This window comes from Paenibacillus sp. Y568 (assembly GCF_059445545.1).
Genome location: NZ_JCAIUM010000015.1, coordinates 57,672 through 115,342, shown reverse-complemented (window position 1 = coordinate 115,342; position 57,671 = coordinate 57,672). Strand labels below are relative to the sequence as shown.

General features: G+C 39.8%; 54 protein-coding genes (2 of these 54 cut by a window edge). 10 read left to right on the top strand and 44 right to left on the bottom strand.

From position 1 onward, the window contains the following. From moaA to AC1D7X_RS19350, 24 genes are all read right to left on the bottom strand, one after another. Positions 1 to 245: the 5' portion of a GTP 3',8-cyclase MoaA gene (moaA, locus tag AC1D7X_RS19465; RefSeq protein ID WP_495457418.1), read on the bottom strand. The gene continues 775 nt to the left of window position 1, outside the view; the window shows 245 of its 1,020 coding nt (coding positions 1-245); the start codon lies at positions 243 to 245; its stop codon lies off the left edge, out of view. 63 nt (positions 246 to 308) lie between these two features. Then, positions 309 to 1,001, bottom strand: a complete 693-nt coding sequence (narI, locus tag AC1D7X_RS19460) for a respiratory nitrate reductase subunit gamma (RefSeq protein WP_495457419.1) — start codon at positions 999 to 1,001, stop codon at positions 309 to 311. Positions 1,002 to 1,014: 13 nt separating this feature from the next. After that, the gene (gene narJ, locus AC1D7X_RS19455) at positions 1,015 to 1,680 is read right to left on the bottom strand and encodes a nitrate reductase molybdenum cofactor assembly chaperone (protein ID WP_495457420.1); all 666 of its coding nucleotides are present in this window, start codon (positions 1,678 to 1,680) and stop codon (positions 1,015 to 1,017) included. Between the two features lie 3 nt (positions 1,681 to 1,683). After that, positions 1,684 to 3,177, bottom strand: coding sequence for a nitrate reductase subunit beta (gene narH / locus AC1D7X_RS19450; protein ID WP_495457421.1), 1,494 nt, complete (start codon positions 3,175 to 3,177; stop codon positions 1,684 to 1,686). Further along, the gene (locus AC1D7X_RS19445) at positions 3,167 to 6,850 is read right to left on the bottom strand and encodes a nitrate reductase subunit alpha (protein WP_495457422.1); all 3,684 of its coding nucleotides are present in this window, start codon (positions 6,848 to 6,850) and stop codon (positions 3,167 to 3,169) included. Before AC1D7X_RS19445 ends, narH begins: the two co-directional genes overlap by 11 nt. 5 nt (positions 6,851 to 6,855) lie before the next feature. Continuing rightward, entirely contained in the window at positions 6,856 to 7,125 is a 270-nt protein-coding gene (locus tag AC1D7X_RS19440; protein WP_495457423.1) for a hypothetical protein, read from the bottom strand. A 23-nt stretch (positions 7,126 to 7,148) separates the two neighbouring features. Further along, complete coding sequence (locus AC1D7X_RS19435; protein WP_495457424.1) at positions 7,149 to 7,478, bottom strand: hypothetical protein; 330 nt, start codon at positions 7,476 to 7,478, stop codon at positions 7,149 to 7,151. After that, entirely contained in the window at positions 7,456 to 7,908 is a 453-nt protein-coding gene (locus AC1D7X_RS19430) for a hypothetical protein (RefSeq protein ID WP_495457425.1), read from the bottom strand. The genes AC1D7X_RS19435 and AC1D7X_RS19430 overlap by 23 nt, the downstream gene beginning before the upstream one ends. A 6-nt stretch (positions 7,909 to 7,914) precedes the next feature. Next, on the bottom strand, positions 7,915 to 9,411 hold the full coding sequence (locus AC1D7X_RS19425) for a nitrate/nitrite transporter (protein ID WP_495457426.1): 1,497 nt from the start codon (positions 9,409 to 9,411) through the stop codon (positions 7,915 to 7,917). Between the two features lie 223 nt (positions 9,412 to 9,634). After that, entirely contained in the window at positions 9,635 to 11,242 is a 1,608-nt protein-coding gene (locus AC1D7X_RS19420) for a glycoside hydrolase family 3 protein (RefSeq protein WP_495457427.1), read from the bottom strand. Between the two features lie 60 nt (positions 11,243 to 11,302). Then, positions 11,303 to 12,088, bottom strand: coding sequence for a response regulator transcription factor (locus AC1D7X_RS19415; RefSeq protein ID WP_495475968.1), 786 nt, complete (start codon positions 12,086 to 12,088; stop codon positions 11,303 to 11,305). Beyond that, complete coding sequence (locus AC1D7X_RS19410) at positions 12,081 to 13,910, bottom strand: cache domain-containing sensor histidine kinase (RefSeq protein WP_495475967.1); 1,830 nt, start codon at positions 13,908 to 13,910, stop codon at positions 12,081 to 12,083. Before AC1D7X_RS19410 ends, AC1D7X_RS19415 begins: the two co-directional genes overlap by 8 nt. Positions 13,911 to 13,934: 24 nt before the next feature. After that, positions 13,935 to 14,765: a carbohydrate ABC transporter permease gene (locus AC1D7X_RS19405; RefSeq protein ID WP_495475966.1), complete on the bottom strand. Its 831-nt coding sequence runs from the start codon at positions 14,763 to 14,765 to the stop codon at positions 13,935 to 13,937. Continuing rightward, positions 14,765 to 15,649 carry a carbohydrate ABC transporter permease gene (locus tag AC1D7X_RS19400; protein ID WP_495457431.1) on the bottom strand — a complete coding sequence of 295 codons (885 nt, stop codon included), beginning with the start codon at positions 15,647 to 15,649 and terminating at the stop codon, positions 14,765 to 14,767. Before AC1D7X_RS19400 ends, AC1D7X_RS19405 begins: the two co-directional genes overlap by 1 nt. 125 nt (positions 15,650 to 15,774) lie before the next feature. Next, complete coding sequence (locus AC1D7X_RS19395; RefSeq protein ID WP_495457432.1) at positions 15,775 to 17,169, bottom strand: extracellular solute-binding protein; 1,395 nt, start codon at positions 17,167 to 17,169, stop codon at positions 15,775 to 15,777. A 311-nt stretch (positions 17,170 to 17,480) separates the two neighbouring features. Beyond that, entirely contained in the window at positions 17,481 to 18,386 is a 906-nt protein-coding gene (gene budA, locus AC1D7X_RS19390) for an acetolactate decarboxylase (protein WP_495457433.1), read from the bottom strand. Positions 18,387 to 18,442: 56 nt separating this feature from the next. Beyond that, positions 18,443 to 20,470 (bottom strand): methyl-accepting chemotaxis protein, encoded by a 2,028-nt coding sequence (locus AC1D7X_RS19385; RefSeq protein ID WP_495457434.1) that lies wholly within the window; start codon positions 20,468 to 20,470, stop codon positions 18,443 to 18,445. A gap of 601 nt (positions 20,471 to 21,071) precedes the next feature. Next, positions 21,072 to 22,907, bottom strand: coding sequence for a UbiD family decarboxylase (locus AC1D7X_RS19380; protein WP_495457435.1), 1,836 nt, complete (start codon positions 22,905 to 22,907; stop codon positions 21,072 to 21,074). A gap of 208 nt (positions 22,908 to 23,115) precedes the next feature. After that, entirely contained in the window at positions 23,116 to 25,314 is a 2,199-nt protein-coding gene (locus AC1D7X_RS19375; protein WP_495475975.1) for a 5'-nucleotidase C-terminal domain-containing protein, read from the bottom strand. 451 nt (positions 25,315 to 25,765) lie between these two features. Then, positions 25,766 to 26,365: a nucleoside/nucleotide kinase family protein gene (locus AC1D7X_RS19370; protein ID WP_495457436.1), complete on the bottom strand. Its 600-nt coding sequence runs from the start codon at positions 26,363 to 26,365 to the stop codon at positions 25,766 to 25,768. 70 nt (positions 26,366 to 26,435) lie between these two features. Beyond that, positions 26,436 to 27,617 carry an SGNH/GDSL hydrolase family protein gene (locus AC1D7X_RS19365; RefSeq protein WP_495475965.1) on the bottom strand — a complete coding sequence of 394 codons (1,182 nt, stop codon included), beginning with the start codon at positions 27,615 to 27,617 and terminating at the stop codon, positions 26,436 to 26,438. 168 nt (positions 27,618 to 27,785) lie between these two features. Continuing rightward, positions 27,786 to 28,499 (bottom strand): class I SAM-dependent methyltransferase, encoded by a 714-nt coding sequence (locus AC1D7X_RS19360; RefSeq protein ID WP_495475964.1) that lies wholly within the window; start codon positions 28,497 to 28,499, stop codon positions 27,786 to 27,788. A 30-nt stretch (positions 28,500 to 28,529) separates the two neighbouring features. Then, entirely contained in the window at positions 28,530 to 28,616 is an 87-nt protein-coding gene (locus tag AC1D7X_RS19355) for a hypothetical protein (protein WP_495475974.1), read from the bottom strand. A 300-nt stretch (positions 28,617 to 28,916) separates the two neighbouring features. Next, the gene (locus AC1D7X_RS19350) at positions 28,917 to 29,456 is read right to left on the bottom strand and encodes a nitroreductase family protein (RefSeq protein WP_495457440.1); all 540 of its coding nucleotides are present in this window, start codon (positions 29,454 to 29,456) and stop codon (positions 28,917 to 28,919) included. A 224-nt stretch (positions 29,457 to 29,680) separates the two neighbouring features. Between AC1D7X_RS19350 and AC1D7X_RS19345 the strand changes: the two genes are divergently transcribed. Beyond that, positions 29,681 to 30,892, top strand: coding sequence for a stalk domain-containing protein (locus tag AC1D7X_RS19345; RefSeq protein WP_495475963.1), 1,212 nt, complete (start codon positions 29,681 to 29,683; stop codon positions 30,890 to 30,892). A gap of 156 nt (positions 30,893 to 31,048) precedes the next feature. On the opposite strand, the gene AC1D7X_RS19340 is transcribed toward AC1D7X_RS19345, so the two are convergent. The 5 genes from AC1D7X_RS19340 to AC1D7X_RS19320 all read right to left on the bottom strand — a co-directional run bounded on the left by AC1D7X_RS19340 (position 31,049) and on the right by AC1D7X_RS19320 (position 34,610). Beyond that, positions 31,049 to 31,957, bottom strand: coding sequence for an aldo/keto reductase (locus AC1D7X_RS19340; RefSeq protein WP_495475962.1), 909 nt, complete (start codon positions 31,955 to 31,957; stop codon positions 31,049 to 31,051). 43 nt (positions 31,958 to 32,000) lie between these two features. Next, a complete protein-coding gene (locus tag AC1D7X_RS19335; RefSeq protein WP_495457443.1) occupies positions 32,001 to 33,245 on the bottom strand; it encodes a DUF445 domain-containing protein in 1,245 nt (414 codons plus the stop codon). Between the two features lie 154 nt (positions 33,246 to 33,399). After that, positions 33,400 to 33,660, bottom strand: a complete 261-nt coding sequence (locus AC1D7X_RS19330; protein WP_495457444.1) for a metal-sensitive transcriptional regulator — start codon at positions 33,658 to 33,660, stop codon at positions 33,400 to 33,402. A 21-nt stretch (positions 33,661 to 33,681) separates the two neighbouring features. Then, positions 33,682 to 34,059 (bottom strand): rhodanese-like domain-containing protein, encoded by a 378-nt coding sequence (locus AC1D7X_RS19325; protein ID WP_495457445.1) that lies wholly within the window; start codon positions 34,057 to 34,059, stop codon positions 33,682 to 33,684. Positions 34,060 to 34,286: 227 nt separating this feature from the next. After that, positions 34,287 to 34,610, bottom strand: a complete 324-nt coding sequence (locus AC1D7X_RS19320) for a hypothetical protein (RefSeq protein WP_495457446.1) — start codon at positions 34,608 to 34,610, stop codon at positions 34,287 to 34,289. Positions 34,611 to 34,780: 170 nt separating this feature from the next. Between AC1D7X_RS19320 and AC1D7X_RS19315 the strand changes: the two genes are divergently transcribed. From AC1D7X_RS19315 to AC1D7X_RS19305, 3 genes are read left to right on the top strand one after another with little or no spacing between them, the layout of a single operon-like run. Beyond that, positions 34,781 to 36,013 carry an aminopeptidase gene (locus AC1D7X_RS19315; RefSeq protein WP_495475961.1) on the top strand — a complete coding sequence of 411 codons (1,233 nt, stop codon included), beginning with the start codon at positions 34,781 to 34,783 and terminating at the stop codon, positions 36,011 to 36,013. A gap of 30 nt (positions 36,014 to 36,043) precedes the next feature. Beyond that, entirely contained in the window at positions 36,044 to 37,276 is a 1,233-nt protein-coding gene (locus tag AC1D7X_RS19310; protein WP_495457448.1) for an aminopeptidase, read from the top strand. 48 nt (positions 37,277 to 37,324) lie between these two features. Further along, the gene (locus AC1D7X_RS19305) at positions 37,325 to 38,089 is read left to right on the top strand and encodes an SDR family NAD(P)-dependent oxidoreductase (protein WP_495457449.1); all 765 of its coding nucleotides are present in this window, start codon (positions 37,325 to 37,327) and stop codon (positions 38,087 to 38,089) included. Positions 38,090 to 38,235: 146 nt separating this feature from the next. Here AC1D7X_RS19305 and AC1D7X_RS19300 read toward each other — a convergent pair whose 3' ends face one another. Genes AC1D7X_RS19300 through AC1D7X_RS19290 form a run of 3 tightly spaced genes read right to left on the bottom strand, consistent with a single transcriptional unit; the run spans position 38,236 to position 40,810 of the window. Then, entirely contained in the window at positions 38,236 to 39,120 is an 885-nt protein-coding gene (locus AC1D7X_RS19300) for a hypothetical protein (RefSeq protein WP_495475960.1), read from the bottom strand. A gap of 13 nt (positions 39,121 to 39,133) precedes the next feature. Then, positions 39,134 to 39,832 carry an AlkZ-related protein gene (locus tag AC1D7X_RS19295; protein ID WP_495457451.1) on the bottom strand — a complete coding sequence of 233 codons (699 nt, stop codon included), beginning with the start codon at positions 39,830 to 39,832 and terminating at the stop codon, positions 39,134 to 39,136. 27 nt (positions 39,833 to 39,859) lie between these two features. Further along, positions 39,860 to 40,810 (bottom strand): helix-turn-helix transcriptional regulator, encoded by a 951-nt coding sequence (locus tag AC1D7X_RS19290; protein ID WP_495475959.1) that lies wholly within the window; start codon positions 40,808 to 40,810, stop codon positions 39,860 to 39,862. A gap of 210 nt (positions 40,811 to 41,020) precedes the next feature. Here AC1D7X_RS19290 and AC1D7X_RS19285 point away from each other — a divergent pair, with 210 nt between their 5' ends. Further along, entirely contained in the window at positions 41,021 to 41,509 is a 489-nt protein-coding gene (locus AC1D7X_RS19285; protein ID WP_495457453.1) for a double zinc ribbon domain-containing protein, read from the top strand. Between the two features lie 92 nt (positions 41,510 to 41,601). On the opposite strand, the gene AC1D7X_RS19280 is transcribed toward AC1D7X_RS19285, so the two are convergent. Beyond that, positions 41,602 to 42,606 (bottom strand): aldose 1-epimerase, encoded by a 1,005-nt coding sequence (locus AC1D7X_RS19280; RefSeq protein ID WP_495457454.1) that lies wholly within the window; start codon positions 42,604 to 42,606, stop codon positions 41,602 to 41,604. Between the two features lie 200 nt (positions 42,607 to 42,806). On the opposite strand from AC1D7X_RS19280, the gene AC1D7X_RS19275 reads away from it, so the two are divergent. Further along, positions 42,807 to 43,394, top strand: a complete 588-nt coding sequence (locus tag AC1D7X_RS19275; RefSeq protein ID WP_495457455.1) for an RNA polymerase sigma factor — start codon at positions 42,807 to 42,809, stop codon at positions 43,392 to 43,394. Next, on the top strand, positions 43,375 to 44,172 hold the full coding sequence (locus tag AC1D7X_RS19270; protein ID WP_495457456.1) for a hypothetical protein: 798 nt from the start codon (positions 43,375 to 43,377) through the stop codon (positions 44,170 to 44,172). Before AC1D7X_RS19275 ends, AC1D7X_RS19270 begins: the two co-directional genes overlap by 20 nt. Positions 44,173 to 44,239: 67 nt before the next feature. Here AC1D7X_RS19270 and AC1D7X_RS19265 read toward each other — a convergent pair whose 3' ends face one another. The 4 genes from AC1D7X_RS19265 to AC1D7X_RS19250 all read right to left on the bottom strand — a co-directional run bounded on the left by AC1D7X_RS19265 (position 44,240) and on the right by AC1D7X_RS19250 (position 47,621). Next, positions 44,240 to 44,806 carry a hypothetical protein gene (locus AC1D7X_RS19265; RefSeq protein WP_495475958.1) on the bottom strand — a complete coding sequence of 189 codons (567 nt, stop codon included), beginning with the start codon at positions 44,804 to 44,806 and terminating at the stop codon, positions 44,240 to 44,242. Positions 44,807 to 44,969: 163 nt separating this feature from the next. Further along, a complete protein-coding gene (locus AC1D7X_RS19260) occupies positions 44,970 to 46,283 on the bottom strand; it encodes a hemolysin family protein (RefSeq protein ID WP_495457458.1) in 1,314 nt (437 codons plus the stop codon). Positions 46,284 to 46,597: 314 nt separating this feature from the next. Beyond that, complete coding sequence (gene gerQ / locus AC1D7X_RS19255; RefSeq protein ID WP_495457521.1) at positions 46,598 to 47,131, bottom strand: spore coat protein GerQ; 534 nt, start codon at positions 47,129 to 47,131, stop codon at positions 46,598 to 46,600. A 67-nt stretch (positions 47,132 to 47,198) separates the two neighbouring features. Then, positions 47,199 to 47,621, bottom strand: coding sequence for a cell wall hydrolase (locus tag AC1D7X_RS19250; RefSeq protein WP_495457459.1), 423 nt, complete (start codon positions 47,619 to 47,621; stop codon positions 47,199 to 47,201). 177 nt (positions 47,622 to 47,798) lie between these two features. On the opposite strand from AC1D7X_RS19250, the gene AC1D7X_RS19245 reads away from it, so the two are divergent. The 3 genes from AC1D7X_RS19245 (at position 47,799) to AC1D7X_RS19235 (ending at position 51,096) form a co-directional block, all read left to right on the top strand. Then, positions 47,799 to 48,752 (top strand): carbohydrate ABC transporter permease, encoded by a 954-nt coding sequence (locus tag AC1D7X_RS19245; protein WP_495475957.1) that lies wholly within the window; start codon positions 47,799 to 47,801, stop codon positions 48,750 to 48,752. Continuing rightward, positions 48,749 to 49,573 carry a carbohydrate ABC transporter permease gene (locus AC1D7X_RS19240; protein WP_495457461.1) on the top strand — a complete coding sequence of 275 codons (825 nt, stop codon included), beginning with the start codon at positions 48,749 to 48,751 and terminating at the stop codon, positions 49,571 to 49,573. The genes AC1D7X_RS19245 and AC1D7X_RS19240 overlap by 4 nt, the downstream gene beginning before the upstream one ends. Before the next feature lie 122 nt (positions 49,574 to 49,695). Further along, the gene (locus AC1D7X_RS19235; protein ID WP_495475956.1) at positions 49,696 to 51,096 is read left to right on the top strand and encodes an ABC transporter substrate-binding protein; all 1,401 of its coding nucleotides are present in this window, start codon (positions 49,696 to 49,698) and stop codon (positions 51,094 to 51,096) included. A 69-nt stretch (positions 51,097 to 51,165) separates the two neighbouring features. On the opposite strand, the gene AC1D7X_RS19230 is transcribed toward AC1D7X_RS19235, so the two are convergent. From AC1D7X_RS19230 to AC1D7X_RS19200, 7 genes are all read right to left on the bottom strand, one after another. Beyond that, entirely contained in the window at positions 51,166 to 51,915 is a 750-nt protein-coding gene (locus tag AC1D7X_RS19230) for an SDR family NAD(P)-dependent oxidoreductase (RefSeq protein WP_495457463.1), read from the bottom strand. Between the two features lie 157 nt (positions 51,916 to 52,072). After that, positions 52,073 to 52,498: a DUF2500 domain-containing protein gene (locus AC1D7X_RS19225; protein ID WP_495457464.1), complete on the bottom strand. Its 426-nt coding sequence runs from the start codon at positions 52,496 to 52,498 to the stop codon at positions 52,073 to 52,075. A 338-nt stretch (positions 52,499 to 52,836) separates the two neighbouring features. Continuing rightward, positions 52,837 to 53,025 carry a hypothetical protein gene (locus AC1D7X_RS19220; RefSeq protein WP_495457465.1) on the bottom strand — a complete coding sequence of 63 codons (189 nt, stop codon included), beginning with the start codon at positions 53,023 to 53,025 and terminating at the stop codon, positions 52,837 to 52,839. A 230-nt stretch (positions 53,026 to 53,255) separates the two neighbouring features. Beyond that, positions 53,256 to 53,474 (bottom strand): hypothetical protein, encoded by a 219-nt coding sequence (locus tag AC1D7X_RS19215; RefSeq protein WP_495475955.1) that lies wholly within the window; start codon positions 53,472 to 53,474, stop codon positions 53,256 to 53,258. A gap of 472 nt (positions 53,475 to 53,946) precedes the next feature. Beyond that, positions 53,947 to 55,233 (bottom strand): WD40/YVTN/BNR-like repeat-containing protein, encoded by a 1,287-nt coding sequence (locus tag AC1D7X_RS19210; protein WP_495475954.1) that lies wholly within the window; start codon positions 55,231 to 55,233, stop codon positions 53,947 to 53,949. Between the two features lie 300 nt (positions 55,234 to 55,533). Then, positions 55,534 to 56,928: a branched-chain amino acid transporter BcaP gene (gene bcaP, locus AC1D7X_RS19205; protein WP_495475953.1), complete on the bottom strand. Its 1,395-nt coding sequence runs from the start codon at positions 56,926 to 56,928 to the stop codon at positions 55,534 to 55,536. A gap of 173 nt (positions 56,929 to 57,101) precedes the next feature. Beyond that, positions 57,102 to 57,671: the 3' end of a hemolysin family protein gene (locus AC1D7X_RS19200; protein ID WP_495457469.1), read on the bottom strand. It continues 729 nt past the right edge of the window; the window shows 570 of its 1,299 coding nt (coding positions 730-1,299); its start codon lies off the right edge, out of view — the gene reads right to left on this strand; the stop codon is at positions 57,102 to 57,104.

Genomic DNA, 57,671 nt, shown 5'->3' with positions numbered 1-57,671 from the left:
CTAAGCAGTGGTTCTCCTCCGGTAATACGAATTTTCTCCACACCCAGTTGCGTAAAGATGCTAGTTAATCGAGTCAGTTCTTCAAACGTAAGCAATTGCTCATGATCTAAAAATGCATAACCTGAACCAAAAATTTCTGCTGGCATGCAGTATCTGCAACGAAAATTACAACGATCCGTCACCGATATTCTTAAGTCTCGAAGTGGCCTTTGGAGCCGATCCTTAACTGTAATATGCTGGTTCATGTAATATGGCCTCCTCTCCAAGGTGCCTATCCTTCTTTTCTCTATTGTGAGTATTATATCATGTTAGTTTCTTTTTTTATAACGAGATCTTGATCGGTATTGTAATGGCGCTCGTGCTGGGTAACGCGCAGGAAAGGAAAACATATGCACCAACATCGTAAAGGGAATTGACGCGAACAATAGAAAGGCAACAATAATGTGTATTTGGAAAAGGAGCGGAACTTCACTCATCAATTGGTATTCTGGCTGAAAGATGAACAAGCTCCTAAACCATGGACCTATCGTAGTTCGATACTCGTAGGAGGACACGGTGGTGTTATAAATTAGAGTCATATATGTTCCCATCCCAGCAATGATTAGAAGCATGATCACTGCGAAGTAATCGGCAAAACTGGCATGCATGCGAACACGGTTGTTCGTTATTTTCCGAATGAGTAGGAAAATAAGTCCTGCAACAACCATTAAGCCAGCTAGTCCGCCACCTATTATCGCGAACAGGTGATAGAGCTCATCAGATACACCAAGGGCTTGATACACACCGCGGGGGATTAACACTCCCATGACATGACCACCAAAAGCAAATATAATTCCCCAATGGAACATCCTTGAACCGATTCGCAGCCACTTTTTCTCAAAAATCTCTGTGGATGGTGCAGTCCAAGTCATCTGGCGAAAGGCGAATTTGTACAGTAGCCCTACGATCATAATGGCTAAAGTGATATATGGAAAAATGACCCACCAAAAGATATCGGCCATGATAAAGCTCCTTTCATTGACACATTTTCATGTTAGACATAGGATTATTAGGGTTATCCGTTTTGGCCATACCATCCATACCATACAAGATAGGATAAGGCATATCCTCTATATCTGTATGTTCCCTCGATTGCTCCAGCTTCTGTATGTCTTCGGCTGTGGGTTCCCCTAGTACATCACTAACAATTAACTTGTAGGTTGGTGCATAAGGATGATCCTGAGGTAGATTCTTCGCAATCCGATGGGATGCGACGGAGAGGCGAAGCTGAATCGCCTTTAAATGAACATTCTCAGGAGCAACAGCAATTAATTCATAGAGAGCTGGCATATAATCAGCCAACTCTCCAGCAGCTAATTCGAATCCAGCATCAGCGATGATGTGTTGTAGAAGAATGAGGGCCGCTCCTCGATCTCTACTGTCTCCAAGTTCATGTGCCGTTAAGTAAAGTCCTGTACTTTCCGTCCAATCAAATGTCGTTACATATGCTTCTCTAAGCGCTTGGAGAGATAATGTATACAGAGGTTCTAAAGCTTCCAGCAACCGATCTTTGACATCTTCCTGCTGAATTTCATCATGGATCATTTGAAGTAGATCGTCCTTTTCGTCAAAGAAGGAATCGTCTGGGTATCCGACAACTCGCGATACAATGGCTAAGATCAAGCGTTGTTCTTCATTCAAAGGTTACACCCCTCTCTTAAATGGATTAGTGACCAAACCTTCAGGTGGTGCAATGCCCTCGATGCTACAAGCGCCCTGCTTATAATGTAGGTTGTCATCCATTTCTCTTCTTCCAGTTGGAATAACGAACCGTTCATTATATTTAGCAACCGCAAATAAACGGGCCATATCTTCAATGTCTTCGACACTCATACCGGATTCTTCTAGTAACTTGCTGTGCTCAAGTTCATCCATTCCCCCAACGGATTTTTGCCGCATATGCACACGCATGGCCGTCATCTTCAATAAGACTTGACGAATAACTTGGGTATCTCCAGCTGATAACAATGAGGCTAGATATTCCATAGGAATGCGCATTTGATCGACTGCCGGAATATAATGGTCCGTTTGAAGTTCATCTTCTTCGATATGATTCATAATCGGGCTTAACGGTGGCACATACCATACCATCGGAAGTGTCCGATATTCGGGATGTAGCGGGAGTGCAACTTTCCATTTCATAGCTAATTTATATACAGGTGATTGTTGTGCTGCTTCGATCCAGGGATCAGTAATACCAGCTTGTCTTGCAGCTTCGATTACTTTGGGATCGAAGGGATCCTGGAATACAGATAGCTGAGATTCATATAAATCTTTCGGATCTTCCACAGAGGCTGCACTTTTCACTTTATCTGCATCGTAGAGAACGACTCCGATATAGCGAATGCGCCCTACACATGTTTCAGAACATATCGTTGCTAGACCTGCTTCCGTCCGAGGATAACAGAAATTACATTTCTCAGCTTTATGGGTGTTCCAGTTGTAATACACCTTATGATAAGGACAACCATTCATACAGAAACGCCAACCACGACAAGCATCTTGATCTACAAGAACGATACCGTCCTCATCACGTTTATAAAGAGCTCCTGATGGACAGGACGCGACGCAAGATGGATTCAAGCAATGCTCACAAATTCGTGGCAAGTACATCATGAATGTCTTCTCGTATTCCATCGCGATATGTTCATGAAGATTCTTAATATTGGGGTCAAGCGGTACAATTTCACTACCGCCTGCTAAGTCATCGTCCCAGTTCGGGCCCCATGTCGGTTTATCAATAAACTCTCCTGTAATCATCGATTTAGGACGAGCAACAGGAAGGTTCTTCTTTTTTGGACTATTAATTAAATGTTCATAATCATAAGTCCACGGTTCGTAGAAATTATCCAATTGTGCCATGTCAGGATTGTAGAAGAGATTCGCTAACTTCGTAATCGGTCCCCCTGCGCGAAGAGTTAGTTTACCATTACGTAGTACCCAGCCCCCCTTATACTTTTGAGTATCTTCCCATTGCTTCGGGTAACCAGGTCCAGGACGTGTCTCCACATTGTTAAACCACATATATTCTGCTCCGGGTCTATTGGTCCAAGTATTCTTACAGGTGACAGAGCAAGTATGACAACCTATACATTTGTCGAGGTTCATCACCATAGCGACTTGTGCTTTAATCCTCAAGCCAGTCTACCTCCTTCAGTGGTCTGATAATCGTAATGGTATCTCTCTGATTACCTGTAGGCCCATAATAATTAAACCCATAACTAAGTTGTGAATATCCACCAATCATATGCGTTGGTTTCACCGTAATTCTGGTCACACTGTTATGCGTACCGCCTCGCTTCTTATTGATCGCAGTACCGGGAACACCCATGGTTCGATCCTGTGCATGATACATATAAGCAATACCTTCGGGTATGCGATAAGTGGTAACCGCTCTTGCTACGACAACACCATTGCGGTTGTATAATTCGATCCAATCATTATCTTTGATGTCAATCGAAGCTGCATCTTTCTCATTCATCCAGACAACCTGCCAGCCTCGAAATAGTGTAGACATTTGGTTGGTTTCCGTGAACATGGTATGAATTCCCCATTTCTGATGAGGAGTCAAATATCTTATAGCAATTGATTTACCCGTGTTTGGTACTTCGGTTTCTCCTCGGAGGAAAGGTACATGTTCCAAAGGTGGTAAATATAGTGGAAGAGCTTCACCGAAGTCCAACATCATCTCGTGATCTAGATAGAAACTTTGTCTACCCGTTAATGTTCTCCAAGGAATACCATATTCCGTGTTGAGTGTAAATGGAGAATATCGCCGATTATCCTTTTCTAATCCACTCCATACGGGGGTAGATATGGCGTGACGTGGCTGAACCGTTATATCTTGGAGTGTATAAGCTTCTTCTTCGCGTGGCTCTGCAATTTCGGTTAATTTCTTACCCGTCTTTGCCTCCATAGACTTCCATCCTTCAACAGCTCTTTGACCATTCGTGGCACCGGACATGAGTAGAATCGCTTCGATCGCCTGTTTATCCGTATACAAATTAGGATATCCTTTACCAACCCCATCATTTCTTGAGACACCCAACTGTTCAACAAGTTGACCATATACCTTCTCGCCAGGAATGGTAACACCTTTGACGGTATATCCGTTCTTGATGTTCGGACCGATTGTAATCATCTTCTGATAGACGTTTGGATAATCCCGCTGGACAATTTGAAACGTTGGCATCGTTTTTCCTGGAATAGCAGGCGTTTCACCTTTGCGCCAATCCTTTATTTTACCGTTTACTTGTGCTATTTCATTAGGTGTATCATGTGCGAGTGGTGACATGACGACATCCTCTGTTGCGGGTAGATGCTTCTCAGCCATTTCAGTGAATACCTTGGCAATTTCTCGGAAAGTATCCCAATCACTTTTCGCCTGCCATGGAGGAGATATGGCTGGGTTAAAGGGATGAACGAATGGATGCATATCCGTGCTACTCAGATCGAATTTTTCATACCATGTCGCAGCAGGTAATACGATATCCGAGAAGAGTCCAGAACTCGTCATGCGGAAATCCATGCTTACGAAGAGATCTGTTTTCCCTTCTGGCGGAACCTCATCCGTGTGGACATCTTTCGGTTTCCATGAATGTGTCGTATCCGTCATGACTTGGTTATCGGCACCAATTAAATGTTTGGCGAAATATTCATGACCTTTTCCACTGTCACCTAAGAGATTAGAACGCCAGTTAAAGAAGACACGTGGAAAATTGCGCGGGTCATTTGGATGCTCAATAGCCCATTGTATTTCATCCTTCGCAGCCTGATTCGCAATATATTGGGTGGCTTCCTCATCCGTCTTCGCACCATTCTCTCTTGCTTCACGTACGAGATCGATCGAGTTCTGTGAGAATTGAGGGAATGACGGTAACCAACCTAACCGCACTGACATCGCATTGACATCAGCAGGATGCATATGGTTATAACGTCCACCCCATGGTGTCTGTTCTTCCTCATTAACATGTGCTTCGTAACGGAACTGTTCGGTTGCGAAGTAGAAAAATGATGTACCATTCATTAATCTTGATGGTTTAGTCCAATCCCCAGCAAAAGCCACCTGTTGCCAGCCTTCGAGTGGTCGAACCTTCTCTTGTCCAACATAATGGGCCCAACCACCACCATTGACACCTTGTGATCCAGTCAACAGAACCAGATTTAGAATAGAACGGTAAATTTGATCACTGTGGTACCAGTGATTCGTTCCTCCACCCATGGCAATCATGGATTTCCCACCTGTTTTGGCCGCATTCTCGGCAAACTCTCTAGCAACCTGAATAACATGTGCCTTCTTTACACCAGTGATACCTTCTTGCCAAGCAGGTGTGTATGGTTTGACGTCATTATAATCGATTGGATAATCTCCGATTAAGTCTCGGTTTACACCTACATGAGCCAACATTAAATCGTACACAGTAGCTACCTTAAGAATTTCACCTGATTCACTTTGAATATATTTAACTGGAACGCCACGTTGGACGATCTCTCCCTCTTGTTCAGCGAAATATGGGAAATCTACCAACAGGACTTCTTGCGAAGCATCAATAAATGTTAATTCAGGTTGAATAACCGTACCATCATCTTTTTCTAGATCAAGATTCCAATTACTTCCGTTATCCCAGCGAAAACCCTGACTTCCGTTAGGAACATAAGGTGCTTCTGTTACCGAGTCCCACACAAGTGTTTTCCACTCTGCTAAATCCAGATCATCATTAAGATCGGAGGCGCGTAAGAAACGATCTGAACGAATGCTTCCGTTTTCCTCCTTAAGAAGAACTAAGAAGGGGAGATCGGTAAACTTTTTGACATAATCCTGAAAGTAAGGGGTCTGCTGATCTACATAGAATTCCTTAAGAACGACATGGGTCATAGCCATCGCTAATGCTCCATCCGTTCCTGCTTTTGCCGGAAGCCAAATATCAGCGAATTTCTCATATTCCGCATAGTCAGGGCTGACACCTACTACTTTTGTTCCGTTATAACGTGCCTCTACCATGAAATGGGCATCCGGTGTACGCGTTTGAGGTAAATTGGTTCCCCATATGATGAAATACTTAGCATTATACCAGTCCCCACTCTCAGGAACGTCGGTCTGTTCTCCCCATATTTGCGGTGAAGCAGGTGGTAAATCGGCATACCAATCATAGAAACTCAGAATGGTACCCCCGATCAGTGATAAAAAGCGTGTACCTGCAGCATAACTCACCATGGACATAGCAGGGATTGGACTGAATCCAACAATACGGTCAGGGCCATATTTCTTGATCGTATGAATGCTAGACGCGGCAATGATCTGACACGCTTCTTCCCAACTTGCTCTCACAAGTCCTCCTCTACCTCTAGCCTTCACATAAAGCTCTCTCTTACTAGGATTGTTCACAATATTCGACCAAGCTGTTACGGGATCATGACCTTGTTTCATTTCAGATCTCCATAATTCCAAGAGATCTCCACGGATGTAGGGATATTTCACTCTTATAGGACTGTAGGTATACCAAGAAAAGCTGGCACCACGTGGACAGCCACGGGGTTCATACTCGGGGAAGTTAGGGCCTGTTGTTGGATAATCCGTTTGTTGAGTTTCCCAAGTGATAATGCCATCTTTCACAAAAACCTTCCAGCTGCAGGATCCCGTACAGTTAACACCATGAGTTGAGCGAACAACTTTATCATGTTGCCAACGTCCACGATAAAGATCTTCCCATTCTCTTGGTTTAACGGTCTCCTCAGACCAGCCGTCGTTAAATTTCTCTCCACGTTTTAGATGCTTTAAGGATTGCAGTAATTTATTCTGTTTGCTGCTCACTTATTTCACCCTTTCATCGAAGTAATTCCCATAGGATTGAAACGTTCACCTACTAGCTTATTAGCCTGATCATCCTGATACAGTTCCTCCAGAAAGACATTCCATTCAGGGGCGTTACAAGCTACAATGATAAGTCTTTGCAACTGATTAAGGTCTTGTATACTATCGACTTTTTGTGCGATTTGTAATGGGATTTCACCAAACCGCATATCAAGAATGGCGTTCAAATCCTCTCGATCTAAATCAAGATACTGTTCATCATGTGTTATAGACATACGTTACCCCTCCTTCAATCTTCTCATGGTTTCATCATCTTGAAGTAATCCGCAATTAATGCTTTCTTAATATCTTCTCCAGTAGAATGAAAGGTTTCTTTGACCTCTATCTGATTCTCTTTAATCGTCTTCCAAACCCAATAATGTTCCTTCATATGAGAGAGATTCTCTCCGTATCGAAGAAAGACTGTGATTCCATCCTGATTAGAAATAGCCCCAGCTTTTACATCATAGGGGTGCAAATTAAAGTAGTCTAATTCCTTTGTAAGTATAAGATATAGCTCTGGATGAATATATTGGAGTGGCTTCTCTAGCAAATTATCCTTAGAACTAGACAGCTTCATCAGATTCATGTGACGATTCCTCCAGTTCTTCTCCGATCATCTGTAGCTCATCTCGGTTATGAATTAAATCAATTAGCATTAAAGCATGAAATCGTTGAAGGATTTTATCACTAACACCTTCACTAACCAGTAATTCCCTAATCTCACCAGCTAGGTCTCTCATAAGATTATGATCTCTTGTCAAGCTGGTGATCAAATCCCTTAATTCTGGCTTGGCTTCTACCGTTTCTTTATATAAACCTTCCTCTTCACTTGTTGCGTGTTGAAGTGTTCTCGTCTCCCAATGTTCAATGATGATATAGGCGACATCCAAAGCTTTATCCAGTTCATCCTTCATAAGGAATTGACCCAATAACCCGGTTAATTCTTTGGCTTCTTCGAGAGCCGCTTCATGGATCGAAGAATGACTATCTACATTTCTCAAAGCAGGTCCTGACATTGTATATCACTCCTTTTTCTTTGAAATATCACTGAATATGGCTACATAGTTTTTTACCACATCTTGATCATCTTTGATTGCACTAACCGTTAGCCATTCTTGAAATAGATGTCCATCAGCTTGCTTATTTGTGATCTCACCCTGCCACTGCCCTTTCTCTAATAATTCCTTCCAAAAGGATTCATAGAAAGTGTGATCATGTTGACCCGAACTGAGAATCTTAGGTGTCTTTCCCAAGACTTCATCTTGCGAATAACCTGTAACTTGCGTGAAAGCATGGTTCACCGAAACGATGATGCTCTTGTTATTTGTCACCATCACGGCATCAGCAGTTGAATCAATTATGTCATTAGATAATTGTAATTTGTCTTGGAAGGACATCCAGAATACGATCACCAGACTAGCAAGAGCAGCCTCAGAAAGAGCCATGAAGCCAATAGAATAATGTCCAGTTAATCCGTATAGTGAAGTCAACATTAATGGTGGAAAGAACCCACCTAAACCTCCGGCTGCAGCTACAATCCCGTTGACTATACCCATCTGTTTGGAAAAGTATTGTGGGACAAGCTTAAATACGGCTCCATTTCCAATCCCACTAAACACCGCTACAGCCAAGCATCCAATCGTGAATAGCACCATATTCAAGTTGAAAGATAGTAAAATACCAGATAAGGTTAGCCCACCGAACACAACCATGAGCACCTTGAAAGGGTTCAACTTGTCGGAAAGAATGCCTCCCACAGGTCTTAGTAGTGTTGCTAGAACAATAAATCCAGCTGTTCGTAATCCTGCATCCACTTTATCCAGAGCAAATTGATTAACAAAAAAATTCGGTAAATAGACCGTAAAGGCGACAAACGATCCAAATGTGATGAAATAGAACAAACTCAGAAACCACAATTTTTCATTGTGAGACACTTTACTAAACTGTTCCCTGATAGATATATTGACCTTGGTTTCTTGTTTGTCTCCTAACAAAAAATTCAATATTGCAAATACAGCAACAAGTACCAAATAACAGTAGATGGCTGCTCTCCAACCCATTGTATTCGCTAGAATTGGAGCACCGAAGGTAGTGAACGCTGTGCCCATATTTCCTACGCCATAAATTCCGTTAATTGTTCCATGTTTCTCTTTAGGATAATACTTTGGAAGGGAAGTAACACCAATAGTGAATGTCGCTCCACCAATTCCCAAAAATAAGCCACTAATCATCAAATCTAAAAATGAGTCGGAAATGGAAAGATACCAAATCGGAACTAAAAGAGCTATAAAGCTAATAACAAATAACACTCGAGCACCAAATCGATTCGTTAAAAAGCCTATCGGAATACGCAAAATTGAACCCAAAATAACCGGAATAGCGGTAGCCCATGTGGATTGATTAGGGGTTAGTGGTATATCTGTTTGGATGTATGTCATTAATGAAGATATCAGCACCCAGCACATGAATGAGGCTACTAGACTACCCGTCTGTAAGGTTAATTGAATTTTGCGAATCAAACCATTCCCTCCCTCTATAAATAATTTGAAAAAAAGTGTTACTTTATGTATAGCCGAAATCAACCAATTTTAAACATTTTAAATTACTTGTTTTATTCTAATAATAGGTTATTAACCGAGATAGTTTTTACCTGATTATTCGAAAAAAAGAATCTTCCTGAGACAACAGGCAGATTCTTTCTTTGGTAATATTTAATTAATGCTAATATACTTTCACATTATTCTAATGCTTAACGCTCCCTATTAAACTTACGGGTAGAGTTCCCTCAGCCTTACTTTCCCCTGTTAAAATACTAGCTAGAGCTTCTATAAAGTATGGGGTATTCTCGTAGCAACATACGTATGCAGGAATGTCGGGGATATCGTTTAGATCATAGGGATTACGCGTTGATGCGGCAATTAGGCGCTTATGATGCTGCTGCATCAATTGTTCTACGATTCGACGCTGACCTTCCGGCAAGTCACTTCCAGATGTATACGTCACGATGACCACTTGATCGACCATTCCTGCGGCTTGAACAACGTGGTTAATCTCTACTTGAGAAGGCTCTGCACTAATCCGTATTTCTTCAACCTCTTGCATGTATTGCGATAACGTCTGTCCTAATGTTTTAACATCTGTCCAAGGTTCATCCACTTGTGTCTCCTGTCTTACTTCTGGCCAGATGACTAGAACGGATTCGCTAGTATTCAGAGGAAGCTGACCTTCATCTTTGACAATCGTAATACTTTTACAGGCGACCTCATTTAGTAAGCTGTCAATTTGCGGTTTATGACCTCTTTCCAAAAATAGAGTCGTATCGCCAGATGCTATATGATGTAGACGTTTTTCTTTCAATTTCAATATACGCTCAACGGCTCGATCAATCACACTTTCGTCAATTCGGCCGGTGAGCACGGCTTCTTTAACAGCTTCAATCGCATTTGTCTGATCGTCCCATGTATGACTAACAAGAATGCAATCCGCACCTGCCTCCACTGCTTTAACCGAACCCTCCGCAATTCCAAAGAACTTAGTGATCGCATGCATTTCTAAACAGTCCGTAATAATAACGCCCTCGAATCCTAATTCCTCACGTAGTAAGCCAGTCAATACTGCGTTGGATAAAGTAGCTGGAATAGGCTCTGTTTCAATCGCTGGAAATATAACATGTGCGGTCATGATCATATCTACGCCATCTTGAATGGCCCTAACGAATGGCTTTAGTTCAATAGTATCTAGACGATTCCTATCATGTGAGACTTCTGCTAGCCCATAATGTGAATCGACGCTTGTATCTCCATGCCCAGGGAAATGTTTCGCTCCTGCTGATACGCCTTTCTCTTGAAATGCTCTTATCGCAGCAGAACCGTGCTCAGAAACCTGATCTGCATCCTCTCCGAATGACCGAACCCCTATGATGGGATTACGTGCATTATTATTTATATCAAGACAGGGTGCAAAATTCAGATTGATCCCTAATGAAGTCATCTCGTCAGCACTAATAGCTGATACTTTGTATGTATATTCCGGGTTAGCGGTTGCACCTAAGGCCATATTTCCTGGAATCCGACTCATCCTCTTATGATCAATCCGTGTAACCATTCCGCCTTCCTGGTCAATGGCAATCCACAGCGGTAAATTCTGACTGCTCTTAGCCACTTCCTGAAGTGATGCCGACAGCTTAGCAACCTGTTCCATTTCATCGATGTTACGACGGAAATAAATAACACCACCAATGTGATATTCCTCAATCAGATTGTTAATATGATCATCGGGTACCAAGTCATGAAATCCACAGATAAACATTTGTCCGATTTTCTGTTCCAATGTCAGGTTAGACACTTTCATTTATGATCACACACCTTTGCTCAGGAATTGGGAATTGGGAATAGATAGGCATAATCGAGATTAATTAACAGAGATCTTAACTTGTTCACGATAGTCTGAAGGAGTCATCCCTGTATAACGTTGGAATACTTTCGTGAAATAACGTCTTTCATGATATCCGAGACTAATTCCTATCTGAGTAACACTCTTATCACTATGTGTTAACAGATATTTAGCAGCTTCAATTCGCTGATTGGTTACATATTCAACAAATGTGATACCCAGGTGGTTTTTGAATAGAAGGCAGAAATAACTAGAACTTATCCCTAAATGTCCAGCAAGTTCTTCAATACCTAAATCCTTATCTAACCTGCTCGTTATATATGTAATGGCCTCTGCCATCAGATGTTGTGAAGATTTCTTGGTTGGCTCGCTAAGTTCTTGATTGTGCATATGGGTTGCCGCAAATTGAAGTGGATCTAACTTTCGACTATGGATCAATTGTTCACCAATAAGACGAAGTGTAGTTTCCAAATCCTTATAGTGTATAGGCTTACAAATGTAATCACGTACTTTATATTTAATGGCAAGTCGTGCATATTCAAACTCTTGATACCCGGTAAGAAGAAGCACCTCAGCAGAGCAACCTCTTTTTCTCAATTCTCCAACGAATGTTAGTCCATCCATAAGGGGCATGAGAATATCACTTAAAACAATATCCGGAACTTGCTCCTCATAAAGTGCTAAGGCTTCCTGGCCATTACGAGCAGTACCCATGACTACCATCCCTAACTCAGACCAAGGAATGACCTTTTTTAGATTATTCAGAATTGGAGCTTCATCATCGACTAGCAGAACTTTAAGCATCCGAGTTCCCCCATTCATCATCGGGTACAATACAGCGAATGATTGTACCTGTGTTATTTGAAGAACAAATGAACAAACCATACATATCACCATAATGAATTCTGATTCGATCAGCGACACTCCGTACGCCTAGCCCTCTACGTTCATGCTCAATTGGACTACGTGGATATGCCATTTCTATCTCTTCACTCTGATCGGAGCGCATATATTCAAAGGCGAGAAGCTGCTCCTGACTAATCCCAACTCCGTTATCCTCAATTTGGAGAATCAATTTTCCTTGTTCAGTCCAACAACTTATGCGTATCATTCCTGTATATGAAATACCTGCAAACCCATGTTGAATACTATTTTCTACCAACGGTTGAAGTGTTAACTTGAGTATACTTCTTTTTAGCAGATCATTGGGAACATCTATTTCATAATCAAAAATATCCTCAAAACGAAATTTCTGTATTTCTAAATAACTTCGTAAATGTTCAATTTCTGTCTCTAAAGGAATAACTTCCTTCCCTTGAATGCTAATTCTAAGAATACTGCCTAGGCGATAGACCATTTCACTGACTTTGGCCCCTTCATTCTGAATGGCTAGCACATTGATCGATTCCAGCGTATTAAATAGAAAATGAGGTTTGATCTGCGCTTGAAGTACACGTAGTTCAGCTTGGTTCTTCTGTTTCTGTTCCTTTTTCACCTGTGTGAACAAAAGATTGATTTTATCTACAAGATCATTAAACCCCTTGGACAACACATGTAATTCATCTTTCCCCTTGTCTTCAACACGAACTTTGAAATCGCCACCCTCTACCCTACGCATAAAGCGCACAATCACAGCAATAGTACCGGTAATTCGATTCATAAATACGACGTTAAAAGTAATAGCAGTCAATAGGCACAGCAATGTTATACCAATAAACCAGCGGGCAAAAACCCACGTTTCCTTAGATAAGGAATTCCATGACGTAACAGATACAATACTCCAAGGGTATTCTTTAAGATGGTACATAGACACGATACTATTATGTTGATTGAAAGATGCCTTAAAACTCTGATACCCATCTCCGAAATGAACAGGTTGATTCATAAGGTTCTGAACTTTCTGACCATCTAACGACTGCATGGGGTCGAATAAGATTAAGCCATCATCGTTCACTAGCATGAAATGTGTGGATCCAACGGTCTGATTTAACGATAGATTTCGAAAAATAGATTCAATATCCCAGCTCTTAATTTGTACAACGAGAATGCCAATGTTCTTGAGCGTACTAACTTCTTTAATAAGTCTGATCTGGGTAAACACCGGCTCCGTACCTGTAATTTCCGGATATTCATGAGGGGCAAGCCATTTAGGCACCGCATTGAGATCCATTACTTCTTTAAATAGAGGTTGTTGTTTGAATTTATCGAATGTCATAGCTTTGAAATCTTCTTTATTAAAAATAGAAACAATATTATTATCTCGATGTAAATTGTAAAGGAAAGCATAACTAATCGATGGATGATTATAGAGCAAATTCCGGAAGCTACGCTGACTTGCATTTAAATGTAACTGTTCCGTAGCGCTGAGATCTTGTTTGTTCGGGTCCTTCCCACTTAATGCCATATGAAAAACAGAAGTACCAATGCCGCTATCCGTAACGTTATCCATCTGTTTAAAAACACTTGATATGCTATAACTAATGGCTTTGAGTGAATATTCCGTCTGGCGGCTGTACTTCTCTTCTATAGAATTAGAGGTTACCATGAAGGTGACAACACCCAAGATACACATAGGAACGATAATGAGTATTACGAATGCTAGTAATAACTTAACGCGCAAATTCATACGCAACTTCCATTCTCTAGAGGATTATCCCTTTACACTTCCTGCTGTAACACCTTCAATAATTTTTTCCTGAAGAATAGCATAGATTACAATGACTGGAACAACACTGAATACGATACCAGCGGACATTTGTGCGTAGTTCATTTGATATTGATCACGGAACTGAACCATCCCCACGGGGAGCGTTCGGAGCGCATCGTCTGATAGAAAATAATTAGCCAACAAGAATTCATTCCAGTTGCCGAGGAAGTTTACGATAAAAACAGTAACCATTGCTGGAATGGTAAGAGGAACTATAATCCTACCAAAAATTCCCTTAGCAGACAAGCCATCCATCACTGCAGCTTCTTCAATTTCACTAGGCAAAGACTTCATAAATGCGGACAGAATAATCACAGAGAATGGAAGTGCGTTGGCTATATAAGGAATAATCAGCGCCCAGTGTGTATTAAGAATACCGATTTTTTTGACAAGCAAGTAAATAGGAAGCATCAAGGCATTATTAGGGATCAGCATCCCTACTAGAATCATCGCCGCTAGAATCTGACTAATCTTGAAATGACGCATCCTTGTCACGGCGAAAGCAAACATGGAAGCAATCAGAATGGATACGATAGCAGACACAATAGAGATATACATACTGTTGAAAAAATAAGTGCTAATCTTCGCATTAACCCATGCTTCTACATAATTACCAAATTCAAATTGTTTGGGTATACCAAACGGATTAAGAGCGATCGAGTTATTATCCTTTTTGACCGATGAGAAAACTACAAAGAGGAATGGAAAAAGAATAACTAACAAGTAGGACATAAGAATGAAATGGGGCAACAACCTTTTAGTTAGCCTAAACATTAGTATTCAATCCTTTCAGTACGACGTGCAACAATCAGTTGGTATACAGCAGTTAAGATAAGTGTAAAGATGAAGATTAGAACCGCGATGGTATTCCCGTAGCCATACTTAAAGTTTGTAATCGCATATTTAATCATATACGTTGCTAATACATCGGTAGATCCTGCGGGTCCACCTTTCGTCATAACGATAACAATATCTGCTGCTTTCATAGCACCGGCCATGGAGAGCATAACGACTACCGATATAATAGGTTTGATTAAAGGTAACGTAATCGAAAAAGCACGTTGTATACCGGATGCTCCATCGATTGCTGCAGCCTCATCAAGCTCCCTAGGGATCGAGAGAATAGCTGCCAGAACCATTACGATATAGAATCCTGTCCATTGCCAGGCGTTTGTAATGAGGATAGAGAGCATGGCGTATCTCTCATCGGATAACCAATACAAGGGTTCTATTCCAAAGACGCCTATAACCTTATTCAGAAGTCCAATGTTTGGTTCATAGATGAACCCCCAAAGAATACCGATGACAGCCGTAGACATGATGGATGGTAAAAAGACCGCCGTCTTATATAAACCTTTGAATTTCTTCACATTAGCGATAAGGAGGGAGAAGAAAACAATTAATGGAACCTGAATACACACGGAAAAGAGGATAAAGAATCCGTTATTTCTCGCTGCACTCCAGAATCTCTCCTCTGTTAATGCTTTGGTGAAATTATCAAATCCGATGTATTTCGGAGCCTCTGATACCCCATTCCAATTCGTAAAACTATATTTGACTGCACTAAAGATCGGGTATAAGAAGAACATAAAGAATAAGATTAGACAGGGAAGTATAAACAGAAGGTATAATACAGGACTTCGTAACGCTTTGTTCATGAGGTGCCTCCCAACCCGGAGTTCATCCGGAAAGATGTCATTATATTGGTTATGAGATGATTTCCATTATGTAGAAAGCGTGTGCCCCAGTTCTATCCTGGGGCACACAGATGATTACTATATTTCTATTGTTCAGAAGCGTTAGCTTCTTCTTGAATCTTTTGTAAAGCTTCTCCCATTTTCTCAGGTGTTGTTTGTTGACCAATCAGCTTCTGAATTTGAATATTACTGATTTCAGTCGTTACATCGGCTTGAACTAGAGAGTCAAATGCAGGAAATGAAGTCTCTGCAGCATTCAGAACATCTACAATTTGTTTCATTAAATCATCTTCAATACTTGCAGAAAGTACAGCTGCATCGATCTTCATAGCAGGTAATACGCCATCTTCAACCACACCACGAATTTGCATCTCTTCATTATATAGATTCTTAATAAAGGACTTTACAGCTTCTAACTTACGTGGATCCTTCTCTACTTCTGCAGAGAAACCATAACCATTGTTCACGTCACGCATAAGTGATGTCTGATCCCCAGTACCTCCGTCAACTGGAGGAAGATTGAAGAATCCAACCTTTCCAATCATTTTCTCACCGGACTCCCCTGCTTTGAATACAGACGATTTCCATGTTCCGTCATATAGAAGAATCGCTTCACCACTAGTAAATTGAGTTGTATATTCTGCATATTCAAATCCGAGTTCACCTTTTTTGAAGTAACCTTTGTCTACCCATTCCTTATACTTAGCAAACCCTTGAACGACATTGGGATCGCTCCACTTGGCTTCGCCTGTTGTGAATTTGGATGTTACATCTGCTCCCGCATATCGAGACCATAACTGATTGGCCAGCATTAGTGGTACCCATCCAGCTTTAGAGGCACCTGCCATTGGAACTTTACCATCTGCTTTGATCGTCTCTAGGATCTGATCTAATTCAGCTAATGTTGTAGGTACTTTCAGCTCCTTACTATCAAAGTATTCTTTGTTATAGAAGAATCCCTCACCCGAACCACCGATCGGTAATCCATATATTTTGCCTTCATACGTAAACGGATCCAATGAGCTGAATTTATCCTTAATTCCGAGTTCTTCTAGGATAGGGGTTAGATCAAGCAATTTGCCTTCTTTAGCATAGACCTTGGAATCAGGGCTACCAAATAAATCGAAGATGTCTGGTGGATTGCCTGCTGCCATTTCACCACGAAGTTTCTCCTTACGGTTCACATCCGACTCAACACCGTCTGGTTTAAATTTCAGTCCTTCCACGTCTGCTTCAACCTTTGACAGAACATCTTTAAGTATCGCATAACGTTTTTGTTTGTCTGCACCTACTTGTGTATGCCGAATTGTCATTTCAAGGGGTTCAATCTTCTTCGTCTCTTCCTTTTTCGCCTCTGTTGTTGGCGTTGTACTGGCACTTTCTTCTGCAGTCTTATTGTTACTGTTCCCACAACCGGACACTGTAAGCGATACCACAAAACACAATGACATTAACATCATTAAATTTCTTTTCTTCTTCATTGTCTTATCCCCCCTAGATCATTTCTTAACTACCTCTTTATTCTATAGCACCTCCTAGCGATCTAGGAAGGACGCTATTCTGCTAAACACAGGGATAAATTCATCTAATCATGACAGAGTAGAGAATCCATACACACTTCTACAAGCATAAACGGCATCGCCGTCCTTTAGCGGCGATGAAACGTTTAGCGGTGAAATATAATCCTATTTATAAGCAGAAATACTTATAAATTCTTATATTTTAAAGAAAAGGACCCTTATCTAATAAGGGTCCTTACTTTTGCAAATACTATGAATAGAACAAAACCATATTACTTATGATCGCCTTCAACATCAAGAACGTCTTGAAGTTCAATCTTCGTTAGATCTGCGTTAGCAAATTCTTTTGATTGTGGAAGTTCTACTTCGAATTGACTAATAGAATCGAATTGTACATCCGCAGTATCAAACGCTAGGTTAAGGATATGACCACCAAGGGTTTTATCATCACTGATGAAATGGAAATGGAATCCTGGGACATTGATTGTTGCTGCATAGTTAGGCGTATAGAATCCAACAAAGGTTCCTTTTACATTCTTATATTCAAACTCTGATTGATTCGCTAATACATCTTTAAGTAGAGGGTAAGGACGCTCTTGCTTAGCTTCTGAACGAGTTTTTAGATATGATAACGTTACTGGCATTTTGAATGCATAGAAATTATTCTTATTATCCAATTGCGCCGATAGTTTTTCAGATAAATCTGTTGCATTCGTTACGTTAGTGATCGTTGCAGTCTTATCAATATCGAAGTTTGTACTAACAACAAAAGGAGACTTCGTAGTACCACTCACTTCAGACATTACACCATTATTATCGAAACGATAGAATTTGTTGTCCAGAATGGTTAACTCACCATCTACACCATTAAGAGTACCTAGACCAAGATCTCCGTGTTCAGCAACTTCATTAAGTGTAATGTCTCCATCAAATATACCACTCATAAGCGCATTAATTGTAGAGTACTGGAATAAACTATCTGATTTCACAACGTCCTTATCATGCTTGTGATTCTTATCTTTCTTATCTTTCTTGTCGTTCTTGTTGTTCTTGTCAGAAACAGCTTGCCCTGGTTTCTTATCATCCTGTGTGTTGTAGGAACTGGCGAATACCGTTGCTCCTATGGAACCAACTAGAACTAGTGATGCGAGTGATGCTACTACTGCCTTTTTCTTCATGTGTAAAACCTCCATTGAATTATTTATAGTAAAGGCTTTCGCCGTACTAACTAGTACTAGATTTTAAACTGTTGTACGTCATGTTTTACCTTCTCGGCTGTTTGAATCACCATGTTAACTTGTTCGTTAATACGTGTAATGGAGTTCTTCTGTGTCTGAGTATCTATAAGTGCATTTTGTGAGTTAGATGAGTTAGAACTAGATATACTGGACAATTGCTCTGCTGATGAACTAATCTCTTCAGAGCTAGCTGCAATCTCTTCAGATGTTGCACTTAGCCCTTGGATCTCATGATTTAGTTTGGACATATTCTCCATAATCCCTGAGAATAGTGTGTTTACACTTGTACTCATTGTGATACCACTACTTACTTCTGTTTTCATTTTTATTAGAGAATCAACGGTTATCCTTGTTTTATCGTTTATCTCAGTAATCAATCCACTGATCTGTTTGGATGCCTCTGCGGATTGACCTGATAGTTTCTTAACTTCATTAGCTACGACAGAGAATCCTCTTCCTGACTCACCAGCCCTAGCCGCTTCTATGCTAGCATTTAAGGATAGTAAGTTAGTCTCTGTTGAAATACTATTTATAATAGCTGCTATTGTTCCAATTTCCTTCGCCTTATCCATTAATGACTGGACCGCTTCAGAAGAGCTTTTTAGGGATTCGTCAATAGAATTCATCTGGTACATGGTTTGTACAATGCTTGAGTTTCCCTTATCTGCAGTTCTGAATGTTTGGTCCGATATGTCACTGATTTCAGAAGCACTACAAGCAATGTTATTTATTCCGATCGCACTCTCTTGTACAGCACGTGATATCTCTTTAGTGCTCTCTGCTTGAATAATCGAACCGTCTGTAACTTGCTTATTCATATCATAGATACGAGAAGAAGCACTAGCTGTGGACGTAATTTCTTCATTCAGTACATCAGCAGCGTGGTACAGACCCTGTGTACTTTCCGTTAAATTACTTACGAGTTGTCTGAACTGTACAGTCATCTTTTGAAACGCTCTAGACAAGTCACCGATTTCATCTTTCGTTGTTAGTGGAATGATATTCTGTGAAATATCCCCAGTCGCTAAATTCTCAGCAGTCCGTGTAATGATTTGAATAGGACGAATGATGTGTCTATTTGTAACATTGATTACTATGATTAATAGCACCAACGATCCGATAATAACAATTACGGTGTTCTTGATGATAGGAACCTTCAGTTCATCTAATTCACTATCAAATAGAACACCGATAACTTTCCAACCCGTTAATTCATTCGTTTTGTAGATTAATCTTGCATCTTCACCATCTACTTTAGTCTTTATTGTTCCCGTGGTAGATGTAGACGAAAATATTAATTTATTATTTACATCTTCTGTTAAATCAGTTCCAGCCTCAATTGTTGGATGTGTAAGAATTCTCTCTGTACTATCTACTACGTATGCGTAACCGTGTTGCCCTATTTTCTGCGAATTAATCGTATCCGTTAAATATTTCTTTAGCGATAAATTAACAGCAACAACATTCTTATTATCATTCGTAGTTTTACCTAGAGTAATAACGATGTTGCCCGAGCCGGCAGAAACATAAGGATCAGAAATAATAACTTCCCCTTTATGCTCCATAGCTTTCGTAAACCAGACCCTAGTACGTGTATCGAAATCATCGGCCAACTTAGATTGCGGTTCTAATGCAAATAGCCCTGCAGAAGTTCCGATCCCTATGACCTCTGTATCATCGTTATGTACAGCTTTAAATTCTTTTAAAATAGCTTGTACTTCAGCATTTGTAGCATAATTCATTCCCTGAACTGGAGTCATGTTAGCTGCCGTTGGAGTTGACAACGTTCTGGCCAGTATATCCGTATCTTTCATAACAGGAATTACAACTCTATCTACAATCATGGTTAATTGTTCTAGCTGAGTATCAGATGATGCTAATAATTGAGTTTCCAAAGAACTTACAGAAGTTTTATAAGAAAAAACACCTCCTACTACACTTGATAACAACACCAAGAGTAAAAATACAGCGAATAACTTCTGGCCAATCTTAAATTTAAACTTGAATAGCTCTTTGTTCTTCATCTAGTAACTTCTCCTCTTTTTATATAAATAAAAAAGAGCTACCCAATTTTTAGAGCAGCCCATTAAAAACCGTATCCTATAGTGATGTCTACGTGCTAGTCTGCTAATCTAAAATTACTATCGGCACTATGACCTATATAATAATCTAAAATTATTATCGGCACTATGACCTATATAATTTAGCTTTTTTCTTAAAAGAGTCTACATATCCTAAATATTTCTGTTCTCAATTTAATTCTTTTTTTAAAAAAACCTGCTAAAATAGTGGTTTTGGTCAATTAAAAAACCAAAAATAGTATCTAGTGCAATTAATTACTTTCACAAAACTGTTGATAATTCATTCAGGAACTTTTTCCTATGTATTTGTAAATTATTAATGTCATCCATATTATTACTATCAAGACTGGATCACATGACCTATGCAGTTAGAGATGAATTATGGTAAAAGATATAAATTCAATTAGTCACTCTGAAACCGTCGCGTATCACCATGAAAGAAAAAATACTGATTACAGAAATAATAGCTAAACATAGAGAAAAAGCCGTGAATGAACAATGTTCATTCACGGCTTCTCCAAATCGCTATTCACTAGTAAAAGATTTAACCTATACGTACTCCACCCAGACTAGCTCCTTTAACAAACAACCTCTCGATGTTTCTCTCCACTGTTGGATCCGGTATTAATGGTGGGGCTTGATGTGGCTTAACGCGTGCATCAATAATGACATTATCACAAGCCCAGTGTTTGTTCTCGTAATGACTATTCACACCATACATGTCATGCGAAGGATTACTACGCGTAAATGTTGCCCATAAGAAATTCGCTATTGAGGCACTCAAGAAGGAGCTGTCATCACATAGAATGATCATTGGACAAGAAGAGATCGGTCCATTGGATTGAATCGCTTCACATAACCCTTGAAGCTCCTCTTGCGCTTCAGCATATGTGTTAAATTTAGAGCCTTGAAGTGCTATAATCCCTGGCATCACTAATTGTGCATTGGAATAACCGCGTAACGATTTCAAATGCTTAGGTACTTCTATGCATAGATCCCTTTTCTTATCTCCATAAGCTGCAAAAACAACTTTACTACCACTGTTTAATCCAGTACCTGAATAATCAAGGGTGTCAATCGTCGTATTTGTATGAAAATGAATATCGCGATGTAGATCGATCCGCTCTAATATATACGTTAAGAACTCTACTTCCTTATGCGTATCTAAGGGTTGATTCTCTTCAGCCGTAATAAATAAATACTTAGCCAAACTAAGTTGACCAGTTCCTAAGATCCGATTAGCAATCGTGAGTAGTTCTGTTGGCTGTTTGACTTTCTGGTAAGGCGTATACCTTTCGCTCCCAATAGCAAAAAGGAGCGGGTGTACACCTGCAGCATCTACAGCGTGAACTTCTTTGACACCAGGAACCTCTTGTTTAATCGCATCCCCTGTTAACTCATGAATGAGTTCACCAAATGAAGTATCTTCCTGTGGAGGACGACCTACAACAGTAAATGGCCAGATGGCGTTAGGCTTCGCATATACTTTATGTACTTTCATCACTGGAAACGGATGGGTAAGACTGTAATAGCCCAAATGATCACCAAAAGGACCCTCCGGTTTCGTATCTTCAGGAAAGATTTCTCCAGTGATAACAAAATCAGCATCATTACTTATACAATAGCCATCGACATAGTTATACCGAAAATTACGTCCTGCAAGTAAGCCGGCAACCGTCATCTCACTTAGCCCCTCAGGTAAAGGCATGATCGCAGATAATGTGTGTGCGGGTGGACCACCTATGAAACAACTTACTTTTAAAGGCATACCTAGCTTGTTCGCCTTCTCTTGATGAATTCCGATCCCACGATGGATCTGGTAGTGTACACCAATTTCTTTATTCATTTCATATTCATTGCCACTCAGCTGTATACGGTACATCCCTAGATTAGAGTTCATAATTCCCGGTTTCTCTGGATCTTCGCTATACACTTGAGGTAATGTGACGAAAGCTCCACCATCCATTGGCCAATGTTGTATTTGTGGCAGATCGGATATTTGAATTTCTTGTGCAGTAACATCGAGACTACCCAACTTCTTCAAAGGAAGTGCTTTCACCGCAGCAAGTCCATTACCAATATTTCTAAAAGGTTGCTTCAATGCTTTCATAGGGTCATCACGTATGGCCATAACATTCTGAACCGATTTCCAAGTATCTCGGAACATAAACATGCTGCGTTCTAAAGTACCAAAGAGATTGGATACTGCTCGAAATTTAGAACCTTTAACATTCTCAAATAACAATGCCGGACCACCGGCTTCATATACTTTCATATGAATCGCTGCCATTTCAAGATAGGGATCCACTTCTTCTTTAATTCGGACTAAGTGCCCATTCTTCTCCAAATCGATGACACACTCTTCTAAATTACGATACATTATTCTTTAACTCCATTCTCTAGTTATTAAACCTATTAGGATTCATGAATAATTCCATGAAGCTATTGCTATCTTCTAACTTAATGGTAACACATTTAGTTGTAATAGACGTATTCTATTCAACTTTCACACAATATACATCATTACCTTTAATAGAAAAAAAGCAACCCAGGATCTCGCCTGGATTGCTTCTTATCATAATCTTCGCTTAGGGTAGCATATTTAGGTACTTGCTATACACATATGCATCTTTACCTTCAAAGCGTACTTTGACCCAACCATATTTCTCAATATTCAACACTTCTAGGATTGAACCCTTCGGAATGGCCTTATAGATCTTAGAAGTTGAATACGCATTAGCGCGTACATTCAAGAAATAAGCTGTAACTTTAGCTTGTTTCACCTTCGTAACTACCGGTTCTTTAACCGCTGTAGTTGGTTCTTTGACAGTCGGACTTGGTTGTTCAACCGTCGGACTTGGCTTAGGCTGTTCTTCTTCAACCACGACTTCAGTCGTTTTTCTTGCTTGATTCAACTTCTGGTAGAATTCACCTTTGGTTGTTAGACCCGAGAACAATGCTGAACTTACATTTGCCTTCTTGGAGAGTTCAGCAACCTCACTGTCTACAATCGGATCTAAAATATTTATAGACGCTATATTTGTATATTTACCATCTTCGGTTGTTGGAACAACAAGAATACCATCATTGATAAGCTCTACAACATCCTTACGAGCCGCTGATGTAGTATCCACACCCGTCACTTTCCAATGTTGATTGATTTGAGGTTCATATACGCCATTCTTTTCTTCCTTTAAATATTTAATCGCTAGATTGCGGATCGTACCCCCTACTTCACCAAATACAGTAGCATCTTTAGAAGACCATAGTTGCTCGAACTTACGTCCTTCTAATGCTCCACCTTTAGCTTTCAAGGCATCCATTCGATAAGCATTCATACCTAATTTAATACTATCTTCTGCCTTCACAGCCGTTCCATTCATATACTTTAGATTCGTAATTCTACTACCATACGGTTTAGTTAGATCAATCTCATAGGTTACACCACCGAAGAAATCATCGGTACTATATTTAGAAGCACGTCTTTTCTTATCAAAACTCACCGTCACATCTCCTGGACGGGTAGAATTGAAATAACCTGCTGACCATTCCATATAATCCTTCAGATCTTTCCCTGTAACTTTATAAACCGTAACCTCACCTAATGCGAACTGATAGTTATAAGCGATATCTTTTTTCTTAATAGGTCCAATATCCAACCGTGCTTTATCATTATCAATCTGGTGTGAGACCACATCTGCCTTACTATAATGCAACATCACTTCACTGAAAAAGTCCGATAACGGCGTCTCCTGAATTTGTACCGCAGGAATTCCAGCGATTTCATTATCAGGAACTAGATTCATTCCTTTCAGTGTTGCAACTTCAACGTTAGCATCTGCACGTGCAAATTCATGGTAAGGTTTCAGCGTATCTTCCAATCCAGAATCAGATTTGACGATATTACCATCAGCATCTTTTACAGCTAATACCGATGCTTCTTTACTCTTCAATACCATCTGATCGCCTTGCTTTGTGAATGCAAGATCAATGCGAGATATATGTGAACCGTATTTATTAGGCTCAGAGATAATCACACCATTAACTGTCTCGGATTCAACCAATGTATGCATATGACCTGCAAAAATTGCCGTTAGTTCCGGATTCGCATTCGCAATATCCGTCACACCAGTACCTGGTTTTCCATTCTCGTTATCCAAGCCCATATGCATAAGTCCTACAATAACATCAACTTTGCCTTCTAATTCAGCAATAGCCTTCTTTGTTTCTTCAACAGGATCTTTTACGACAATACCGTCCAAATGATCCGTGCCTTTCTCGAATTCCGTAATCATGGGTGTATTCATCCCGATGACTCCAACCTTAACTCCTGCTTTTTCAATAATGGTATACGCCGGTTTAAACCGATCACCATTCTCTTTATAAATATTGCCTACTAAAGCTTGTCCTTTAAATTGTGATGAAATCTTATCCAATGTATCTAGTCCAAAATTAAATTCATGATTACCCATAACCCATGCATCATATTTCATTTCATTCATTGCAACCATCATAGGAGACTGAGGTTGATCATTGAATAATTCTGCTGAATTATCTTGGATCATATCTCCCGCATCAAGCAGAATCGTATTCGGATTCTCTGCACGTACTTTTTTTATGATCGTGTACAACTGAGACAGACTTCCTGTCGTATTAGGACCATCAAGGGCATAATCCCAAGGCATAAATCGACCATGGATATCAGATGTTCCTAGCAAAGAAATATTAACCTCTGTGTCAGCTTCTGCTGCGTAGACCTTGCTACTCGGGAGAGGACTGATGAGCATAGTTGCCATCATTGTCAATGATAACATTGATCCAACATATCCCTTTAAACCTAATTTTGATTTTCGTTTCATGTGGCGTTTTGCTCCTATTCTATAATTAATGTTATGATATTAAATATAACATTGAGGTTAAATCTATGTAAACGGTAATATTACCATCGTAAGATATAATTGGTTAAAACGCATATGAAATGAATGAATTTTGTATGATCCGAGAGTGATCAAGTGGATTTCAGTACGTAAATATCGCACATATCACTATTTATGTTATATAATGTATCATATCTATAATAGAGTGAATCATTAACCAGTACTAAGCTTTGTGCGGCGAACGCTACTCCTTGAGCATTACCATAAAAAAATAAATGCCCTGTATGAGAAAAGGCATTTATTGTTTTGAATTTCATTTATATTCTCTATTGATTAGAAATAGCTTTTAATGATTGAAGCATTAAAGTTTCGATATTATGTTCTCCATAATACTATTGAAATTGATTTTATCTGAAATATGGATTCTTCCCCAAGGTATACTATTAAAAATAGTTTTATAGCTCTGATCTAATACTCTTAAATTATCCAGACTTTCTAGCTGATGTATTGGAGGAACCAACCTAACGGTTAATCTTTCATAGGCATTTTCAGGACTAATATCTATAAAGAAACTTATATCTGGCTCAGGGAAGAATCTTATCATTTCAATCATGGGTTGAATATTAGCCTTATAGTGAAGTCCTTGAGCTAAAATATCATAAACATAACGGTCAAACACAAGGATCTTACCAGTATTATCACGTAATTTTTTATTTAACGTATCTATCCAATCAATCAATATCCCATAAATATATAAGCTGCCGTTTAGATTGGGTATATATGAGAATTCATCACCAAATTCCTCATGGCAAAAGGTTTTAATGATCTCATTAACTACATAATCTGGTTTACAGTATTCAGCAGCATAGCCTCTTTCATTTAATTCAACAGCTACCTTATGTGCTAGAGATGTCTTACCCGAACCGTCGATTCCCGAAAACGATATAATTATGTTATTCACCCCCTATAGAAGCTACTTCCACTGTATTAATCATTAATCGATTGTATCAGCGTCATTTATTCAAATCTTGTTAATACCACTCAAGGAATACTTCAGAAACATCCTTTCCTGCTGTACCGTTAGGATGGGGATCATATGTCGAACTCATATATTCAGATTTAACTAAATGTTCATTAGGTGCCTCTTGAGACAGCACTTCAGCGATATCAAACACACGATCTACGCCTATAATGGATTCATTACGAATAGATGTGTTGACCTCTCGCCAAGCACGCTCTTGATCACCAGTGAAGTTAAACGGAGGTACGGTACATAATATAATTTCGATTGAAGGATTGTTGTTCTTGAGAGTAGAGACAATCATGGTTAAGTCACCAATAAGCTGTTCAGCTGTACGTTTACCAATATCAAGATCATTGACACCTAATGCGATGACAACCTCATCCGCTTGTTGCGCTTTATACAACCAAGGACCCTGACCAGCTGCATCATTTGCTCTTGCCCATCCTGAACCGAGATTCCATACCCCTACGGACGTACCTAGACCTTCTGCAATTCTTGCAACCCAATATTCATAGCCATCTACCTCAGTTCGCACACCTTGCGTAATTGAATCCCCAAAGAATAGGAGTTTTTTATCTACCTGCTTTTTATAACCTATATAGCTAGGTAAGACTAATTGATTCTCTGACTTTTGAAAAAGAATGGATGATTCCTGATCAGCTACATTTCCAGGAGCATCATATGCTGTGACTAGCATTTGTTCGGTGTTATACGGTATGGTTTTGCCAGATGTAGTTGTAGAAATGGTCCAAGTAAATGATAGATAGTGTCCATCGGGTATAGCTATGTGAACCTCATCACTCCAAAATTTCTCACCTGGTAGAACGGTTTTGGTTAATTTTCCGTCAAAAGTAAGAGCAACCTGAGTGCCTTCAACTACATCGCCATTCAACTGGCTGCCCCCGTCACCAATATAAGCCGCTTCTATTCTCCATTCTCCTCCTAGATCACTAGCAGAAGCAATTAATCCAGTATCCCATGTGGAGTCAACAGCATTGCTGTGCCAGAACTTAAAGCTCTGCTGGCCACATTCTCGAATTCGGATATATGTTCGATACGTGTGAGTAAAGGGTTTCGTTCGGTTCATGATAAAATTAGCTGCTGAAGACACAACTGTGGCAGAGGCATAGTCCTCCTGTAGTAATATCTCACTGCTATGATTCATCTCTTTATTTTCCTCTAGATTCATTATTCTTCACGCTCCGATGACAATCATTTTATGTATTTTGGATACCTGTCCCAAAAGTTCAACAATCCTATTTTACCTGAGAAGGTTGAAAGTTTTACATTCTTTTGTATATGGAATGTTAAAGTCACAAAAAAAACCGACTGGTTATCACCAATCGGTCGCTACTTCTTATATCTTCTGTACGGCAAATGTAATCGATTGACTACGGAACTGCGTTGGTGTATCGTACTTCTCTTCATCAACCGACTGAATGACTGTTTTACGTTCAAGAATATTCCAGCCATCATACACTTTTTCAAGAATGGCATAAGCATTCTCCGTCGGTAAATTGAGTTCGATTAAGGATTCTAGCTTACGTCCCGTATCTTGCTCAACTTCCTCTATCTCTGTGTTCATCGAAATACAATGGATTCCCCCCAATTGCGTACCACGCTTCATTCGCTCTAGAACCTGTATCAAAGCCTCCTCAGAAGACACGTGCTCAAGACAGCCGCAAGCTAGAATATAATCATAATAGTCATTGGACATATCCGCATGTTCAACATCAACTTCTTGTGCTTCAATGATATCAGTAACGCCATATTCTTTCGCATTCTCACGAAGTTTATCGATGGCTCCGTTCAGTAGATCTAGACCGACAACCTTACTATCCGTCTCTTTAAGTCGCACAGCCACGGGAATCGTATTTCGACCAGCACCACACCCTAAATCGAGCACAGGAAGGTTTTGTTTGTGTTCCATCAGACGATCCAATAGCTCCATGACAATAAGATTAGGTTCAGACATCCATGTTCCTGGTTCTAAGATCTCAAATTCACTATATAGTTCATTATGATAGCTGGCTTCAGCCTCACGAGCTTCCTCAAAATCTGCTTGATTCATAGGATCACCTCCGATGTAAATGACATGTTATTACTCAAATCCTGTCTTATATTTACTTGCAGTTGAAGAGGAATTTTTAGATTCTCCGTTTTTCTGTTTCTCTTCTTGCTTTTCCATATTTAAATCTTCCATAGGTATGGATCAACATATTGCTCATCTTCAAACTTATCGAATAGACTCTCAATCTCTTATGAAGTATTACCTCTGAATGAGTTATTCCAAACCTCACACATATATAATAAAAAAACCTATGGAATACAGATGTAGTGAGTCTGCCTCACTACATCTGTATTCCATAGGTTTGTATCTATTGCCCAATACACCTTATACGCCTCCCTTTGAATTGAATCTATATTATATATAAACATAATATAGGCTCTCTACTCAGCAAGGCTGATATTTACAATCCTGATCATCTTAAGCTTGATCAATAACTGTAATTAGATCCGCAGCTGGAATTCTTGGTTGAGCTGCTGGCATTTGACTAGCGTAACCAACATGAACACTACCAACGACTCTTTCGCCAGGTTGAATTCCTAATGCATTTCGGTATGCTGCTTCATGCATGTGACCATAACTTTTCCATACCGTACCTAACCCTTGTTCCCAAGCAAGTAAACTGAAATTTTGAATGATGCAACTCGCCGAGGAATAATCTTCTTCGCGAATACTGATAACAGGGTTCTCTTGTATGACAAAAGCAATGTACATTGGAACGCTCATCATTTTATTGTAGAAATTCTCGTTAAATGAAGCATCACCAGGTTTTCCTTTTATTTCTGCAATACGCTTACGTGCTTCTCCATGAACAATAATGAAGCGCCATGGTTGAGTCATTCTATGGTTAGGAACCCATACAGCAGTATCCAAAAGATCCTTCACAAGATCAAGTGAAACCTCGCGGTCATCAAAAACTTGTATAGATCTTCTTTCTTTAATCAATTGTGATAATTCCATGGAATGATCCTCCTTAAAATTTAAACTACTATGTTATATATTTATGATTTTGTTCATTATAAATGATAATCTTTATCATTTAATTAGTTTAAATTGTGAGTACTCTCTTGTCAACAGTCTCGTTACTAATTAGTTTCTAAGTTTTATTAACCGTTTATTGGAACTATTCAACATCATCGAGCGTCTTAATAGCGATAAAATTGTATGGAGGAGACTATGAAGCTATGAAGAAAATGTATTACTTACCGAAAACTAAAACGCTGTTGCTAGCACTTGCTATTACAGCTGTACTCGGGACATCTCCGGGACAAGTGAATGCAGAGGTTACCGCTCCTATCTCTGCCGCTACTACAATAAATACTCTACCTACGGTTGAGATTATGCCCGCTCTATGGGAATTTGACACAAAGCATACGAATAACAATTTTTTTATCAAAAACGGCACCAATTATCTGTCGTATAAACAAGCTTCAGTTATGTTTCAAGACTTAGTATGGTCCTATAATCAGAAGTCCGGTATATTGAATGTAAGTGGTCCGAACCGCACTTTAAGCTGGAAAATCAACAGCAAGACTGCTATTCTAAATGGCCATCGCCGCCAGATGTCTTCCCCTTTACTTCAAAGAAATGGTGATATCCATTTGCCACTAAGAGACCTATTGAACTGGGCCGGTGGGACTTTGAAATCAAGTAAGAACAACAAGATCACAGTATCTTATACGATACTTAATGCAGTATCTGGTGATGCGAAAGGCGGCTGGTACTGGGTGCGGAAAGATAATGGGATTGTGTATACGGCTATCGGTTCTGAGATGCCACATAACATTGGGCAGTCAGCCGTAAGGGCTAATGATCTTGCTTACTTGTCTGTGACCCAAGCGGATGTTCACTCAGTAGTCTTACAAGTGAATTATATCCACGGTGAGCCTCACTTTGGTGATGATATTTATAAACTGTATATATATAATGGGAAACTTGTTAGAGAGTCGTTGGTTAGATACTACGGAGGAAGTCAGACAGAGAGTATTAGCAAAGAAGAAGATGGTTTAACCCTCATGCTTAATGATACTGACCTCAAGTTGATTCGTTCGAACGGTACCGTAGAAGAGAAATATGATTTAAAGAAGTTAGGAGGTCTAGACGAAGATTATACGGTTGAATATGTATCAGCTAAGGATGGCATTCTACTCATCCGGCCATATGTCACACAAACCCTTCTTCTTATTGATCTAAAGCTTGATGCTCCCATAACTTTATACAAGGAACTTCTATCTAATGAGGATCAAAATTATTTTGAACAATGGGAACAAACGGTTTTTATGCCGTCTAGCGACGGACTCCAATATGTGAAACGCGACGGCAATCTATTTACGTTCAAACATACCAATCCGACAACTCTTGTATCTGAGGAATTAACATATCGTTTAAATCATTAATATAAGTTCTTTTACTAGAATATAAGCGGAATATTGAACGCTTATACTAGCTGTTCATAAATTCTGTATTCCTCGAAACACGATTCGTCTAACCAAACAAAACCAGACTGCCGACATGGCAATCTGGTTTTGTTTGGTCTATTATACTTTCTCAACCTAGCGATGTTCTTTATACAGAGAGCCTTTACTAAACTCACGAATGGTTGCTATTTCATTTTCGGTTAGTGGTGCTACATCTCCAGCTGCTATATTGTGGCGGATCTGTTCTAGTGAACTTGCACCTGGTATGGTAACCGCGACAGCTGGGTCTGACAACACATATCTTATCGCAGTTTGAGCCATGCTTCTATCATCATGAACGAAAGATTCTAACTTCTCTCTAACTTTTTGTAATTCTTCTGAGTTGTAGTCTAGATAACCCTTAGCTACCTTCTGATCACCACGATCAGAGAGTATACCCTTGGCTACAGGACCTCTAACAATCATGCTAATATCATTCTCAGTTAGTGAGGGAAGTATCTCTTCTTCAGGACGGCGGTCTAGAATACTATATTGGCTCATCACACTTACAATGTTAGCACGAGAGATGTACTCTCTAATCACATTGGGTCTAATAGATGAAATTCCATAATATCGAATAACACCCTCTTGCTTTAATTGTTCAAAAGCTTCAATCGTTTCATCGATTGGATCTTCTAATGTCCCACCATGAAGTTGATATAGATCAATATAATCTGTTTGAAGTCGTCTTAAACTTTCTTTTACAGCCGATAAAATATGTTTCTTGGAAGGATCCCACATCCAACCATCCTGGCCAGGAACACGACGATTCCCAACTTTCGTTGATAAAATAACTTGATCACGGCGTCCTTGAATCGCCTTACCTACGATTTCTTCATTCAGACCATCATCGTAAAGATCCGATGTATCCAGAAAGTTAACGCCCCGCTCCAAAGCTTCATGAACCAATGAGATGGCTAAAGTCTCTTCCGTCCCTAAAGACATACAACCAAGTCCAATTTCACTTACCCATAAGTCAGATGATCCTAATTTTGATGTCTTCATTGATCGTTTCCCCATTTCATTGATTTAATAGGTCATTCCTAAATTAGACAAGCATATGAAGCACTGTAAGGAGTAGTCCAATGATAAATCCACATAGAGCACCATTTACACGGATCCATTGTAAGTCATTACCCACTTTTTCCTCTAACATCTGCACAAGAGTCTGATCATCCATCTGATCCAAATTATCCTTAACCAATAGACCTAATCTATAATAATTCGTCTCCACAATATCCACAATGAGACTTAATATATTTTGCTCCCATTTCTGCACCAATTGTTCTTGTTTACCTAAGGTTGTCGTAACCCAGCGGAATCCTTTTAAAATAAGATGACCGCCATTATCGTATTCATTATCTAATGTACGAAGGAATTGAACACGTAGCTCTTCCAATTGATTCATAATGAACACTTGTGTACTTGAGCTTGTGAGTTTCGTATCTAACCATGATTTCAGTTGGATCGTTACGTTAGGATTCAGAGCAGCTGTCGTTAGTTGCATTCGTATTTCTTGAAGGATACGCCCCCTATATTCACTATCCGGCTTCTCAAGATCATCCATAGAAGAAATCAATAAATTAGTAAGTAATGAACCTAGCTTCTCTTCACTCATAAATCCTAGAAAAGCCTGAACAGCGAACCCCTTCATTCCACCAAGCTGAATCTCTTGCAGTTTACTATGAACCAAATTGCCAAGTAACACTTCAGTCTCGGGTTTAGATGCCCACCGTTTACCATATCCCAAGGCGTAATCAAATACCTTCTCGTCCGTTCGACTTTCTACAATAGAGACAGCTGTCTGAGCTATCATAGGCTCTAGTTCTTTGTTTCTTACATACCCTGCAAGCATGCTCTGGAGTGAAGTGGCAACTTTATCGAGAGGTAAAGTCACAACAACTGATTTGACGGACGTAATCATCGTTTTTCTGATCTCACGCTTACGAATCAATTTGAACACACCTGTAGCAAGCGCCTTAAATATTTTAGTTTGACTCAATTTGCGCTTTATACTCTCTTTATTTAAGAGTTCCGTTTCCATAGCAGATATCAATGAATTCACAATTTTATCTCGGTTGCTTATGAGCAACGACGTGTGAGGAATCGGAATGCCCATCGGATGACGAAATAATGCCGTGACCGCAAACCAATCGGCGAATCCACCAACAAGCCCGGCTTCAAATCCACCCTGAAGCAGTCGCACCGCGATATTTTGTGGCATGAATAAAGTAATTATGAAGCCAATTCCCATCACGATCAAGGAAGAGCTCGCTATGTATTTTGTTCTCATGATTGTACATTCCCCCAATATATTTTGTCTGTCACTAAGTAGAAATAACTATCTAAACATCGAAAAACAGGAAGTCAGATGACTCCTGCTCTTCTCTAGGATAAAACGGATTCAACCATAAAAGTAAAGTTAACTCTATTTATTATCAATATAGTTAACGAGTTTTAATAAGAAGCTGTACCGCTGATTGAATGCGTTCACGCGATTCTGCCCCTTGTTCTATATCTTCTAATATACAATGTTCAAGGTTCATAGCCACGATATAAGCAAGTGCTGTATCCGACGCATTACGAACTGCAGATAACTGTGCAACTACTTCCTTACAGTCTTTCCCTTCATCCATCATTTTTAACACACCACGAATCTGCCCTTCTAATCTTTTTAAGCGACGGGTAACGTTCTCATCATAAATCATTGGTTTATCCTCCAGTCAATCCTACATACACATATGATGTTCAGTGTCATAGCAACACCTAATTGGCTTAATACAGATGTATATATGCTGGAATCCTTTCTTCTTTAGGATCCGAGCTGCCCTTTTACTCTTCCTATCTTTCTTACCCATAATAATAACCGCTTGTTCAGGAGCTAAATCCACATTCGCTACATAGGGCAGTCTACCGAGGGAGATATTAACACTTCCTGGTACGTGACCCGCTTCGAAATCTAGTGCATCTCTTATATCAAGCAACTTATATGTTGAGTTACTATCCGTTAATGTGTTACATGAGATTTCATGCAAATCTTCTGTATGCCATATGCTTCGAATAACTACCACGACTACCATGAAAATAACGACACTGACCCACCACATATTTCTATCTCCTATCACAATGAATTAACAACACCGAGGATACCCCCATAGGTATTATAGAATTGGGATATTCAACTGTCAAACACGTATAAAACAGCCTCGCCATCCTCTTTAGCGGTGAAGAACGTTTAGCATTGAAATATAAGCCTATTTATAAGCATTAATGCTTATAAATAGGCTTATATTAAAAACAACCGTGTATATGCACGGTTGTTACGTTGCGTGAGTTATTCTTCATCGATTGGTTCTGAATCAACCTCTTCTGTATCAGCTACTTCTGAACCCGCTGGATACATGGTATCAAGAGCCGCATCTAACAAGTGGTCGAATAATGTTTCATCTTCCATCAGAAGAGTATCTACTCTAATTAATTCTTCTTCACTTCCGGGTTCTTTGGCGAAATTAATGCTATAGTCCCAGTTAGTTCCTCTCTTACTGAGAAACGTAACTTCGAATAAATCTTTATTCTCGTCAAGTCTAAATGTCGTGTGACCGATATAATGATCTTCATCATTTTTCATCATATCTACATCTTCAATATGTACATTCATGAATGGTGATCTCCTTTGAGCTTAAATATATTTATACAGTATACCATACAGATGAATAAACCAGAGAATCGAGATAAACTTTTGTTTCAAACTTTACATGTATTTTCATTATGGTAACCAATTTAGTACAATATAAAATGAAGTCACTAATTATATTTGGAGGAATACATATGACAGATTTTCAACAACAGTTGATCAAATATGCCGATTTGGCTGTGAGAATTGGAGTAAACGTACAAAAAGGTCAAACACTCGTTGTGAATGCGCCTATAACTTCAGCTGAATTCGTAAGATTGATTGTAAAACAAGCTTATGAAGCGGGAGCTAAACTTGTTAAGGTGAACTGGAGCGATGAAGTTGTTACTCGTCTACAGTATGAATTGGCTGCAGATGAAGCTTTTACAATATCACCAAAATGGTATGCAGGTGAAATTATTGAACTTGTAGAGAATGGAGCAGCTGTTCTTAGCGTTCTTGCAGAGAATCCTGACCTTCTAAAAGGAATCCCACAAGAGCGAATTGCGACTGCCCAAAAAACTAGAGGGGAAGCCTTAGCTAAATATCGCCAATACGTTCAATCTGACAAATTCAGCTGGAGTATAGTTGCTGTACCTTCCGTAGAATGGGCTGATTCTGTATTCCCTGACGTCGCACCTGAAGAACGAATTCAGAATTTATGGGATGCCATATTCCACACAGTTCGTGTCGACCAAGAGAATCCTGTGGAAGCATGGCACACCCACTTGGAAGTTCTGGATACTAAATCATCCATTCTTAATTCCAAGAAATATAAAAAACTTCATTACATAGCTCCTGGTACGGATCTCACCATTGAACTACCTAAAGGTCATATCTGGGCTGCAGGTGAAAGCATTAATGAGCAGGGTCATCGTTTCGTGGCCAACATGCCAACTGAAGAAGTCTTCACAGCTCCTCTAAAAACAGGTGTTAATGGTACGGTAAGTAGTACGAAGCCATTAAGTTATGGCGGTAATATTATTGATAACTTCTCGGTCACTTTTGAGAATGGACGAATTATTAGCGTAAGTGCTGAACAAGGCCAGGAGACACTTGAACATTTAGTTGCTATGGATGAAGGATCTCATTATTTAGGCGAAGTTGCACTTGTGCCACATCAGTCCCCGATCTCTGAATCGAACATTCTTTACTACAATACCTTGTTTGATGAGAATGCATCGAACCATTTAGCTATTGGTAGCGCATATGCTTTCTGTCTTGAAGGTGGCAAAAATATGACCCAAGAACAACTGTCCGAACGTGGTTTGAATACGAGCGTAACACATGTCGATTTCATGATCGGATCTGCACTGATGGATATTAACGGAATTACAGAAGATGGTCAGGAAGAACCAGTCTTCCGCAATGGGAACTGGGCACTTTAAAAATAGAATACACACTGGAGGATTTACATCATGCTAAGTTTTGAACAAAAATTAGATAATTATGCTACTTTAGCGGTAAAGATTGGTGTCAATGTCCAACCAGGACAGACACTTGTCGTTAGCGCTATGATTGACTCAGCTGAGCTGGTACAGCTAATTGTTCGAAAAGCGTATGAAGCGGGTGCTAAGCTTGTTAAAGTAAATTACACGGATGAGGCCGTATCACGGATGCGTTACGATCTAGCATCTGACGAATGTTTCCTTGAACCTCCAACATGGTTCGCTGGGGAAATGATAGAACTTGCTGAGAATAATGCCGCATTCCTTACGGTTATTTCCTCAAATCCTGATCTCTTTAAAGGTGTAAATCCTGAGCGAATCGCTAATCATCAACGTACTTACGGTCAAGCGATGGCTAAATACCGTCAATATCAACAAGCTGATAAGGTGAGTTGGAATGGTCTAGCTGCTCCCTCTCCAGAGTGGGCTGCTAAAGTGTTCCCTGATGCGGTGCCTGAGGCCCAAGTGAATATGCTATGGGATGCTATTTTCGCTGCCGTTCGTGCGGATCAACCTGACCCGATTCAGGCGTGGCATGATCATATTCAGACGCTACAACTCAAGTCAGATGAACTCAACAATCATAAATTACAGAGTCTTCACTTTACTGCCCCAGGTACAGATCTTACGGTTGAATTGCCTGTTGGACATATTTGGGCACAGGCTGGTAGCGTGAATGAACAAGGAACTTCATTCGTAGCTAATATCCCTACGGAAGAAGTATTCACAGCTCCACTAAAGAATGGTGTAAACGGTAAAGTAAGTAGCACGAAACCACTAAGTTATGGTGGAAATATTATTGATCGTTTCTCTCTTACCTTCGAGAACGGTCGCATCATCGATTTCAGTGCTGAAGAAGGTTATGAGACTCTTGAGCGCTTAGTGAACATGGATGAAGGTTCACATTATTTAGGAGAAGTCGCTTTGGTTCCCTTCCACTCTCCTATTTCACAAAGTAATATTCTATATTACACAACCTTGTTCGACGAGAATGCGTCATGTCACCTTGCAATAGGAAGTTCTTACGCATTTAACATCGAAGGTGGAAAAACGATGAGTTCGGAAGATCTCGCTGCCAAAGGGATGAATCAGAGTATTACTCACGTTGACTTTATGATGGGTTCACCAGAGATGAACATCACGGGTCTAACTCATGATGGAGCTAAAGTACAAATCTTCACCAATGGAGACTGGGCAAACTAATAAACGGTTCAATCTAAATAGATAAGCTCTTTGAGAGGAGTTAACAGGATGTTGAACATTGACTTAACGGGAAAGACAGCCCTAATCACTGGGGCTACGGGACAACTTGGAAGAGTGATGGCTCGTACGTTAGCGGAATGTGGAGCAAATATCATTGTCCATTATCATGGTAATGAGGCAAAAGCAAATGAGTTACAACAAGAAATAGAGTCTATCGGAAGACGTTCTATGACTGTTCGAGCAGATATCACCCAATTCGATGATGTGTTGAATATGAAGAGTCGTGTATTAGAGCAATTTAAGACTGTTGATATTGTAGTCGCTAATGCTGTTGTTCAATATGAGTGGAAGTCTATCCTCGAACAACCTCTTGAAGATTATGCTAGCCAGATCGATACTTGTGTCATGCAAAGTGTGTATTTGGCTAAAGCATTCGTGCCTTCTATGATCGATCGCAAAGCTGGACGGTTCATAGGAATTAATACGGAATGTTCTATGCAAAATGCTCCGGGTCAATCAGCTTACGTAGCTGGTAAAAGAGGTATGGACGGCGTATACCGTGTTCTTGCCAAAGAAATAGGCGAACATCAGATTACCGTCAATCAGATTGCGCCTGGATGGACGATTAGTGAGAATGACAGACTCAATAACACGGAGGTTAGCGAGGGTTATAACCAATCTGTTCCGTTGAAACGCCGTGGAACTGATCAGGAAATTGCTAATGTCGTAGCTTTTGTGGCATCAGATCTAGCCAGCTTCATCACAGGTGCATACATTCCTGTGAATGGTGGAAATGTGATGCCTGCGATTTAATTGAAATTCGTCCAGCAGATGGACACGAGCTTCTTCTGAGATCATAAATGAAGACATCATTTCGTGTCGCTTACAGCATCTACGTTAAAAAGGCTGAGTTCTCCCACATCGGGTGACTCAGCCTTTTCATGTGACACAGTCCTATTTTATTCTCGAAGCGTTAGTAACCGATCCACCGTAATCGAACCTCGCCACTCAGCTTCATTCCCTGGACTGATGGCTGCCCATCTGATCGGCCACCCTCCATCCTCTTGTTGCTCATTAGTTAATGCGATTAAATGCTGTGTGACGATGGCTGGCGAGATCCATTTACGACAATAGCTGTTCGATAACGGTGCATAGTCCAATACCTTATGTACATATCCCTCCGCATGAGGATCTAGTTCGATGGTTCCTTCTTGTTGCAGTTGTTCATCTAGCCAGCGTATCAAGGGAGCAGCTTGATCTCGATCAGGCGTATTCACCAAAAATGTAATACATTGAATTAGATCATGATAGTCTTTCGTATTAATCTGTGTCATTGAATCCCATACGAATTGAAGGGATTGTTCGAACCATGGTTCCTTGTAGAAGGAAGTTAGAACCGTTTGTTTATACAATAAGCCTAGTATACTTCCAGTTGGATTCATCGAAGCGATGTGGTCCTCCTTTGTTGTCCACCATGGGGCATGAGGGTCTGTGTTCAGACTACGGAGCGCTCTGGGTAATCCACCGGTATCAGGAATTGTTATTTTAGAAAGATAGGATACGATCCCCTCTATTATGTCCTTATCGAAGACGCCGATTTCATTCATGATCAGGAGAGCCATTTCGGTAGGTATTGGCTGACTACCAGCTGTGCGAATATCTGGTTCCAAAGCATTTCCGAATCCACCATCGACGTTCTGATACATCTTTAATACGTTCAACACAGCAGCAGCTGATCCCGCTTCGAAATGAAATTCATATCTTTTACGATCTAACAACCTAGCATTTGAATATATAAACGTTCTAGCAAGCTCCAATTGATCTGTTGTCAACAATGAACTCAACCCCATTCCTTTTTTAAGATAAATGAAATTGCTTATGAAGATAAGTAAATGCCTCTGGGCTACATACACCTTCTAGTTTAGCTTTCAATTCAGCAGCAGCTTCTTCACGACTAATGGATAGCTCCTTAACCCCTTCATAGGTCATCCAATGTTCTACCGTTTCATAAGAGGTACTATTCCATCCATTGGCTTCTCCCAGCTCATTTACCCTTTGTTTAACCCCCGAGATGACAATATCCAGATTACCTTGTAATTCCATTAGGGCTTGATCAAACGTCGATTTCATTTCTTTCGCTTTCATGCCAGCTTGAGCTCGTAATTCCCGTGTATCAATACCTTCGTTATTCTGAATGCATTGGTATACATCTAATGCCGATTTAGATATTAAACCATCCCTGTAACGAGTTTCTAGCGTGTCTGGATGACCAAGAACCTTAAGTACATATGGAAACCAGTCCCGTGATACCAGAATCGCTTTCTTTTTCAGCATTTTACCGTAGGCGGCTATACCATCTCCCGGAAATCTTACTCTCCACGACCAAGGATCTTGGTCTGTTCCTGAATGCCATTGACTCAGTTCAGTTACACTTGTAAGAGAGGGATGTCCTGGGATCAGCGGTGCAAGCGGGAGAATGCCCACACGCTTTATAAGCTGTGTTGCTTCTTCATACGTATGAATTATTTCATAATCTGTGTTTGGTTCTACCTTCATCTACAATCCCATCTCCTTTAATCTAGGTTAACTCCTATAACGATCGTGTTCCTCTTTCGACTTGGCATAGATTTCGTGTCTGAGCGAGGTAGGTTCAATGACTTCTGCATCCATCCCTATGGAATAAAATAATTGAATGACCCAAGGAAACTCTGACGCTGGAAGATCGAATTCAGCAAGCCACTCATCTTCCCCAATAGATGTAATACATTCACCGATATGCTCGTCCTTCTCAACTTGAAGCATTCCTTTGTAAGTCAATTTGACACGTATATGTATATCTGCTAGTTGTTTCTGAACCTCTTGCTGGGTTTGTGAACATGATGGATTGATATCCGATAATTCTAATACCTCTGGAGGCTCCTCCTCCGTTACCTCTTCCATACGATCCACTCTAAAGGTACGAGTCACTCCATGGGTGTGAGAGTACGCTTCACAATACCAGAATCCATGTGCTGCATAAATCTTATGAGGTTGAAGGAGTAATCTTCTGTGATGATTCATGGACTTATAGCGCGTAGAGATCCACTTAGACTCTGCCGTTAATTGAATTAATGATGATAAGTATGGTGTTGAGTATTTTCTAGAGGGAACGTTCATTTCCAAGGTTTGAAGTAAGGGTTGAAGCTGGTCGACCATACTCTTCGGAAGAAGATTATTAATTTTATCTCTTACCGTCCATCGTTCACTGTTAAAAGGTGTATCTGGATATTGAATTAGACCTTCTAACGCGAATAAGACAGTTAGTGCCTCTTGCGAAGTAAGTTGAAGCGGTGAGAGCTGGTATCCCTCCATAAGACGAATTCCACCCTGAGGGCCACTTATTGCATATAGAGGAACACCCATCTCAGACAGAGATTGAATATCTCGCAAAATCGTTCGTCGTGATACCTCCATTTTATCTGCCAAAGATGAAGCCGTCTCTCCACGTTGCTGTAACGCCATAATGATGGCCATTAATCGGTCCATTCGTTTCATTCTTGCCCATCCCTTCAACAAGCTATGCCATGATTATAGCAAAGGATTAGTGACATCTTGTATGTCACCATTATTTTACCAACCAAACGATTCATCTAAGGAATCTTACAAGGTCATACAAGACAAACCAAAGCCATACAATAGAACAACAACCGTAAATTTAAGCTGTTTAAGGGGATTCATACGTATACCCCTAAAAGGAGGATTAGGATGTCACAGTTCTTCAATAAAATGAAACAAGGTGTCTCTGATGCAGGCAAAAAAGCACACAATACCGTTGAAGCAGCTACACTAAAAATTCAAATGACATCGAAGGAAAAAGAAATAGATAAGAATTTTATAGCGATTGGTCGAATAATTCATCAATCCGTAGCTCGCAAAGAAACGATCATCCCAGTCTTGGATATTCAGAAATATCAACAAATCATCGTGAAATTGGAACACGAAATAGCGCATATGCAACGGAAGATGCAGCAGATTCAGAGTCAAAAAGAGTGTGGTTGTGGCAAAATGTTACCTTCTGATGCTACCTATTGCCCTTTTTGCGGACAACAATTTAATATTGTAAAAGTTAGAACAGTCCCTTTGAGTGGGCAGACCCCTTCTAACGCTAACCAATCTCATTGCACACAGTGTGGTTCATCCGTTACCACGTTGGATCATTTCTGTAAAAGTTGTGGACATCAATTATTATCATGATTGGTGGATCATATCGTAACGATGTATACAATTAGACACGGGTGCCGTCTTAGTATTAAGACGGCACCCGTTTTAGTTGAATATATATTATATTAAGCCTCAATGTAATACAAACGGCTTGTTTCTTCCCAACTCTCACCAGGAGCAAGTCCAATTAGGCCGATCTCTTCAGCATCTCTTCCCTGAATGTTTGGAGCATTCACTAGGTTCATCTGAGGTTCAGGGCAGAAGTATTGTCCGCATGCACCATTATTCCAGATCATCCAGTGCTTATAGGATGTACCTACATCATAAATGAGCTTATCCCCTGTTCTTGTATCTGTAAGTTCCATCATATTGCGACCATTCTGAGGAGTGGCTGTATAGTGATTATCCATACCAGCAAAGTAAGGACTAACACCTTCACCCTTCATTAATTCCTCATCGTGGCTTAAAGGTTGAATATGACCTGTTGGTAAGTTACGATCATTCAATTCTTGACGTTCCCCGATCGTAATCTTCACTCGATAATCTGATGCACTACTCTCGGGTACAAAAGGAGCGTTAATTGCAGTATGGAAAGCAAGTAAATTCGGCATCCGTTCCTTACCTTCATTCTTCACCGTCACCTGTTGCTGAAGTCCAGCATCACTAAGCGTATAACGAAGGGTAATGGTGAATTCAAAAGGGAAATATTTTTTATATAAATGGCCTTCACTAACTTTCTGTGTTAGGACCACTTTACTCTCATAATCATCTGAAGAGAAATGCACAACATTCCAAGGTAAAGTATGCATATAGCCATGTAAATGATTGCCCATAGCTTCCTCATTGATCGGTAATATGTATTCCTTCCCTTCCCATAAGAACTTGCCATCCTCAAAGCGATTCGGTGGGAATAACACTGGAATTCCATAAATGCCTGGACTTGCTTTGAAATCTTCCATTTCATTCTCTTTAGGCTCACGTAAAAAATGATACCCTTTCTCTGTGTCACGGAACAAAATTAGATTTCCACCTATCTCAGGTAACACAGCAGCTTCAAAACGACCGTGTTTAAGCCATATCGCTTTTTCTCCCTGGAAGTCGGTTTCGTATGCGGAATATTGAGTAGTCATGATTTCCTCCTAAGATATTGGTTGTAGTAATAAGGTATATCATACCATGTAATAAAGCGTTAACAAAAGAGTATCTATCACATCAGATCATGAAATAAAATAGGCATTTTTCCTGTGAATCATGTAAAATGGATATCATGATGATGTAAATATTACCACTTTTACCTTAGTTAAGGTCTTTGTATAGGGAGGGAAGTATCATGTCGAACAATTTAAGCCTTTTGGTAGCTGCAGAATTCAATCAAATTAGTGAGCTACTTCAAGAAAAAATATACTATGAATACTACGACTATGTGTATGGTATGATCTATTGTATTGTGAAGGACCATGCAACTACAGAAGATATTATACAGGATGCCTTTGTGAAAATTATTACGAAGAAGCCACCTTTTGAGAATGAAATTAAACTCAGAGCTTGGTTAAAGGTAGTTACCCGAAATACTTCTATAAGTTATTTAAGAAAAAATAAAAAACATCGTAACCAAGTTGACATTGACAGCGTTTATACATATATAGATGAGGTATTACAATCTCCAGTCTCAGTTGAAAATTCTGTGGAAAGTAAGATGATGGAGGATTCCATACTTTCCTATATCAATGCATTAAAACCTGAGTTCCGTGTATTAATTGAATACCGCTGGAAACAAGGGTTATCGTATAAAGAAATGTCTGACCTTCTTGATCTTCGGGAAGATGTTATCAAACAAAGACTCTTCCGAGCACGGGAGAACATTAAGAAAATGTTGCATAAGGAATGGGGTGTAAAAGATGAACAACGAAAAATTTGATCAGTGGTTTGATGATGCTTTTGACAACTCGGTTACTTCATCTTCCCTTTCTTCTGATGAATCGAAGCAACAATCATGGAAAAAGGTTCAAGGCCAAATTAACAAACACAATACCTTCAAGAAGAGAATGCGCCATTTCCAACTTGCTGCTGTCGTGGCAGCGTCGGTTGCGGCTGGTGCAATTATATTCAATCCCCCTACGTTAACTCAAGCCGTGTCTCCAATGTACTCTTCCATCAAAGAGTGGGGAGATGGCGTAGTAGAAATTATATTTAGTTCCAATGTTCAAGGATCCAAAGAGAATGCAAAGACTTCTGCACCACCAAATGTTTATCCAGAAGACGAGGATAATCCTTCTGCTGTATTGGATAGAGTAGTTGAGTTTCAATCAAAACTATTAACAATAGAGGAAGTACAGAATGAAATCTCTTTCTCTTATCCAAACATACAACATATTCCCGATCGCTTGAAGTTAGTAAGTTCTGAACTCCCACCGAACACCAGCGTTGAGAAATCGGATCAGGTTACGATGACCTATAGAACGGATAACGAAGAAAGCATGAGAATTATCTTACAGTCGACCCATAATCTGATACGAACGACTTCTCATGGTTCACCGGATACAGAAATCCTAACATTAGATAATGATATAGAGGCCTACTTTACTCCAGGTCGATTTAATGATATACAATTCCTATATAATGGACTGCAGATTCGGATGTATGGTAATGTAACCAAGGAAGAGCTCTTACAAATGGTAGATAGCCTGCCTAAATAGGTCATTATGTAAAATAAATAAAGGGTAGAACCAGTTATACTGGTTCTACCCTTTTGTTTATTCATTCTTATTTTGTAACCAATAAGGAACCTGTGTATGCAACCTGTTCTTCTTTTACAGTTCCTTTTTTGACCCAATGGTTACTTCTACCTCGATAATAGAATCCTTCTGTCGCTGTCCATGTCACACTACCGCTATAATAGTCTGTTAGAGTAGACGATAACGTTGTACTTTGAACGGTAATCCAAGTGGATCCTGTCCAGCGTTCTAGACTAACATCAGCACCTATAGAGTTTACAGTCTCATAAGCCATAGTCATCGCTTGAAGTTTCACCTTCAAGCTACCTACATCCGAAATAGAAAAACTAGCATCATATAGGTATTTGAAATTAGGATTAATTGTTTTGATCTGCATATCTGATTTAGGAGGTGCTGTTGTGAGTGCGCCTGCCTCTTTCACTTCTTTATTAACTACCGCTTTACTCTGAGATTCCAATTGTGGAGGTGGTGTTGTTAGAGCACCTGTCCCTTGCGCATCCGTACTATCAGCGCTCACCTGAATTGAAAACATCATGCTTGCTAACGCGACTAACACAGTTAAAGTTAAGACTTTCTTCGGCTTCATCTTTTTCATACATTAAGTATCCTCTCTGGGTTATCCTGGAATATAATATAAACGCTTCCTATCAGAGAGAAGTTACACATTACCGCGAAATTTTTGTACTTTTTTTATTAAATACAACTAATCGCCATAATTCTTAAATTATTAGTCCGAGAATACCGGTAGAATAGACTTTTTATGCGCCTTCTTCTTCTTGCATCGGTTGTTTTCTAAGCAATTGAATCCGGGAGATACGTTTGTTATCCGTTTCATCCACGATATATATATAATTATCGAATTCCACGGATTGACCTTTCTGAGGAGGTATAGCTTCAAGTCTTGAGTAGAGCCAGCCACCGATCGTATCATAATCGGCCGTATCCATCTCCAGTCCGAAACGTTCATTGATCTCATCAATTAGCATTAAGCCATCAATAGAGAATTCATCTTCTCTTATCATCTCAATCCCTGGTCGCTCTTCATCAAATTCGTCTTGAATTTCGCCTACGATTTCTTCCATGATATCTTCCATTGTGACAAGGCCTGAAGTCCCACCGTACTCATCAATTAATATGGCAATTTGCGACTTACTCCGTTGCATTAATTTCAGCAATGCACTGATCTGGATAGACTCTGGTACAGTAATAATAGGTCGAACAATATTCGGGTATTCTATATCGTTAGCTCTAATTAAATCTTTGATATGAATAAAACCGATGATGTTATCTTTATCTCCATCGCATAGTGGATAACGAGTTCTCATTCCGTCATATGCAATTTCTAAATTTTCTTCTCTTGGAACATGTTTGTACAGGCAGATCATTTCCGTTCTAGGAATCATGATCTCACGCGCGGTCGTCTCCGCAAATCCGAAGATGTTATCTACAAGTGCGAGTTCAGTGTTGTTAATTAATCCACTTTTATTACTTTCTTTCAACAAGATCCGTATTTCTTGCTCCGTGTGAGCAGAATCTTGTTCGGATTCAGGCGCAATGTGTAAAATTCTCAATATTAGATTTGCTAATCCGTTGATCAGCCATATAAACGGTGACATGATTTTATAGAATAGGGTTATAGGCGCCGCGGATAATAAGGTCACTGAATCTGACTTCCGAAGTGCTACTGTCTTGGGTGCTAATTCACCTAATACGATATGAAGGACGGTAACAATAATAAATGCGATAGCTACAGAAATACCACTTACTACAGGATCACTGTACCCCAGTAAGTTAAATAGTGGATATAATAATCGTGCAATAGCTGGCGCACCAATCCATCCAAGACCTAATGATGCTACTGTAATTCCAAGTTGACAGGCTGATAAGTATACATCTACGTTATTCGTAATGTTTCTTGCTAATATCGCACCTTTACGTCCATCTGCTACCATTGTATCTATTCGGCTAATTTTTGCTTTCACCATGGCATATTCAGCAGATACAAAAAAACCATTTAATATAATTAAAACAAAAACCCAAATTAAATTTATCTCACTCGGTAATGGGTTCAATCGTTATCCTATTCGTCGTAATCCTTCACTGACGAATAGGTACACCTCCTTCGTTTTTCTAAAATGTGTTGCTGATTCATTAACCTGTTCTCTCCACATAGCATCAATTTCCCAAGCGACTCTCCTCCGTTCATTCGAAAGTTAAACCTATAATTAATTATATAGTTATACATTACACAGTCAAACAACAAGGTATGACTGAATTTTACAGAAACCATGAGTTTTGATGTAAAAACAGCGATTTACCACGCTAAAAGGGGTGCCTTCGTCAATTGCGACGATAAGGCACCCCTTTTTGATGTTTAAGACCGATTTTAACGTCTTCCTTGGCCCGGATTCCCAATAACTCCAGGATATTGATAGTTAATTGGTTCATCAAATGTAATGTAATCTAAGTAGATCGTTAACAAGATCACTCTACGACCTGTTGCAGGCTCACTAATAATGATATGATCACGTCCCGCAGCTTCAACAATCCCTTTAAATATCTTCGCATTCCATTCTTTATTATTCTCGTAGGTCATATAGAATGTTCCGCATTTTCCCAAATTCATTCTCAAAATATTCTCTACATACGATTGCTCATACACAGGAGCATTGGTTGACACCACATTTCCCGTTGGCGTCATAGGGTTGCCACTGGCTACTTGCGGAGGCATCATATATGATCCTCCCATCATTCCTTGGTTCAACTGAGCGTTCGCCTGTGGACTCATCTGAGCATTCATTTGAGAATTCATCTGAGGACTCATCTGTGAATTCATTTGTGGGCTTACTTGTGATCCATAAGATCCACGTTCATTACCAATTTGATAATTTACCGGTTGAAAGGGTTGCATTAACATAATTAAAATTCCTCCTTATATTGAAAAACATTAAATATTACATGGATGATGTTATTAGCTTACGCTCATTCTAGTAGACTGTCGGACAGTCTTCTGCGGTTGGTGTGAAGAAGCAATGTGCTTTAAATCTTCCTGTATTTTGTTGGTTGTACCATGTGGCAGGACAATCTCCTGTTGGTCTGAAGAACCAAAGCGCGTTACTTGCAGGCCAAGTACGTTCGCCTCTTATAGCTCTTTCAGCAAGTCTGATATCTTTTTCTCGTGCTCGTTGATAAAAATAACCCTTCTGAGGAGCTTCAAATCCTCCTGGACTTTGGTAAACCATATCGTTAATGTTACGAACATTATTGAAATCCAAACAATCCCCTAATATTCGGTTCACACCAACATTGCCTACCATAAGCATGCCTAGTTCTCCATCTTCTTCCGCTTCCGCCCTCATGAGTCGTGCTAACACCTTAATATCTTCCGAATTTGCCTTAACTACTGGCATCCAATACACCTCCTTGCTCGTGAACTTTCTAACTTCACAGTATCTTATGTACATTCGCCTAGATGGTGACAACTAAAAAATAAACAATTATTTTACACCCTCATGACATTCTCCTAATATCCAAGCTTTATGCTCATTGTAGAAATAAGACTATTAGAGAGAGAGGTACTGCCGTTTATGGAAAAAGAAGTCGTCATCCAACCTACACTGAAGCATAATGTTTTCCTATCTACATTCAATACCCGCTCCTTACGTACAAATCGCTTCCTTGAACGCATACTTGCGTTTTTATTCCTTGCACCATCATTATTATTGTTTAGTACTTTTCTCTTTTACCCTCTTATCAAATCCGTATATTTAAGTATGTATTTAACTGATCCACGAGGTCGTATTGCTCAATATGTAGGTCTTCGTAATTTTACAGACTTGCTGACATCGGATCTTTTTTACAAAAGCATGACCGTTACAATAAGCTTCATCCTTTTAACTGTACCCACAGGAATCATTATTGCCCTGGTCCTTGCATGGCTAGCACAGACGCGATTACGGGGAATGGTTGTTTTCCGTTTTATTTTCTCACTGCCTATGGCAATCTCCGTAGGAACAGGATCCATCATCTGGATGATTCTTTATCACCCTACGCTAGGAACGCTGAACTACTTCCTTAGCCTACTACATATCGCACCCATTAACTGGCTTACCGATCCTAGCTGGGCGCTCTTATCGATTGCAATCATGACCGTATGGATGAACTTGGGCTTTCAATTCATTGTATTACTAAGTGGTATGCAAGGCGTCTCAGATGATATCTATGATAGTGCACAGATCGATGGAGCGGGTCCACTTAAAACCTTCTTTAGCTTAACGCTTCCTCTAATCACACCTTCCATATTCTTCGTAACGGTTGTGTCTATGATTGGCGCTTTTCAATCGTTCGGGCAGATCAATATTCTAACCAAGGGAGGACCCGTGAACAGTACCAATGTCATGGTGTTCAATATCTATCAAGATGCATTTGTGAATTACCGATTTGGGATAGGTAGCGCACAAGCCCTGATTCTATTCTGTATTGTACTCATCCTCACATTGATTCAGTTCAAGTTCTTAGAGAAGAAGGTGCATTATCAATGATCATGAATCGAACGAATCGAATTCTACTTTATATTGCACTGCTCATGGCATCCTGTCTCATTTTATTTCCGATGCTATATACACTGTCCTCTTCACTTATGACCAATAGTGAATCCGCAACCTATCCACCTAGATTGTTACCAAGTCATCTTAATTGGGAGAATTATATCCAGGTCGTGCAGACGATTCCCGTTTTACGATTCATTGAGAACAGCTTCATTGTGTCCACACTTATTATGCTTGGACAGATCATTACTGCAAGTACGGCTGCCTATGCTTTTGCATTCCTTCGCTTTCCTGGTAAGACTTGTCTATTTGCCTTGTTCCTTGCTACGATGATGATCCCATGGGAGGTCATTATGATTCCCAATTATCTGACTATTAAAAGTTGGAACCTACTTGATAGTTATACAGGGTTAATTCTTCCCTTTGTTGCTTCTGCTTTCGGTACGTTTTTATTAAGACAATCCTTCTTACAGTTGCCTCGGGAATTGTTCGAAGCTGCACGTATAGATGGTTGTGGACATATTCGAATCTTTCTTTCACTGGTACTACCTCTCTCTACACCAGCAATCGCTACACTTGGCGTATATTCATTTTTGAATCATTGGAATATGTACTTATGGCCACTGCTTATTACGAACAAAGAAGAAATGCGGACGGTTCAGATCGGGATCAGCATGCTCCAGTTTGAAGAAATGACGTCGTGGAATCTGGTCTTAGCAGGTGTAGTTACTGTTCTCATCCCTTCTCTATTGCTACTGGTTGTTGGTCTAAAGCCCCTTGTACGAGGGATTACGGCTGGAGCACTTAAGGGCTAGATTCTGTAAATAACTTCAATGAGATTCTTCTTCACGCGATCCGGTATTAGATTATTCCATTTGAGGGATAGTTCTAATTTCAGATAAAAATATGATCCAATAAGGGAGAGAACAAAGAACTCATGAAATCAAAAGCAATGCGTAGACGACCCATGGCACTACTTATCATCGTATGGATGATGTTGCTGACTTCTGCATGCGGATCGACAGTAAGTAATAATGCATCAAAGGAAACCGCATTAGCTACTTCAAGTAGTGAAACTCCGACTGAAACGGTAAAGAAAACAGCACCTGTTAAAGTTGTATGGTGGCATTCCATGAGTGGAGAATTAGGACAGACATTGGATCAACTGGTCTCAGATTTCAACAACGCACAACAAGATGTTCAAGTCGAAGCGGTGTACCAAGGAACCTACGATGAGAGCTTAAATAAGTTAAAAGCAGCTATGGATTCAGATAGTAGTCCAACGTTAATGCAGGTATATGAGATTGGTAGTCGGTTCATGATCGATACCAAAGCAGTAACTCCAATGCAAACATTCATCGATAAAGAAAACTATGACACGACTTCATTAGAACCTAATATTTTGAACTATTACACGTTTGATAATCAATTGTATTCGATGCCATTTAACACTTCTAACCCTATTCTTTATTACAATAAGGATGCTTTCAAAGCTGCCGGATTGGATCCTAAGAAACCTCCAACCACATATGCAGAATTCGCAAAAACGGCAAAATTATTAACTAGTGACGGTCAAACAGGAGCCTCCTTTGCCATCTATGGTTGGTTTCTGGAACAATTGCTTGCGAATCAAGGAAATGAGCTCATCGATAATGGTAATGGCCGTACATCACCAGCGACTTCATCCTTATTAAATAGTGAAGCAAGTATCTCAACGCTAACGTGGTGGAAACAAATGTTGGATGACAAGTCGATCATAAATCTTGGCCGTAAGACAGACGATACCAAGAAAGCATTCGCTGCAGGACAAATTGCCATGACGCTTGATTCTACAGCTTCTCTTCGTGGGATCGTTAGTTCAACAGAAGGGAAATTCGAAGTGGGTACAGCCTTCTTACCTACACCTGAAGGAGCGAAGGATGGTGGTGTTGTCGTAGGTGGTGCAAGCTTATGGATTATGAATAATCGTTCGGACGAAGAACAACAAGGCGCATGGGAATTCATTAAATTCCTAGCACAACCAGCAACGCAAGCATTCTGGCATATCAACACAGGATACTTCCCGATCACTCAGAAGGCCTATGACGAGCAGACAGTTAAAGATAATTTATCTAAATATCCTCAGTTCCAAACAGCTGTCGACCAGCTTCATCAGACGAAGGCAAATCTAGCTACACAAGGGGCAGTTATGGGTGTATTCCCTGAAGCGCGTCAGTTAACGGAGACTGCCATTGAGGAAGTATTAAATAATAATAAGTCACCTCAACAAGCACTAGACGATGCAGCTAAGTCCATTACTAGCAAGATACAGGAGTATAATCAAACAGTCAGTCAATAGATTTAGTAATGAAGAAGACAGCACTCATTCACCTCTATTAGCGAGGAACGGAGTGCTGTCTTCTTCAGTTCATTCTTCATACATCATTTTTCGTGTCATTCCCCCATCTAGTACAACATTGGTACCTGTTATGAAAGAGTTATCTGGATCCGTTAAGTAAAGACAGGTGCGAGCAACATCTTCAGGGGTTCCCACACGTCCAGCAGGATGTTGTTCGTGATCTAAGGCGCTGAGTGCTTTGTAATCCTGTGTCTCGATCCAGCCAGGGCTGATACTATTCACTCGAATCCCTTCTTTTCCAAGAGAGATAGCCATCGCATGAGACAATGCAAGAATTGCCCCCTTAGATGCTGCGTATGCTTCAGAATCAGGTTCAGACATTATGGAGCGTGTTGAAGAAATGTTTACGATTGCACCTCTCGTCCCTTGACTCTTCATGATCTTCGCAGCTTCACGTGTCGCTAGAAAACAGCTTCGAGCATTTGTGTTTAATACATCATCCCATTCATCCACGGTTAATTCAAAAGGAGACTTGAAGCGGGAAACACCCGCATTATTGATCAAAATATCGATCGTTCCGAATTCCTCCATAGTTAATGCCATGAGCCGCTGAATATCTTCTTCTAACCTCACATCACAGGGAATGAATATGGCTGTTCCACCCTCTTGGCGAATTGTTGCTGCGGTTGTTTCACCTTTTACAGCATCTAGATCTGCTACGACGACTCGTGCGCCTCTCGTGGCATACATGTTGGCGATACCTTGTCCAATGCCTTGTGCTGCACCAGTTATTACGACTACTTTATTTTCAAAAGACATGATTAACTAGCCTCCTCTTCTAATCAATAAAAAAATTTAGATTTATTATGACATCTTTAATGCTACTACAGAAATAACTAATCTTCTAATCCAATCAGGATATATACAAAACAGAAAAAACCGCCTTATGATTAAGGCAGTTGTAGGTATTACTCTATTACTCATATCCCCTTCGTCCAGAACGTGCATCATCCTGTGTGGTGAACCTAGGATTACGATGGAATCCCATATAACGAGTTCCCTGAAACGTTAGTTGCCCCTGATCACCTTCCGCACAAAGACCATACTCATCCCCATTGACAGTGAACTCTATCCGATCTCCACTACCCACTTCAAAGGTTATATAATAACTAGTACGAGTGTAACTTGTTACCTGATCATTCTGTTGGTTATTGTGTTGCTTCACTTCAATACGCTTACTCACAATACAAGAGTCTACAGTAAGTAAAGGCTGTCTATTGTTGTTATTCCATTGTAATATGCTCTTTCCAACACTCAATAACAGAATAGCTACAATTACAATGATAAAGATCGGCATGACGGTTCCTACAAAATCGAACATCCAAAAAGAGTCTAATCCCATCCTTCTCCCCCTTTCATACTAACGCCAACTTGGGTTTAACTTCCCGTATAAATGGATACTTCAAAGTTGTGCATTATCCTAACAATCTTCGAAAGTATTGGCGTGGAGAGGGAATGCAACTTATGTAACGTATGATCTCCATAATTTACTGACATCGTTATACACTATTGGACTCTCCACTAACATGTATATGCGATGTACTTGCCAAGCATATCAATTATTGATCAATTCTTCGCAAATCTTATTAAACATATCTAGACACAAAAAAGATGAGTATCACAAAGCTCAAATGCACACTTCGTGTTACTCATCACGTTACTATCCTATTTATATATATATTATGCATGAACCATTTGTAACAAAACTTGTGTTTCGTTCATTTCTTCTTGATCAGCCAACATTCCTTGTTCTGACCAACAAGCTTGGCATTTTTCTTCAGAATCACATAAATGAGCATCCTCACATGTATAGCAGAATTGAAGTAATTTTTTACTAGTTACGTCGGTTTCATTATTGAAATTTGTCATCTTGCCCACTCCATTCTCTTATCTATCTTGTTTACAAACTAAAGATACCATAAATATAAAGTATTTATTGTGATTAATTTCACATACTTGCATTAAATTTAAAACTTTATTATTTTCATCTTAATATGACCTCATAAATAACGCTTAGCATCCCGTAGCTGACATAAGCCAGTCCATCGCTGCCCTAAGAATAACAACCCAGTAGAGCGTAATCCACTGTACGGAGAGATTCATTTAAATAGTTTACTTGATGCATCTGAAAACGTACTGGTGATGGGATCTACGATGTAACAGGAGTTTTTTCTGCTAATATGACTGTGTAGACCCATAAGAGTTCCTCCAACTGGAGATTCTCCTGCTAACTGAAATACGTAACCACCCATCGATCGTAACTCCAATTTATGGACTAATATCTCTGTACTCTGGTAACCGGGGTTGATCACCATCATCACTCCCTCCGTGTTTCCGGTATCTACACCATTCCCGCTCCCGTTAACTATTCCACTAAGTTACCTTCACCGTTCAAAGTCACTGTTTCCGTTACAATAACTATTCACCGTTACTATGAAATCACCGCTCCCACTAACTATTTCTGATCCTTCGGACCTTTTTATGCTCCCACTCATTCATCAGCCTCAGTTCTCCTAGTCCCCATATCTAACCAATTTCAGTATATAAGAATCAGAGTTGTTACAATATTCAATCCTCAAGAGCCAGTTGGCCTGGGTTCGATTGAGTTAAATTTGGTTAGATTTAGGTTGTATTTGATTGTATTTACCTAGGTTTGGCTGTGCTTATTTTGGTTGTCTTGTTTAGGTTTGATTGTACTTCCTTGGGTTTAACTGTGTGCTTATTTGGTTGTACTTGCTTTACATCGGTTGTACTTGGAAATAATCCTCTATTACTTAGCATCTCTTTATCTTATAGTACTTTCCAAGTTATGCCCCCGTCCAAAGTCTGTAACAACAGTGAACGCTTATTATCCGTATTCTCTAACAATATCCAGCCTGACTTAGATGAGATGAATTCGAATTTAACGACACTTGGATACATCTTGATATAATCTTGTAGTGTTCTACTAGTAGCTAACGCTTCCCAAGTCCTTCCTTGATTTAACGTGTGATAGACAACCGAATCCTGTAAATACCAACCTTCATTTTGATTCAAAAAGACAGGAGGCAACATTTGATTCAATCCTTGTGACCAATTCAGGTTAAATGATTTCAACTGCCATGTCACACCTTGATCCGACGTGAAATATCCGTTGAATTTTGTCTTATCCCCTACTGTACATGCCAGAGGTATAAACCCATTATCTCCTGATTTTTCTTTGAATTGAGGATTACCCAACTCCAATGTACTACAAGTACTCATTTTAGTGGTATCCACGAAATTGGGCACTGATAACCACGAACTCCCTCCGTCATCAGTGGTATATAACGAGGAACTCCCTAATTCTTGAAGCGTGACAAATCCACGAAGCGGATCAATAAATGTCATACCCTCTAAGTAACCATCATAAGAAATGGACTTCTCCGTATCTTTTGAAGCGTTGGGTGACCCTGTATTCTGCATTACCTTTTTCCAAGTTCCGCCACCATCATCCGTTCTAAATAGATATTTCTCCTCTTGCCCCATCGAAGCAGCCGAAGAAGTTAGAATCCATCCCCGAGCCATTGATATGAAGGAAATTCCCTTTATCGTATCTGATTTAGGTAAGGAGGATATCCTCCATTGTTTACCAGAATTTGTTGTCCGTAGAACTACGGTTTCATTCTTTCCTTCGCCATTACGAACAACCCAGCCATTATTTTCATCTAAGAAGAATACATCTGTTCCGTAGCTAGGATTCTTTGTAAACTGCACATTCGCTGCAGGAGAAATATTAATCCAGGTTTCGCCCCGATCCTCTGTAAGATAGAGCCTCAACGAGTTTCTCGTTAATCCCCACGCTAGCCCAGTAGTATCGTTTATAAGGTGAAAGTCCACTAACCGAGTCTGAATCTGATATTGTTCTTGTTCTTTGGTGACAGTTTCCACATTGGACACATCTGGGGTAACTACATTTAAAGTCTGTCCCAGCTCACTGGTATCTTCTTGTTCTTGCGCAGGTTGTGTATCTATAACAGCATTATTATTGGAGCAAGCCGTAAGTAGCAGACCCAATAGGATGACAATTTGAGCGTATTTATGTCGTTGTAATTTCATTAGTTTTGCCTCCATCCATTACCGATTCTGAAAAATCATGATTTAGCTTAACCTCTCAGAATACCCTTCGTTTTAAAACAGAAGGTTTATTGATGCTTAATCTAAGTGAATATTATATCATATTAAGTGAAATGCATAGTTGATTACTAGAAAAAAACAAGATCCAGTCAACCTTATAGTTAACACTATAAACTAATCATTCAATAAATTATAGATTATGGTTAACATAATCTTTCTATACACAAAAGCAGCTCTTAACATCGAGCTGCTTCTGGAATGATATGCTGTAATCTCAGAAAATCACTTATTCAACTTACTATGTCTATATCCGTACAAGAAATATATGATCATACCAATAATTAACCATATTAAGAACCCCTGCCATGTTTCTTTGCTTAAATTGAACATTAAATAGAAACATGCCGCAGCACTCAGTAGTGGGATAAAGGGTACCCATGGCACTTTAAAACCTCTAGGTAAGTCTGGATTGGAAATTCGCATAAAGATGATTCCTAATGAAACAACTGCAAATGCGAATAACGTTCCAATACTCGTTAGACTAGCAAGCTTGTCCAATGGAATTAATCCAGCAAGAATAGCTATCAGAATGCCTGTTATCCATGTACTTACCACCGGAACTTGTGTCTTCGTATTAATACGGGAGAGCACCTTTGGCAGCATCCCATCACGAGAAATGGCAAACAACAAACGTGATTGACCATACAGTAGTACTAAGAGTACGGTAGTCATACCCGCTATCGCACCTAATGATATGAGTCCAGCCACCAAGTTCTGATCAACAAATCGTAATGCGAAGGCAACAGGATCTGTCACGTTAAGTTGTCCAAAGGGAACAATTCCTGTAATAACCAGAGATACAACGATATAAAGAATGGTACATATAGCAAGAGAAGATATGATCCCAATTGGTAGATCTCGTTGAGGATTCTTCACTTCTTCTGCCGCTGTTGATAGGGCATCGAACCCTATATATGCAAAAAACACAGCGGCCGCACCATTAAAGACACCAGTCATCCCATAGGGTAGAAATGGGGACCAATTCGAAGGTTTTACATAAAAAATACCAACACCAATAAATAATAAAATGACTGCAATCTTAATCATAACCATAATGGTGTTGAATCGAGCCGTTTCCTGAATTCCTCTAGTCAACATAAAACAAATTAAAAGAATAATTAGAACTGCAGGAAGATCTATGTAAGTCCCCTCCGACATATTAAAGGGTCCAGAAATGGCTGTAGGCAAGTGAACACCAAAACCATCTAATAACCCCTTTAAGTAACCAGACCAACCACTGGCCACGGCTGCGCCCGCGACACCGTATTCAAGTGCAAGGTCCCATCCTAGAATCCATGCAAACACTTCACCAAATGCGGTATAACTGTAAGCATATGCGCTTCCTGATACAGGTACAGATGAAGCAAACTCCGAATAACATAAAGCCGCAAGAACACACGCGATAGCTGCAACTACAAAGGATAGAACTAATCCGGGTCCTGCATGTTCAGCAGCTGCAACTCCTGTAAGAACAAATATACCCGTTCCAATAATGGCTCCGACGCCTAGGATAGTAAGGTCCATCGCGCCCAATGACTTTCTTAATGTTGCTGACTGATCTTTAGAATTCCCTTCTTCAATGTAACTGGATGCTGATTTTTTTCGAAATAAGTCCATGTTCTCTCTCCTTATTGCTTCTTATGCCGCTGATTATTATCTTCTTTTATTATGTACGATGTCAATTACAAAAAAACGGAAAATAAAAACATATCCAGCATTTCCCTCATTATTATTGTTAAAAACGCAAAAAAAAGCAGCCACATAGGGCTGCTCTCGATCTATATCTATGATTATGATTCAACAATGAGTTCAACTTTACAATAACGATGTTTATCTTTCTCAAGAAGGGTAAATGTCACATTCTCATGTTGCCATTGATCTCCTTCTTCTAGTTCAGAATGATGACCATATAGCCATCCACCTATAGAATCCCACTCTTCCGTATCAAACTCAGTTGGGAGTAGGTTATTAATATGCATTAACGATACTTTACCATCCGCGATAATATGATTATCAGCGACTTTTGTGATTTCCTGCTCTTCTTCACCATCAAATTCATCGCGAATCTCGCCAACGATCTGTTCTAATATATCTTCGATGGTAACCATACCCGAGGTTCCACCGTATTCATCCACTAGAATGGCAATATGAGTGCTTTCTCTTTGCATTTTCTTTAACAATGCATCTACAGAAGCAGTCTCAGGAACTGACATCACAGGTTGCATCAAGGTTGAAACTTCAACATTAGGGTTATCATCATAAGCTAAGAAAAATTGCTTCGTATTAATAATCCCGATAATGTTATCCTTATTCTCGTGTGCTACTGGAAATCGAGTATATTGCTCTCTCTTGATAATCTC

Excerpts from the sequence above, each read along its gene's own strand:
- narI (WP_495457419.1), bottom strand. The coding sequence starts at position 1,001 with ATGGCCGATATCTTTTGGTGGGTCATTTTTCCATATATCACTTTAGCC.
- AC1D7X_RS19440 (WP_495457423.1), bottom strand. The coding sequence starts at position 7,125 with ATGTCTATAACACATGATGAACAGTATCTTGATTTAGATCGAGAGGAT.
- AC1D7X_RS19435 (WP_495457424.1), bottom strand. The coding sequence starts at position 7,478 with ATGAATCTGATGAAGCTGTCTAGTTCTAAGGATAATTTGCTAGAGAAG.
- AC1D7X_RS19430 (WP_495457425.1), bottom strand. The coding sequence starts at position 7,908 with ATGTCAGGACCTGCTTTGAGAAATGTAGATAGTCATTCTTCGATCCAT.
- AC1D7X_RS19420 (WP_495457427.1), bottom strand. The coding sequence starts at position 11,242 with ATGAAAGTGTCTAACCTGACATTGGAACAGAAAATCGGACAAATGTTT.
- AC1D7X_RS19415 (WP_495475968.1), bottom strand. The coding sequence starts at position 12,088 with ATGCTTAAAGTTCTGCTAGTCGATGATGAAGCTCCAATTCTGAATAAT.
- AC1D7X_RS19410 (WP_495475967.1), bottom strand. The coding sequence starts at position 13,910 with ATGAATTTGCGCGTTAAGTTATTACTAGCATTCGTAATACTCATTATC.
- AC1D7X_RS19405 (WP_495475966.1), bottom strand. The coding sequence starts at position 14,765 with ATGTTTAGGCTAACTAAAAGGTTGTTGCCCCATTTCATTCTTATGTCC.
- AC1D7X_RS19400 (WP_495457431.1), bottom strand. The coding sequence starts at position 15,649 with ATGAACAAAGCGTTACGAAGTCCTGTATTATACCTTCTGTTTATACTT.
- AC1D7X_RS19395 (WP_495457432.1), bottom strand. The coding sequence starts at position 17,169 with ATGAAGAAGAAAAGAAATTTAATGATGTTAATGTCATTGTGTTTTGTG.
- budA (WP_495457433.1), bottom strand. The coding sequence starts at position 18,386 with ATGAAGAAAAAGGCAGTAGTAGCATCACTCGCATCACTAGTTCTAGTT.
- AC1D7X_RS19385 (WP_495457434.1), bottom strand. The coding sequence starts at position 20,470 with ATGAAGAACAAAGAGCTATTCAAGTTTAAATTTAAGATTGGCCAGAAG.
- AC1D7X_RS19380 (WP_495457435.1), bottom strand. The coding sequence starts at position 22,907 with ATGTATCGTAATTTAGAAGAGTGTGTCATCGATTTGGAGAAGAATGGG.
- AC1D7X_RS19375 (WP_495475975.1), bottom strand. The coding sequence starts at position 25,314 with ATGCTCATCAGTCCTCTCCCGAGTAGCAAGGTCTACGCAGCAGAAGCT.
- AC1D7X_RS19365 (WP_495475965.1), bottom strand. The coding sequence starts at position 27,617 with ATGAATCTAGAGGAAAATAAAGAGATGAATCATAGCAGTGAGATATTA.
- AC1D7X_RS19360 (WP_495475964.1), bottom strand. The coding sequence starts at position 28,499 with ATGAATCAAGCAGATTTTGAGGAAGCTCGTGAGGCTGAAGCCAGCTAT.
- AC1D7X_RS19355 (WP_495475974.1), bottom strand. The coding sequence starts at position 28,616 with ATGGAAAAGCAAGAAGAGAAACAGAAAAACGGAGAATCTAAAAATTCC.
- AC1D7X_RS19350 (WP_495457440.1), bottom strand. The coding sequence starts at position 29,456 with ATGGAATTATCACAATTGATTAAAGAAAGAAGATCTATACAAGTTTTT.
- AC1D7X_RS19345 (WP_495475963.1), top strand. The coding sequence starts at position 29,681 with ATGAAGAAAATGTATTACTTACCGAAAACTAAAACGCTGTTGCTAGCA.
- AC1D7X_RS19340 (WP_495475962.1), bottom strand. The coding sequence starts at position 31,957 with ATGAAGACATCAAAATTAGGATCATCTGACTTATGGGTAAGTGAAATT.
- AC1D7X_RS19335 (WP_495457443.1), bottom strand. The coding sequence starts at position 33,245 with ATGAGAACAAAATACATAGCGAGCTCTTCCTTGATCGTGATGGGAATT.
- AC1D7X_RS19330 (WP_495457444.1), bottom strand. The coding sequence starts at position 33,660 with ATGATTTATGATGAGAACGTTACCCGTCGCTTAAAAAGATTAGAAGGG.
- AC1D7X_RS19325 (WP_495457445.1), bottom strand. The coding sequence starts at position 34,059 with ATGTGGTGGGTCAGTGTCGTTATTTTCATGGTAGTCGTGGTAGTTATT.
- AC1D7X_RS19320 (WP_495457446.1), bottom strand. The coding sequence starts at position 34,610 with ATGAATGTACATATTGAAGATGTAGATATGATGAAAAATGATGAAGAT.
- AC1D7X_RS19315 (WP_495475961.1), top strand. The coding sequence starts at position 34,781 with ATGACAGATTTTCAACAACAGTTGATCAAATATGCCGATTTGGCTGTG.
- AC1D7X_RS19310 (WP_495457448.1), top strand. The coding sequence starts at position 36,044 with ATGCTAAGTTTTGAACAAAAATTAGATAATTATGCTACTTTAGCGGTA.
- AC1D7X_RS19305 (WP_495457449.1), top strand. The coding sequence starts at position 37,325 with ATGTTGAACATTGACTTAACGGGAAAGACAGCCCTAATCACTGGGGCT.
- AC1D7X_RS19295 (WP_495457451.1), bottom strand. The coding sequence starts at position 39,832 with ATGAAGGTAGAACCAAACACAGATTATGAAATAATTCATACGTATGAA.
- AC1D7X_RS19290 (WP_495475959.1), bottom strand. The coding sequence starts at position 40,810 with ATGAAACGAATGGACCGATTAATGGCCATCATTATGGCGTTACAGCAA.
- AC1D7X_RS19285 (WP_495457453.1), top strand. The coding sequence starts at position 41,021 with ATGTCACAGTTCTTCAATAAAATGAAACAAGGTGTCTCTGATGCAGGC.
- AC1D7X_RS19280 (WP_495457454.1), bottom strand. The coding sequence starts at position 42,606 with ATGACTACTCAATATTCCGCATACGAAACCGACTTCCAGGGAGAAAAA.
- AC1D7X_RS19275 (WP_495457455.1), top strand. The coding sequence starts at position 42,807 with ATGTCGAACAATTTAAGCCTTTTGGTAGCTGCAGAATTCAATCAAATT.
- AC1D7X_RS19270 (WP_495457456.1), top strand. The coding sequence starts at position 43,375 with ATGAACAACGAAAAATTTGATCAGTGGTTTGATGATGCTTTTGACAAC.
- AC1D7X_RS19265 (WP_495475958.1), bottom strand. The coding sequence starts at position 44,806 with ATGAAAAAGATGAAGCCGAAGAAAGTCTTAACTTTAACTGTGTTAGTC.
- AC1D7X_RS19250 (WP_495457459.1), bottom strand. The coding sequence starts at position 47,621 with ATGCCAGTAGTTAAGGCAAATTCGGAAGATATTAAGGTGTTAGCACGA.
- AC1D7X_RS19245 (WP_495475957.1), top strand. The coding sequence starts at position 47,799 with ATGGAAAAAGAAGTCGTCATCCAACCTACACTGAAGCATAATGTTTTC.
- AC1D7X_RS19240 (WP_495457461.1), top strand. The coding sequence starts at position 48,749 with ATGATCATGAATCGAACGAATCGAATTCTACTTTATATTGCACTGCTC.
- AC1D7X_RS19235 (WP_495475956.1), top strand. The coding sequence starts at position 49,696 with ATGAAATCAAAAGCAATGCGTAGACGACCCATGGCACTACTTATCATC.
- AC1D7X_RS19230 (WP_495457463.1), bottom strand. The coding sequence starts at position 51,915 with ATGTCTTTTGAAAATAAAGTAGTCGTAATAACTGGTGCAGCACAAGGC.
- AC1D7X_RS19225 (WP_495457464.1), bottom strand. The coding sequence starts at position 52,498 with ATGGGATTAGACTCTTTTTGGATGTTCGATTTTGTAGGAACCGTCATG.
- AC1D7X_RS19220 (WP_495457465.1), bottom strand. The coding sequence starts at position 53,025 with ATGACAAATTTCAATAATGAAACCGACGTAACTAGTAAAAAATTACTT.
- AC1D7X_RS19215 (WP_495475955.1), bottom strand. The coding sequence starts at position 53,474 with ATGATGGTGATCAACCCCGGTTACCAGAGTACAGAGATATTAGTCCAT.
- AC1D7X_RS19210 (WP_495475954.1), bottom strand. The coding sequence starts at position 55,233 with ATGAAATTACAACGACATAAATACGCTCAAATTGTCATCCTATTGGGT.
- bcaP (WP_495475953.1), bottom strand. The coding sequence starts at position 56,928 with ATGGACTTATTTCGAAAAAAATCAGCATCCAGTTACATTGAAGAAGGG.